The sequence below is a fragment of the Rhodococcus sp. KRD162 genome, from assembly GCF_017168335.1.
Taxonomy (GTDB): domain Bacteria; phylum Actinomycetota; class Actinomycetes; order Mycobacteriales; family Mycobacteriaceae; genus Rhodococcoides.
The window spans coordinates 53,202-110,387 of sequence record NZ_JABFAU010000002.1; the positions used below are offsets into that span (position 1 = coordinate 53,202).

A 57,186-nucleotide genomic window follows, 5' to 3' on the forward strand; every position below is an offset into this window, starting at 1 on the left:
GTTACGGCCGAAAGGGGCCCCCTTCGCCGCCGAGGCGGGGGTTCGCACGTCCCCATCTCGGAGGGCGCACGTACTCTGGTCCTCGTGCGACTTCAGCGACAGGTGGTGGACTACGCCCTTCAGCGTCGGTCGCTGCTGGCCGAGGTCTACTCCGGTAGGACGGGTGTAGCAGCGGTCTGCGATGCGGATCCGTACCTGCTCCGCGCCGCCAAGTTCCACGGACGCGGGAGCGATGTGGTGTGCCCCATCTGCCGCAAAGAGCAGCTCACCTTGGTGTCCTGGGTTTTCGGTGAGAAGCTCGGTGCGCTGTCCGGGTCGGCGCGAACGGCCGACGAACTCGTCCGGCTCGCTGCGACCCAGGAGGAATTCTCGGTCCACGTGGTCGAGGTGTGCCGTTCCTGCAGTTGGAACCACCTCGTCCAGTCCTACGTCCTCGGGGCCGTCCCCGCGCCCAAGCAACCCCGTCGTCCGCGATCGGGTTCGCGTCAACCTAACCGTCGCACCGCGAGTGAGTGACACAATCGCTCGGCTGATGCCTTTTCGCGAGAAGTCGACGCGGCCGCCGAAATTACTGGAGATTTGTACGTGAGTTCCCCCTACGACAACAACCCGGGTACCAACGAACCTGGCCGTAGCGACTCCGGACGGCGTCCCGACGTGCCAGGGCCGCCGCGCGGCAGCAGGCATTCCGATCCGCCCGGACGTCGTCCCGTGCCTCCGCCCGGGCAGCGTCCGATGTCTGCGCCCGGTCAGCGTCCGATGCCGCCGCAGGGTCGGCCTCCGATGCCGCCACCCGGTCAGCGACCCGGACCTCCTCCGGGGCAGCGTCCGATGCCACCGCAAGGTCGGCCTCCGATGCCGCCACCCGGGCAGCGACCCGGACCTCCTCCGGGGCAGCGTCCGATGCCACCCCAGGGCAGGCCACCCATGCCGCCTCCCGGGCAGCGCCCAGGGTCTGCGCCCGGTCAGCGTCCGATGCCGCCGCAGGGTCGGCCCCCCGGTGAACGCCGCTATGGGGAGCCGCCGGTCACGCCCGCTGCGCGCTCCGCGGTAGGGCCGGGAGCCGCTGCGGCCGGGATCACCCGATCGGGATCCGTCCCACCCCCGTACGAACCGAACGATCCATCAGCTAGCTCCTCGGGCAACGAGCCGCCCGAGCCGCCCGAAAGAGGTTCCGCCGCGAAAACGAAGAAGAAGTCCAAGTGGCGGGTTGTTCGGCGCACGATGTACGCGTTGATCGCCTTGGGCCTGATCGTGCCGATTCTGGCGTTCATGGTGGCGTACACGCTGGTGGACGTTCCTCGACCCGGTGACCTCAGAACCAACCAGGTCGCGACGATTTTTGCGTCCGACGGTGCGAGCGTGCTCGGCAAGGTGGTGCCCCCCGAGGGCAACCGGACCGACGTGACGATCGACCAGATCCCGGAGCACGTACGCAATGCCGTCCTTTCGGCCGAGGACCGCGACTTCTACTCCAACCCCGGATTCTCGGTCACCGGATTCGGCCGGGCTCTGCGCGACAACGTGCTCGGACGCGACAGCGCAGGTGGCGGCTCCACGATCACCCAGCAGTACGTGAAGAACGCGCTGGTCGGTAACGACCGGACGCTGACTCGCAAGATGCGTGAGCTGGTCATCTCCTCCAAGATGGCGCGGCAGTGGTCCAAGGACGACATTCTCGCGGCCTATCTGAACACCATCTACTTCGGTCGTGGCGCGTACGGCATCGCAGCCGCGTCCACGGCGTATTTCGGTAAGTCCGTCGATCAACTGTCGGTCGAGGAAGGTGCTGTGCTGGCGGCAGTCATCCAGCAGCCCTCCAACCTCGATCCCGAGGTCAACCCGACGGGAGCGCAAGCTCGGTGGGATTACGTCCTCGACGGCATGGTCTCGCAGGGCCAGCTCGACTCCACCCAGCGAGCCGCGATGATGTTCCCCGCGGTGGTTCCGACCTCCCAGGTGGACACCGGTGACGCGGACGACGCTGGTCCCAACGGCCTGATCAAGGCCCAGGTACTGCGCGAGTTGTCTGCTGCCGGAGTCAGCGAGCAGGACCTCAACACCGAAGGTCTGCAGATCACGACGACAATCGATCCGAAGGCGCAGGCTGCTGCGATCGAGGCCGTGAACAGCAACCTCGAAGGCGAGCCGTCGGAACTGCGAACGGCATCGGTATCGGTCGATCCGCGCAGTGGTGCGGTCCGGTCGTACTACGGCGGCGCGGACGGGCGCGGATTCGACTTCGCGCAGTCGGGCCTGCAGACGGGATCGTCGTTCAAGGTGTTCGGTCTGGCCGCCGCGTTGGATCAGGGCATCCCGCTCTCGAAGATGTACGACAGCTCTCCGCTGGACGTCAACGGCATCGAGATCAGCAACGTCGAGGGTGCCTCCTGCGGAACGTGCACCATCGCCGAGGCGCTGAAACGTTCACTGAACACCAGCTTCTATCGCATGATGCTCGGGATGGACAACGGCCCGCAGGCCATCGCAGACATGGCGCACAAGCTCGGCATCCCGCAGGAGATCGACGGCGTCGGCCCCACCCTGACCGAGCCCGACAACGCGGGTCCCAACTACGGAGTTGTGCTCGGCCAGTACCAGTCTCGCGTCCTCGACATGGCCTCCGCCTACGCGACATTGGCTGCGTCCGGCGTATATCACACCCCGCACTTCGTGCAGAAGGTCGTCACCGCCGACGGCACCGTGCTTCTCGACCGCGCTCCCGAAGCCGGCCAGCAGGTCGTCTCGGCCGCGGTCGCGGACAACGTGACCTCGGCGATGCGACCGATCGCCGGGTACTCGAACGGTCACAACCTCGCCGGTGGTCGTCAGTCGGCAGCGAAGACCGGTACCGCTCAGCTGGGCGACACCGGGCAGAACAAGGATGCCTGGATGGTCGGCTACACGCCATCGTTGTCGACGGCCGTGTGGGTCGGCACCGAGCAGGGTCTGCCGCTCGAGAACAGCTACGGCGGACCGATCTACGGATCGGGCATACCGTCGGACATCTGGAAAGACACGATGGACGGCACGTTGGAGGGCACCTCGAACGAGACCTTCCCGACGCCCGAAGCCATTGCCGGTCAGGCCGGAGTGCCGCAGTACTCCGCGCCCGCACCGACGGCCACGGTCGCACCGACGACTGCTCCGCCGCAGGTGACCCTGCCGATTCCGACGGAGATCTCCCCGCCCGTCGTCATCACGCCACGGCAGGTTGAAATTCTGCCCGGAGTGACGATTCCGCTTCCCGGGTTGGCACCGGCTCAGCCGGCACCGGCCGCGCCCGAACCGGCTACTCCCGGGCAGTAGCGACTCCACCGGTGACGACCGAACCCGACCGCAAGGGTCGAGCATTGGCGAGCCCCGGTCGCCTCGACGCGGCGAGCGAGAATGACCGAGATCTACCCAGTCGGACCGATCCGATGGCCGGGGAATTGTCCTCGGTCATCGGCGGTCCGGTCGGACGTCACGCGGTGATCGGACGGCAACGGTGGTTCACCGCACTGCGGGTGATCCTGCTGTTGGCGGTGATCTTCCTGTGCTTCGGTTGGTTCGCGAAGGCGGCGTGCATTCAGCAGGCTCCGGTCGGTCCCAACGGTGAACTGGGACTGGATTGGAGTGGCAGCCGGCAGTACGTGGCCATGTGCTATTCGGACACCGTGCCGCTGTACGGTGCCGAGCGACTCGACCAAGGCGCGTTCCCGTACAAGAAGTCCTGGGAAGAAACCAAGGCCGACGGCTCGACCCAGGTTCGATACATGGAGTACCCGGTGCTCGCGGGGCTGTACCAGTACGGCTCGATGGTCGTCGGGAAGATGTGGAACTCGCTGAGTTTCCTTCCCCAGGCCCTGCCCGTCGTCGTGTATTTCAACGTGGTTGCCCTGGGTCTCGCCGTCGCCTGGCTCGTCACCGTGTGGGCCACGGCAATAGCTGCGGGACGGCGGATCTGGGACGCGGCCCTGGTCGCCGCGTCGCCGCTGGTGATCGTCCACGGCTTCACCAATTTCGACGCTCTGGCCGCGGCTTTCGCGCTCACCGGTCTGTTGGCATGGGCCAAGAAGAGGCCGGTTCTCGCCGGTGTGCTGATCGGACTCGGCGGTGCCACTAAGCTCTATCCCCTGCTGTTCCTCGGTCCGCTTCTGGTGTTGTGCTGGCGGACCGGCCGGATGCGGGAGTGGGGCCTCACCGCGAGCGCTGCCATCGGAGCCTGGCTGGCCGTGAATCTTCCTCTGGCGCTGCTGTATCCGTCGGGGTGGTACGAGTTCTTCCGGCTCAACTCCGAGCGCGGAGCCGACCCCGATTCCCTGTACAACGTGGTCACCTCGTTCACCGGCTGGCCCGGTTTCGACGGTCCGCTCTATGCAGGCGCCAAGCCCCTGATCCTCAATGCCGTGACGCTGGTGTTGTTCGCCATCGTGTGTGCGGTGATCGCCTACATCGGCACGACGGCCCCCGTGCGGCCGCGGCTCGCGCAGTTGATATTCCTGGTGGTCGCCGGCTTCCTGCTCACCAACAAGGTATGGAGCCCGCAGTATTCGCTGTGGCTGGTTCCACTGGCCGTGCTTGCGTTACCGCATCGCCGAATACTGTTGGCGTGGATGACGATCGACGCGTTCGTCTGGTTCCCGCGGATGTACTACTACTTGGGCGTGGAGAACAAGGGCGTGCCCGAGCAATGGTTCACCGCAGCCGTCGTGGTGCGCGATATCGCGGTGATCGGGTTGTGCGCGTTGATCATTCGGCAGATCTACCGGCCGTCCGAAGACCTCATTCGAAACGGCAGCGCCGTCGACCCGCTCGGTGGCGTTCTCGACGGCGCTGCAGATCGGGTCAGGGCCCGCCCGGTCACATATAGCGGCCCAACTGCTTGACGGCTTCACCGGCGTGCTTGTACACTCGCGACATGGCTGTGACGACACGCGTGACCACCTCCGACGGCATCATCGAGGGAAAGCCCGTCGGTGACCTCACCACCTGGCGAGGCATTCCCTACGCCGCCCCACCCGTCGGCCCACTGCGTTTCCGGGCGCCGCAACCCACCGAACCGTGGGACGGCGTGCGCGACGCCACCGAGTGGGGCAATGCCTCCGTTCAGCACAAGCGAGGCACGATGCTCGCGATCGGCAAGTACCAGCCGTCCAGCGAGGACTGCCTGACGCTCAATGTGCTCGCCCCCAGCGCACCGAGCGCGAACCCGCGTCCGGTCATGGTGTTCATCCATGGCGGCGCGTACACCCTCGGCACGTCCGCTACTCCCCTGTACGGCGGCGGCTCCCTGGTGCGCCGCTCGCTGAAGGACGGCGACGGCATCATCTACGTCTCGGTCAACTACCGACTCGGCGCTCTCGGCTACCTCGACATGTCCCAGTTCTCCACTCCCGAGCGGCCGTTCGACTCCAACCTCGGCTTGCGAGATCAGGTAGCCGCTCTGGAATGGGTGCAACGCAACATCGCCGAGTTCGGCGGCGATCCGAGCAACGTCACCGTTTTCGGTGAGTCTGCCGGCGGCAACGCCGTCACCACCCTGATGACGGTTCCCTCGGCCAAAGGCCTTTTCGCTCAGGCCATTTCCGAGAGTTCCGCTCCCGGCATGACCGCCACCAAGGAGCGCGCCGATCAATGGGCGCGGGAATACGTCGGCTACCTCGGCGGCACCGTCGAGAACGCTGCCGAGACCCTCGAGAACGCCGAGGTACTACGGCTCGGACGCGCGGGGACCAAGCTGGATCTCACCACGTGGCACCGCACTCCGGGCCTGTTCCCGTTCGGCCCGGTGATCGACGGCGACTTCCTACCGATCAGCCCGGTCGAGGCGTATGCGAACGGAACCGCGCACCGCGTGCCGCTGATCATCGGTACCAATGCCCGTGAGGGAACGCTGTTTTCGAAGTTTCTCCACGCGGTGCCCACCAATCCAGAGCGCATCACCAAGCTGTTCTCACTCACCGATCCCGACGCCGAAGCGGTGGTCACTTCGGGCTACCGGGGCTACCCGAACGAGCGTGCCGCCATCGACTTCGGCGGCGACTTCACCTTCTGGAAGCCGTCACTGGAAGTGGCCGAGGGACATTCGCGTCACGCACCGACGTACTTCTACCGATTCGACTTCGCGCCGCGATCGATGAAGCTGCTCGGATTGGACGCCACCCACGGCTTCGAATTGTTCGCCGTGTTCGGGATCAGTGAGACCTTGTTCGGTAAGGCGCTCACCCTGGCCGGCGGACGCAAGGCGTTCTCCGAGGTCACCGATCAGGTGCAATCACAGTGGATCGCGTTCGCCACCAACGGAAAGCCGTTGGAGTCGTGGCCACGGTACGACGAAGGCGACCGCAAGACATTGATCTTCGACACCCGCACTCGGGTGCAGAAGGATCCGCGGAGCGACCGCCGCAAGGCGTGGGAAGGCTATCGGGGCTACGACAGCCAGAAGCTCGAACCCGCTACTTGAGCAGACGTGACATTCGACGGTCGGCAAGAATTTTGCCGGCCGTCTGGCAGGTGGCGCAGTACTGAAACGATCGATCGACGTACGCGACTTCGCGTACCGGGTCGCCGCACACCGGGCAGGGCAGCCCAGTTCTGGCGTGCACCCGCATGCCCGATCTCTTCTCGCCTTTCAGACGCGCCGCGTCCTGCCCGGCCGAGCGGGCCACCGCGTCGGACAGCACCGAGCGCATCGCCGCGTAGAGCGTCGCGACGGATTCGGGATCGAGCTTGCTCGACGATGCGAACGGCGAGAGCTTCGCGACGTGCAAGATCTCGTCCGAGTAGGCGTTGCCGATACCGGCCAACAGAGATTGGTCCACCAACGAGGTCTTCAGTCGCGCGGTGGTGCCGGCGAGTATTTCGGCGAACTCGAGCTCGGTGACCGTCAGCGCATCGGGTCCGAGGCGAGCGACGCTCGCCACCTGCGCAGGGTCACGGACCACCCAGACCGCCAATCGCTTCTTGGTACCGGCTTCGGTGAGGTCGATGGCGGGCGTCGCGCCTTCGGGAGTGAAGAAGTGGATCCGCAGTGCCAACGGACCTTTGCCGGGCTTGGGCGGCGCGGCGCTGGGATTGTCCACCCACCGCAGCCAACCGCCGCGCGAGAGATGCGTGATCAACCACAGGTCGCCTGCCCGAAGTGCCAGGTGTTTACCGAACCGCGCGGCATTGGTGACGTCCTTGCCCTGCAGTTCGGTGATCGGTGGATCGAATGTCTTGAGAACACTCAGTGCTGCGATGTCGATCCGGCCGATGACGGCACCGACGGCATGTTCGCGCAGGAAGCCGGCCAGGGCTTCGACCTCGGGTAATTCAGGCATGTGTCCAGTATGCAGCTACGATGGCCGTCGTGATGGTTCCGACTCCGTACGAAGATCTGCTGCGCCGCATCATCGATACCGGGACGGCGAAGTCCGACCGAACCGGGACCGGTACCACCAGCGTGTTCGGGCATCAGATGCGCTTCGATCTGGCAGCGGGCTTCCCGTTGATCACCACCAAGAAGGTCCATCTGAAGTCGATCGTGTACGAGTTGCTGTGGTTCCTGCGCGGAGAATCGAACGCCACGTGGCTGCAGGAGCACGGAGTGAGCATCTGGGACGAGTGGGCAGCTCCGGACGGCGAGCTCGGGCCCGTCTACGGGGTGCAGTGGCGTTCGTGGCCGACCCCGTCCGGCGAGCACATCGACCAGATCAGCCAGGTCATCGAGACCTTGAAGACCGATCCTGATTCTCGTCGGATGATCGTCTCGGCCTGGAATGTCGGCGAGATCCCGCGGATGGCGCTTCCGCCCTGCCATGCGTTCTTCCAGTTCTACGTGGCCGAGGGCAAGCTGTCCTGCCAGCTGTACCAGCGCAGCGCAGACATGTTCCTCGGGGTGCCGTTCAATATCGCCAGCTACGCGCTGCTCACGCACATGGTGGCGGCCCAGACGGGTCTGGAAGTGGGCGAATTCGTGTGGACCGGCGGCGACTGCCACATCTACGACAACCACCGCGAACAGGTTACCGAGCAGCTCTCCCGCGAGGCGTATCCGTACCCCACTCTGAAACTGGCACAACGAGATTCGATCTTCGACTACACCTTCGAGGACATCGAGATGGTGGACTATCAGCACCATCCGGCCATCAAGGCTCCGGTCGCAGTGTGACTGCCCCGCAATTCGTCGGTCTGATCTGGGCTCAGAGCCGGGCCGGGGTCATCGGCGACGGGGGTGGCATCCCCTGGCGCATTCCCGAGGACATGGCGCACTTCAAAGCCACGACGGCCGAGCACCCGGTGATCATGGGGCGCAGGACCTGGGATTCGTTGCCGGCGAAGTTCCGCCCGCTGCCGGGCCGTCGCAACATCGTGGTCACCCGTAACGCGTCGTGGACCGCCGACGGTGCCGAAAGCGCACCGAGTGTCGCCGACGCTGTGGCCCTGGCGAGCGGAAGCCCGGTTTGGATCATCGGTGGCGGCGAAATCTATCGCAGTGCAGTGAGTATCGCGACGCACCTCGAAGTCACCGAGGTCGATCTCGACATCTCCGGCGATACCGTCGCCCCCGAGATTCCGGACGGCTGGACCGCGAAGGCCGGCGAGTGGCAGAACAGCCGAGTGAACGACACTAGATTTCGCTACGTCGAGTACGGACAGGCTACCCAACCTTCCTGAGCGCGTTCAGGATTCCCCCGTCGCGACCGCAGACCGTGCGTCATACTGACGATCATGGACAAGAAGTCACTCACCGCACTTGCCCGCCAACAACTCAAGCTCGCCGTCGGTGCGTCGAGTGGCCGCAGTTCGCAGACGGTGTACGGCGGTCACCGACGCCACCTGAGGCAGACTGTCGTGGCGTTGGCCGCCGGTAACAAGTTGGCCGAACACGACCTGTCCGGCGAGTCGACGGTGCTGGTGCTGAGCGGAAAGCTCGAGCTGATCAGCGGCGAGCGATCCTGGAAGGGCTCGACCGGCGATCTGCTCGTCATCCCCGACGCCCGCCACAGCGTCGAGGCCCTCGAAGACGTGAGCTTTTTGCTGACCGTCGCTATGTGAGTGCTTTTCGCACTACCAACACCGGGCAGTCCGCGGTGTTGACGAGAGCGAAACTCGTGGACCCCAGCAGCATTCCACCGAATCCGCCGCGTCCCCGGTTGCCCACCACTATCAGTGCTGCGGTTTCGGACAGGCCACTGAGTACCCGTACCGGTCGGTCCTGCGCCACGATGCGCTGCACCTCGACCTCGGGGAACCGCTCCTGCCAGCCGGCGAGGCTCTCTGCCAGCAGTGCCTCTTCGCCGTCGGCAATGGCGTGCCAATCCTTGGGCGCGCGGCCGAACGATTGCGTCAGATCCACATCGGACCACACGTGTACCGCGATCAATACGGCATCGCGCGCCGACGCTTCGACGAACGCCGACTCGACGGCAGTCTGATTGACGTCCGATCCATCGATGCCGACAACGACCGGGCCCTCGGCGACCCGACGACCGTCGATGTCACGGCCCCGCACCACTGCCACCGGCGAGACGCTGTGGGCCGCCAAAGACAATGTGACAGCGCCGGTTTCACTGGCGCCGATCACCAGAATCTCGGCCTGCGCCGAGACGCCGATGAGAACGTCCATGACGCCGCCCTCGATGGCGCTCGACGTCACCTCGAACGCGGGATCGTCGACGACCAGCGCGGCCAGGGTCTCTGCCGCCACCAACCTGGACTTGGCCGTCGCAACGAATTCCGTTGCTTCTCCGGCGAATTCGCTCAGATCGACAACTCCCGGCATGTCGACGGCAGTGACGATGTGCAACCGCCGATCGCGTCGATGCGCGCACAAGGCCGCCCAGATCACTGCCTTGTCCGCCGCGGCGGATCCGTCTATACCGACGATGATCGGTCGAGAGCCTGTCACGATGGGGGCCTCCGGTCGTTGCCCCGAACACAAGGTGTGGAGCGTGAAGAAGAGTAGGAGTTCAGGTTAGTCGATCCACCCCGTCGAGGTAAGTGGTGTCAGCTGGCGCGCAATGCGTTTGCGTACTCCCGCGTTCGCACAGAGCTGCGTTCGATGGTGGCGGCCTGGGCATCGAGATGGTCCAAGTAGTCCGCCAATTGATCGCGACTACGCGCCCCGGCACCGAGATCTGTCCGCTCGAAGATGCGCCACTGGGCCAACATGGGCCGCAGTACCTCGTCGAGATGGCGCGCAAGGTCGTAGATGCCGTCGCGCGCGATGAGCATCGCACTGCGCGCGAAACCGGGGAGGTTGGTACCCGGTAGCTGGAAATTCATGACGACCTCGGTGATGGCGGTGACCGTCAGGCCGGGTGCCACGGTGAGCGCTGCCGAGACCAAGTTCGCGAAGAATCGGACGTGCAGTTCCTGATCGGCGACGATGCGTCCGAGGAGACGATCCGCCACCGGATCATGGCACTGGTCCGCGGTGTTGCGATGACTGATAGTCGAGACCGACTCGTCGAGGACCACCTGAACCAGTGACCGAAGCAGGTGTGCACCGTTCATGGGGGCGTCGAACCCCACCGTCATACATTGCGCTCGAGCTCGTCCGAGGGCGACCGGATCGACGCTGCGGGTGGCGACCAGGTAATCGGTGAGGGCCACCGAGTGCCGACGTCGTTCGCTGCTCCAGTCGGTGAGCCAGGACGGCCAGGCACCGATCTCGGTTGCCCCTGCATCTCGGCGGTAGAGCGGAATGTTCTGCTCGACCAGAAGATTGGTCACCAACGCGGCTTTGGCAGTTTCGGTCAGCGGCGAGGGACGCGATCCCCAGTACATCTCGGCACGCACGAAATCGGCCGGTACCCACTGAACCGACTCGACACGGTGACGGGCGAGATTTTCCTCGATCGTCGGGCGCAACTCCCGGAGGACAGTGAACTGACCGATATCACTGTGCATGCTCGTCCCTTCGTTGCCCACTCCCGACGGGATCAAGGTAGATGTGCGCCGCGTGCGCCGTGAACAGCTTCCCGATTGTTTAGGGCAAGTCGCAGCCGGCCACGTCGGTCGCTCGAGATAGATCACAACGAGTTTTGCCGAAACCATGGATCACACGTAGATAACAACCTATGATCGATCCTGTTAGAGGCCAGGAAACAAACTTGAAGTACGAAAACGACGCGGTTTCAGGTTCGATTGTTTACATTGAGCCATCGAAGCGCGTTGATACGCGCCAGTAAGTTTGCAGTCCGTATGACCTGAAGAACCAACACGAAGGGTTGATCTGTGACCGTTCACAACTCGACTAGCCTCGGAATCATGGTCGCGGGTCAGCCTGCGTCGGCTCCTCTTCGCGATTTCCGCGCGGTGGCGCGGCTCCTGGTAGGACACTTCGCAGCCAACACTCCCTGCGGGTCGTTGCCAGGCGAACAGCTCCACGGCGACGTCACCGAATTCACCGTCAAATGCATCAGCATCGCGGTCCAGATGCTCGACGAGCGCCGCGCCCCGGCGGAATCCGACCTGGCCGAGCTTCGCGCCAAGGCCAGCCAGTGGGCTCGCGAAGGAGTTCCGCTCGAATCGGTGCTCAGCGTCTACCACGAGGGCATCCAGATCGGCTGGAATCTCGTGTCGAAGCGAGCGGGTGAGGGCGATGCAGCGCAGCTGATCGAGGCCGCGCGCATGTTCGTGCTGCTGTCGGAGAAGGTATCCATCGCCGCCAGCAAGAGCTATGTGGAAGAACTGCAGGCCGTGGCCAGCGAACACCACACTGCAGCGCACACTCTGGTCACCTCACTTCTCAGCGGCCACAACGCGGTGTCGATGGCACGTCAGTCCGGCATCGAACTCGCCGACAGCTACCTCGTGCTCGCCATCTCGGTGCCGCCGCACCCGGACGAGAACGACCCCAACATCCAGAAGACGGTCGCCGCTCGCAGAAAGCTGCGTCGTGTCCAGGCCGAGCTGGCCACGATCTGCGGCCGCACTCCCCTGTCCTTGCTGAGCACCGAGGGTGGCACCGTCCTGATTCCCGGTGTCCACGACGACGAGTGGGTCGAGGCTCTGGTGCATCGCATCGGTACCGCCGCCGAGGTGCCCGTCACCGTCACGGCCGAGCAGGCCGCCACTGCGGACATCCCCACCGCAGCCGATCAGGTCCACGAACTGCTGTCTCTGGCCCATCAACTGCACCGCCCGTCCGGCCTGTACCGCATGGACGATCTCGTGCTGGAGTACCAGCTGACGCGTCCGGGCCCCGGCCGACGCCACCTGACTCAGATACTCGAGCCGCTCGATTCGTCACCCGAGCTGCTCGAAACCCTGGAGATCCATATCTCGCACGATCTGAACCGTCAGCGGTCTGCTCGTCAGCTCCATCTGCACACCAACACCGTCGACTACCGCCTCAAGCGGATCGCACAGCTCACGGGCTTCGACCCCACACGTCCGTCCGGAATCCGACACCTGCAGGCCGCGCTGGTGGCCCGCCGACTCGAATCCTCGCGCGGCGCAGCTTGATCTGAGAGTTCCGAACGGTTTCTCGATCCGACGGCAGGTAGCGTCGAAGATACATTCGAGAAGCAAGGGGATTCGTCCGTGGCGAAGTTGATGCTGGAGTTGTCCGGGGTGGTCAAGGAGTACCCCACCGGAGAGCAACCGGTGCGGGCGTTGGACGGCATCGATCTCACGATCGAGGGCGGCCAGTTCGTCTCCCTCGTCGCACCGTCCGGTGCCGGCAAGTCGACGCTGCTGCACATGCTGGGCGCACTCGACACACCGACGTCGGGTTCCATCAGGTTCAACGATGTCGAAGTCACCACCCTCGACGACAACGCCCAATCCGATTTCCGACGCCACCAGGTGGGCTTCGTCTTCCAGTTCTTCAATCTGTTGCCGACGATGTCGGCGTGGGAGAACGTCGCCGTCCCCAAGTTGTTGGACGGCACTCCCATCAAGAAGGCCAAGGCCGACGCGATGCGACTGCTCGAGATGGTCGGGCTCTCGCAACGCTCCGAGCACCGGCCGGCGCAGCTGTCCGGTGGTCAGATCCAACGCATTGCGATCGCCCGAGCACTGATGATGAATCCGGCACTGTTGATCGCCGACGAACCCACCGGCAATCTCGACTCGAAGACCTCCCACAACATCCTCGAAATACTGGCGGACGTGGCACACGCCAGCGAGGGGCGTCGAGCAGTGGTGATGGCGACCCATGACCTCGAGGCGGCGCGCTCCACCGACCGCATCGTCAGCATGATCGACGGTCGCGTCGAGACCGACACACCGACGGCCGGTCTCGATCGGTGATCGGTACCGCTCTCAGCAGATTTCGAGTCATCAGCCTTCGCGACCTCCGCATGCACTGGGTGCGTTCGCTCGTGTCCGCGGGTGTCGTGGCCGTCGCCGCCGGGCTGCTCATCGCCGTCCTCGGCACCTACGGGTCGTTGACCGGATCCGTCGAACGTCTCGCGGTGACGATCGCAGGAAACGCGAGTTACGAAGTCGTCGGTGTCACCGACTCCGGCTTCGACCAGAGCGAACTCGACGTGGTGCGCTCCGTTCCCGGTGTCGACACGGCGGTTCCCCTGCTGCGCAGCACCGTTCGATCCGACGTCGGAGATCTGACGGTCCTCGGTGTCGACTCGTCCATCACGGCACTGCAGTCGGATCTGCAGGGCGCGGTCGGCAACGCGGCGGGACTGTTGTCCGATCCTTCCGGTGTATTGGTCGGAGCCGCAACGGGTCTGAATCAGGGAGACACCGTCACGATCGACGACGTTCCGACGGCGGTGGTCGGCGTGATCGACGGCCCCGGCACGCAACGCATCGGTGGGGGCATGTTCGCGGTTGCGCTCCTTCCCGCTGCGCAGGCACTCACCGATCGCCCCGATCAGCTCGATTCGATCTTCGTCCTGGGCAACGGCGACACACTGCGGTCCGACCTCGACGCCGCACTCGCCGGCCGAGTGTCGGTGATGAGCCCCGACTACCGGGCCGACCGCGCGAACCAGGCGATGAGTCTGACGCGCAATGCCACGCTGATGGTCTCGCTCATCGCATTCGTCGTCGCGGCCTTCCTCGTCTTCAACGTCATGAACATGGCCATCGCGAAGCGTCGACCCACCATTTCTCTCCTTCGCGCCGTCGGTGGACGCCGCGCGGATATCGTCCGCGACCTGCTGTTCGAGTCCGTCCTGGTCGGACTGGTCGGCGGTGCCGTCGGTGTTCCACTCGGAATCGCGATGGGCCGCATCGCCATCGAGAGCCTTCCGCCGTTCCTGTCGCAGGCATTCGACGCTCGAATCGAGTACGTGTTGCCAGGTTTTGCCATTCCCGTGGCGATCGCAGCGTGTGTACTGGCCTGCGTCGGAGCCTCGGCCGTCGCTGCGGTACAGGTGTATCGCATCTCGCCGATCGAGGCACTCGCCGTCGGCGGCGGAGAAACGGCAGGTGGACCACGTCGTCGATTCGTCGCTGCAGCCACCGCGTTCGGCCTCGTCGCCATTGCCGGATCGTTCGTGTTCGCCGTCAACGTCGACGGCCAACTGACCCTCGGTGCCGGAGCGCTGTTCATGTTCGGCGTCGTTGCGCTGTGCGTCGGGGGGACGGGACCGATCGTGTCGGCCACGGCGGCCGTCCCTCGCCGCTGGGGTGGTGCCGGCCGGCTGGCCACCGCCACCATCGAACGTGCCCCGCGACGGATCTGGGCAACGGTCATGACGATCGTGATTGCGGTGGGAGTCAGTGTCGGAGTGTCGGGTTCGTTGGCCAACATGACCGACTCGGCGGCCGAATCGCTGTCGTCGTTGGCGAACACCGACCTGTACGTGTCGATGTCCTCGCCCGACGCCATACCGTCGGGCCCCATCGTTCCTACGGAGGTGGCAGACGCCGTCCGTTCGACGCCCGGTGTCGCTCGCGTCGTCGAGGGGCAGTGGGCATACGCAACGATCGACGGCGAGACGGTATCCATCCAGGGCGTCGCCGACGGCAGCAATGCGGTGACGCTCGCATCGCTCACCGACACCGTGCGGTCCCAGGTGCTCGCAGGTGACGGTGTGGTGCTGTCCCAGGGGTTCGGCAGGACGTTGGGTGTATCGGTGGGCGACTACATCGATCTGCCGACGCCGACGGGCGTGAAGAACGTGCGAGTGCTGGATCTGGTCCAGTACATCAATGCCGCGGGCGGCACGATGGCAATCTCGCTGGACTCGATGCAGCGTTGGTACGACCGACCCGGCGCGACCTACCTGGAGATCGGCGTCGACGGAGACGTTGCGGCCGTTGAGGATTCGTTGCGTTCGACACTGCCGCCCGAGGTCTTCGTGTACACCGGCGCTGCCGCACTCGAGGGCACCAGCGCTGCCATCAGACAGTCCGGCGCACTGGCCATCGCGTTGCAGTGGATCGTCGCGCTCGTCGCCGCGGTCGCGTTGCTCAACACGTTGACGCTGTCGGTCCTGGAGCGTCGACGCGAACTCGGCGTACTGCGAGCCATGGGCGGTGGACGGGGAACCCTGGCACGAATGGTGTTGGCGGAGGCACTGTCGGTCGGCATCGTGGGCGGCGTGCTCGGCCTGATCATCGGCGCGGGTCTGCAGTATCTGAGCACCTTGATCCTCGGCGCCAGCATCGGAATCCCGGTTGCCTACACCGCCGGTTGGTCGGTGCTGCTGTACGGCCTCGTCGCCCTGGGCCTGTCGCTGCTGGGCTCGGCTCCACCCGCCGTGCACGCCTCGCGACTGAACATCGTGGAGGCCATTGCGGCGGACTAGGTTGTGGGCGGGGCCTCTGGATTCGGCGGGTCGGCAGGATTCGCGGGGCCTCTGGATTTCGCAAACGCGCGCGCGTTTGCCAGGTGCGAGCGGAATGGTCAGCGGACGTATAGCAGGACTGCGCGCGCCTAGCGAATGCGCGCGCGTTTGCGGGAGGGAAGGGTTGTCGGATGGCCACATTCAGCGTCGCAGCAGAGGACTACGACGCCGACGCTCTGCTCGACTGCTCGGGCGGCCCGGAGTGGGAGTTGGTTCCTCAGCGAGCCGCCCTCCTGGTCCACGACATGCAGCCGTACTACCTCAACGTGCTCGACGACTCTGTCCGCTCGAAAGTGTTTGCGGCGGCATCGGAGGTGGTCGCGTGGGCGCGGTCGAGTGGGGTACCCATTCTGGCCAGTGCTCCACGAGCGGCGAGTGACGTCGCCCAGCGGGGACTGCTGGGACCGATGTGGGGGTTGGGCCCAAACGCCGAGGAGGTAGCGATCACCGAGCCGGACTTCGCTCCGATCGCAAAGCGAAGTTACAGCGCCTTCTACGCCACCGATCTGGAGGTCGAATTGCGCCGACGCGGCCGTGACCAGCTCATCATCGTGGGCGTGTTCGCGTCGGCGGGAATTTTGGCGACGACGTTCGACGCTTCCGCCCGCGATATTGAGTGCTTCGTCGGCGTCGAAGCGATTGCCGATTACACCGCTCACCAGCACCGCACCGCATTGAAGCTGATTGCGTCACTGACCGGTCGAGTGGCGTCGATCCAGAACCTGCTTCCCGATCCGCGGGGTGGGCCGCTAGACTAGCGAGCGCGATGTGGGTCGGCTGTGCACTCTGGCAGCAAACCTATCCGCAACCGATTGTTCCGAAAATCGAAAAATGTTGCGCTGCAGCAGTTTACGATCAACGGACAGTTACCAGCCTTCGTAGCTCAGGGGATAGAGCAACCCTCTCCTAAAGGGTAGGTCGCAGGTTCGAATCCTGCCGAGGGCACCACAGAGCGCTGCAAGACTGCCATGATGCCCGGGTGCGGCACTTGCGGAGGCGAGCGTATGGCGAAATAGTGCAGGTGTGGACCACTCCCCTGACGAGCATGCGCCACTCGTCCACCTGAACCACAAGAGTTTCCCGCAATTCACCGGCTCGCCACTGCCTACACCCACCGTGGGCGACGTCGCGTTGGCCTTCGTCAGCGGGTTCGGGGGAACGACGATCGGCGGACTGATCGGGGCCGTGGCGGGGTTCATGATCGGCGGGGTCGCCGAGGCAGCTTTGCTCGCCATGGTTCTGGCCGGCATCATCGGATGCGCCGGCCTCTATTTCGCGTTGATCCGTCGACGTCGATGGTCGCTGTCGGACTTGGGTTTTCGATCCCCCGCGCACAGCCTCCTCCATCTCCTGTGGCAGGTTCCGCTCCTGATGCTCCTCGCCGTGCTGGCCACGGCCGGAATTGGCGCACTCCTCGACGTCGCACCGGACGGCAATCAGAACGCGATAGTGAAGGACGCCGTAGAAATCGGACCGGCCTCGATCGCCGCGATACTCGTGCTGATCGCGGGCGTTGTTCCCTTGATAGAGGAAATAGTGTTTCGCAGGATCCTGCTCGATTGGCTCAGGTCCAAGATGCCGACAGCGGTCAGTGCTGCGCTTGTCACCATCGTCTTCGCACTGTGCCACATTGCACCGCCGGCGATGCTGTACATCCTCTTCCTGGGCACCGGCCTTGTTGCACTCCGTCTCTGGTATCGATCGCTCTGGGCTCCGCTGATTTTGCACGCATTCAACAACGCCGTTGTCAGCTCCATCGCCATCGCAGTAGTGCTCACCTGACGTCCGAAGCAGGTCTTGCGTACCATCGAATTCACCCGTACTATCGAACATGCATTCGAGTACTGGGGAGGAACTCGTGGTCACAGCTTTGAAAAATTTGCCGCTGACACCTGATGAGGTGTTGCGTTTCGTCGCACGTCTTCAGGCGTCCGATGTCGTTGTCGACGCAGCAGCAGGCATCGATTTGATCTCCGCTCTCGAGACGGTCAAGTGCGTCAGCGTGGCAACGCAAGCCGTGGTGACCGATGCCGTCGCAACAGCCATCAGCAACGAACGCAAAGAGCTCGGCAAACCGAAAGCTCAGTGGCGCAGCGGGATTGCGTCACAGATCGGCTTGGCCCGACGCGAATCGCCGAACCGTGGCGGCACTCACCTCGGACTCGCACGCGCGCTGGTGCACGAAATGCCGCACACTCTCGCGCGCCTGAAAGCCGGCGAACTCAACGAGTGGCGGGTCATGATTCTTGCTCGCGAGACGGCGTGCCTCACCGTCGACGATCGCCGCACCATCGACGAACGATTGTGCGCAGACCCCGCGACATTGGCCGGTGCCGGCGACCGCACCATCGAGGGTCGCGCTCGCGCACTTGCCAACGAACTCGACGCCGCCTCCCAGGTGAAGCGGCGTGCGAAGGCATACGCAGCTCGGCGCACCAGCACCCGCCCCGCACCCGAATCCATGGGTTTCTTCACCGTCCTCACATCGATGGAGAAGTCCGTCTGCATGTGGGCCACGCTGCGACGAGATGCCGACACCATCATCAACTCGGGCGGCGACACACGCACGCGCGACCAGATCATGGCCGACCTCGTGTTCGAGCGGGTCACCGGCGCGTCAGCAGCCCAAGGCCCGCCAGTGACCGTCGACATCGTCATCTCCGATTCGACGCTGCTCGCCGGCGGTGACACGTCCGCATATCTGCACGGCTACGGCGAAATCCCGTCCGATGTCGCACGGCAACTGATTCGAGACGCGCTCGACGACGCACAAGGCAATGAGACGCACGTCGCATTACGTCGCCTCTATGCCCATCCGAAATCCGGAGCGCTGACGGCAGTGGAGTCCACGTCGCGAGGTTTTCCCACCGCGTTGGGACGCCTCATCGACCTCCGAGATCGCACCTGCCGCACCCCGTGGTGCGACGCGCCGATCCGACACCACGATCACATCCGGCCACACTCCGCGGGTGGTAAAACCAGCGCCGAAAACGGCGCAGGCCTTTGTGCCGCATGCAATTACGCGAAAGAAGGGGAAGGCTGGACGGCCGAAGCGCGGCGAGACAAACGCAACGCGCGACATCGGTACAGGCTCATCTCACCCACCGGCCACACCTATGACTCGAGTGCCCCGCCCATGCCGGTGGTCGAGCTCTACAACTCGCGAATCGAGAACGTGATGATCACGGGTCTCTTCGACGACGGCGCCGCGTGACGAACATGCACGGGAAGAGACCGAGCCACAACTCGGTTACACTCGGTGACGACGCGCGTAGCTGCACGTCAGACGTCGTGGAATGCTCCCGAATCACCATGTGCACCCCGCACAGGCTTCTCTTACGGCGATCGAAACTGCCCACCGGCAGTCTCGCCACCTTGCATCTCGGCCCAAGGCCCGCAGGTGCAACACCCTGCCCGAAAGGCACTTTTCATCACTATGACGACCCCACAAACATTTGCTGCACTCGGTGTACCCCAGGCCATCGCGGATGTACTCGCGAGCCAGGGCAAGACCGAAGCCTTCCCCATCCAGGCCGATACGCTCCCCGACACACTGCAGGGACGCGACGTGCTCGGACGCGGAAAGACCGGCAGCGGAAAGACACTCGCCTTCGCGATCCCGATGGTCGCTCGGCTCGCAGGCCAGCTTCCCGGCAATCGCAAGCCCGGCCGCCCGCGTGGCCTGATTCTCGCTCCGACGCGTGAGCTCGCCACCCAGATCGCCGTCGCAATCGAGCCCCTCGCCGCCGCGTACTCGCTGAAGGTCACCACGATCTTCGGTGGTGTGTCGCAGGTTCGCCAGGTCTCCGCGCTCAAGGGTGGAGTCGACATCGTCGTCGCCTGCCCCGGTCGCCTCGAAGACCTGATGAAGCAGCGCCACCTCACGCTCGACGGCGTTCAGATCACCGTCCTCGACGAGGCCGATCACATGGCCGATCTGGGCTTCCTGCCTGTCGTCACCCGCATCCTCGCCGCCACCCCGGACAAGGGTCAGCGCATGCTGTTCTCGGCGACACTGGACAACGGCGTCGACAAGCTGGTCAAGCGCTTCCTACACAACCAGATCACGCACTCCGTCGACGAGGCCACCTCCCACGTCGAGGCCATGACGCACAGCGTCTTCGAGGTCGACGGCGTCGAAGCCAAGAAGAAGCTAGTCCATCAGCTCGCCTCGGGCACCGGACGACGCATCCTGTTCATGCGCACCAAGCACCAGGCCCGCAAGCTGGCCAAGCAGCTCACCGACGCCGGAATCCCGTCCGTCGACCTGCACGGCAACCTCTCGCAGGCCGCACGTGACCGCAACCTCGCAGCCTTCTCCTCCGGCCAGGCTCGCGTTCTCGTCGCCACCGACGTCGCGGCCCGCGGCGTCCACGTCGACGACGTTCAGCTCGTCGTCCACGTCGATCCCCCGGCCGAGCACAAGGCGTACTTGCACCGCTCCGGCCGCACGGCGCGCGCCGGCAGCGCTGGCGACGTCGTGACCGTCGTCCTGCCCGAGCAGCGCAAGGACACCGCAGTGCTGCTGCGCAAGGCCGATATCAAGGTCACCCCGATCCGCGTCACCGCCGATTCGCCCGCAGTGGCGAACCTCGTCGGCGAGCAGGCCCGCTACGTCGAGCCTGCACCGCGAGTCGAGCAGGCACCCGCCCGCACCGGAGCCCCGCGCAACAGCAACGCTCGCCGCGGCGGCCCGGCCCGTTCGGGTGGTCAGCCGCGCAGTGGTGGTCAGCCGCGCAGCGGTGGCGGACAGCCCCGTTCCGGTGGACAGCCGCGTAGCGGTGGCGGCGGCCACAGCCGTCGTGCAGCAGGACCGGCTACGAGCCAGCGCAGCCGCTGATCTCGGCCTGAGCGCGGAAAGCCCTTTTTACGAGGGCTTTCCGCGCTTTTCTGTTCTCACGCTCACCACCGCAGCAACTGCGCAAAGACCGGCCGGCCCGAACCACGGAAGTCACGTCGAACAGTGTGTCTCGGTCGAGCTGGCACACTGGAGCGGTGACCGTCAGTTCTTCTCGCACTCCGAAGTCAGGGCCCCTCGGTCCTCAGGAATTGGCGACCGCCGCGGTCATGAGCAGCTTCACAGTCGCATTGACGGTGATCGGTGTGCTCGTGCCGATGGCAGCGATTCTTCAAGTCGTCGCGGCCGTTCCGATGTCGGTGGTCGCACTTCGGTATCGGACCCGTGCGCTTCTGACCGCTGCGGTAGCAGGCACCCTCGTCGGATTCGTCGCTGCCGGTACACAGACGGCACTCACCGTGGCGAGCGCGGCGCTGTTGGGCGGCCTGGTCGGGCGAGCGAAGCGCAAGAAGCAAGGCCTGTTCGGTGTGCTGGTCACCTCGATGGTCGTCGGGCCCGCACTGGGAGCCCTGACGGTGTTGCTCTTGCTGATCCTCGTTCCGCTGCGAACGTTGTTCCTCGACACCCTTCGCAACACCCTCGAGGGCGTGTCCAGGTTGCTCGAGCGCACGTCGGCCTTGCAGGGTGCCGCCGATGTGCTCCGCAGCAGCTCCACCGCGGTGCTCGACAACTGGTGGTGGTGGGTCGGCGGTTCCATCGCGTTCGGGATCGTCACCGGAACACTGTTCGCCTGGCTGATCCTCACCGCCATCCTCGACCGTCTCTCCACCATCCCCACCCCCGAAGCTCTTGTCTCGAGCACCGACGACGACGAGATCGGGCCGTTGCCGGTCACCCTCGCCTCGGTCGGTTATCGGTACCCGGGAAGCGCCACAGCTGCATTGACCGGAGTCGACCTACACATCGAACACGGTGAGTTCGTCGCGATCGTCGGTCACAACGGCTCCGGCAAATCGACCCTGACGAGGATCATCGCCGGCCTCGAACCGTCGGAAGGCACCGTCAGCAGGCCCGGCGCAACCGGTCTCGGCCGATACGGTGGCACCGCCATGGTCCTGCAGCGACCCGAGAGCCAGATCCTCGGTACTCGCGTCGCCGACGACGTTGTGTGGGGTCTACCGCCTGGCGACTCCCGGCCCGACGTCGAGGCACTGCTCGTCGAGGTGGGTCTCGGCGGCATGGGTGCCCGTGACACCGCATCCCTGTCCGGTGGCGAGATGCAGCGCCTCGCCGTGGCCGCAGCATTGGCACGCCGTCCTGCCCTGCTCATCGCCGATGAAGCAACCGCCATGATCGACGCGTCCGGACGCGAGCATCTGGTCTCACTCCTCGCCGAACTACCTCGCAGACATGGCATGTCGGTCGTGCTCGTCACCCATCATGTTTCAGAAACCGTTGCCGCAGATCGCGTGGTGCACTTGCACGAGGGGTATCAGGTGCAGCACGACTCGGCGTGGATGCAACCGAGTACCGTCAATTCTGCTGTACTGCATGATAATTCGAGCCAGCGTCTACTCGAAGTGGTCGACGTTCAACACACCTACAACCGTCGCACTCCCTGGGCTCAGGTCGCACTGAACGGGATCGACATCACTGTCAAGCGTGGTGAAGGAGTTCTCGTTCTCGGCGGAAACGGTTCGGGCAAGTCCACTCTGGCCTGGATCATGGCCGGACTCACCGGCCCGACGAAGGGCACCGCGCAACTCGACGGCAAGGCCATGACCACACGGGTAGGCGACGTTGGACTGGCATTTCAGCATTCTCGCCTGCAGTTGCAGCGCCGCACCGTCTCCGAGGACATCGCCGCCGCAGCCGGGCCCGAAACAGGTTCTGCCACCTTCTCGCAGCGGGGCGCAACTGCGAGCTGAACCAACTCCGCGTCCCTGCGACGGTCAGGCCCTGCTTCGCGACGTCGCGGAGTAGAGGTTCACCGGCGGCTGCCGCAGCGCGGAACTCGTCTTCGGCGTATGTGACGATGCGACCGTCGTTGCCGGTCCACGTGGTGACCAGTCGGGCGAGTTCGGTTAACCGTTCTTCCCACGCATCGTCCCCGCCGTGGACAGGGGCAGCGGTGCGCACCAGGAGCAGGTCGATGTCGCTGTCGAGTTGCATGCGGCCGGTCGCCGCCGATCCGAACACCGCGGCGTACCGCAACGTCTTGCCCCACCCGTCCAGATGCTCTTCCAGGCGCCCGAGGAAGGTGGAGTTCAGTCGCGAGAGCGCCATTATGGGCTCGGCCGCGAGGTGCTCGGAGTTGAGGCGGTAGGTGTTGGTCCTACCCACCTGGTCGTGCAGCACCACACCCTGTGCGACGAGGCGGGTGAGGACCTTCCGGATGCCCTCGCCCGAACGGGTGGCGAGGATGCGCTGGACCTGGCTGACCGTAAACGTGACGCCCGCGCTCGCCAAGACAGCAAGCACATCGCCATCCAAGGTCGGCGTCACCGTTGTGAACGGCCGGTTCAACTGCATGACAGGCGCCTCCTCGGTTCAAACTAAAATTAGACTATGCCCACTATATTTGGCGTAGTGCGTGAGAAATCGAGCACGACGACAGCTCGGCCGGTTCCGCGTCGGGCACAATTCCCTGACCGGCTCGTGTCAGTCATTGGACAATGGAGAAGAGTTGAGCGGACCCGCTCGACGAGGAAAGTGAGGGTACGTCGATGGCGAAATCACTGAAAGTGTACGGGTGGCGCGGATTTCGCGACGGCACGCAATCGCGCGAGGTGATCGCAGCTGAGTCCATCGCAGACGTGTTGCGCCGAGCCGGGATCACCCGAGCAGACTGGAAATGGTCCGGCGGCGAGACCGGCAACCCTGAGGAGGTTGCAATTGCGACCGCCAATCCCGGCACAGTGTTCTGGCATCCACTCGACGAGCACCCCACGGACCGAGCGTGGCGTGAGGGTTCTGCAACGACGTGACGTGCGAGGTTGCGCCGATGCGAGCGCCTCGGATGGACCACGAAAGCCGCCGTCTCCCTGAGGATGACGGCGGCTTCGTCGTTGAACAAGATAACGGAGACGTCAGTAGACCTTAGGCCCGACGGTCGCCCAGTTCCACAATGCGAAGATGCTCAACATGACCTCGTCGATGCTGCCGAGGTCGGTATCGCGTTGCGCGAGTTCCTCGCCCGAAACTTCGGAGACGGTCAACCACGAGGCAGAACTGCCTGTGTGTGCAGTGATGTTCCACGAGCCAGCGCCCTGATTGACGGTGGTCAGGACGCCGTCGGCGTTGACATGGGCGAGCGCGCCGGGGGCATAGTCCAGCGTGGGGTCGCTCTGTGTGATCTCGAAGAGTTGGTCGGCGTGAGCCTGGTTCAGTGGTACTCGCTGGCCTTGTCTGCCCACGAGGTCCAGGTCAGGACGTTCGGCGCTCACGGCCTCGAGGCGAACTGCGAAATCGGTCGGCATATGTGGTCCTTATCATGCTGTTGAGTGAATGATTGTGTGTGCCTAGTCTATTCGTGTTTCGAGTGTGGTGGCGTCCTCGTGGTTTCTGTGGAGGCGTTGTGGAATGCGGTGTGCACGCTGGTGGACACTCGGTGAAGTCGGGAGGGCGGAGCGGCAGGCGTGCGTCAGTGGACGGTTCGTCGGGGGTTCGGGTGCCGTGCCTCTCGTGTTCCGGCCCGTTAGTCCGGGAAGTAGCGCTGTGACACAGACCGTTTCGAGTGAGAGCATTGCCGTGGACGGCGCACTGTGCTCCGGCGTGGAGTGCGGGTGAGCTCGGCCGAATCGCGCTGATCGGCGTGATCGCAGGATGTTTGGAAGAGAGAAGACAGTGGCAGAGAAGCAATGCGGGTGTGGGCATGGGGAGACGTTGCACGATGAGGACAATCGTTTCGCGAAGGGGCGAAAGCGTCACTGCAGCGGCAGCAACGGGTACACGACAGTGGGTGGCGAGACCCCATGCCGGTGCAGGGGATTCGAGAAGGTATGAAATCAGCGTCGAGCGGGAAGGCGGCGACGGAATCGACGGTGGTCCGCAACGGTGTGACGGTGACGGTTCGGCGGTGGGATGGAGGGTCGGTTGTCGAAGCGTCGTGCGAGTGTTTCGGGTTGGCCCTGCGGGTTCACAGCGAGCCGTCCTGCCCGAATCGGCGATCGAGCTAGGTAGCTGATCGTGGCGTGACGCGCTGGCGGTGGTATCGGGTGTGGGCCCCGTTGGCTCTGGGGAGTCGGCGGGGCCGCTTCGTGTCTGCAGGTGATTCTGCCTCCGGCCCCGGACCGGGATGAGCAGGTGGCGTGTGGGCCTGTGCAGTCGATGTCTTCTTTCACAATTTGTGAAGTAGTCTTCTGTATCAGTGAAGAGAGAGGTTGGGGGAGGTGTGGCGTGAAGGTGTACTACTGGCGCAAACCGAGTGATCGTCGGCTTTACCTGCAAGCGGCAGCGAACAAGGCCGAGTTGGGGCGCATCAACGCGATGACGCGGAACGACCTGCAGAAGGCCGGATGTGAGGAACTGACGGTCGCAGGTGGCAGCGCCGCGATCGGCGACGCCGACGACGTCAGGACGGCATTGGACCTCGCGCTGGGAAGTCCGGGAGCGCGCTTCCAGAAGGCCGCACGAGGCAAGGGGGAATGGCAGGCCGACTCCACGCACACCAGCCCTGCGTTGGCGTGGTCGAGCCCGCACGAGGGGTTGCCTGCTGCCCTCAGGTCGAGGACGGTCAAGCCGCAGAAGGTTCAGGCGGCTACCGGCGGCGACGGTGCTGTGTACGTCATCGCAGACGCGGAGAAGACCAGCGGCGGTGACACCGTCTGGGTGTTGTTCCTCAACGGCCGACTGATTGCCCGGATGCCGCACAACCGCGGCACCTTGACGGGTTTCGCGGAGTGGCTCGCTGATTCGTCGCCGGAGAAGGAGCAGCTCCGCGACCGCTACCGGCACCTGCTCGGACTGCTCGCCGACGCAGACATCGACCGCGCCGAGATGCTCGCGGAGGCAGCACGACTGTTCGGCGCCGAGGAGCAATTGGCCCCGAACGGCATGAAGATCGGCCAACGGGTGTGGGCTGGCGGTGACCGTTCCCGCACACTCCGTATTCGCCGTATCGACGCCTACGACTGGACCCGAGTGACGGTCACTCCGGTCGCAGTGATGCCGACGGTGGAGCTGACCAGCGCCATGAGCTGGTCCGAGGGTGAGGCGGATCGGATCGCCGAACACCGTCGAACTCTGTCCCAGTATCGGGACAGGCCGGTGATGTCGCCGAACGGATTGATCGAAGAGGAACCTGTCGTGTGGGGTGACGGATTCCGCGGGGAGATCGTCCGGCTGCGTAAACCGGGTGGTGTGACGGCGACAGTTGCGGTGTCGCAGCGTGGCTCGAGTCTGCTGGCGCAGGAACTGGACTTCGACGAGTTGACCTTGCCGAACAAGATCAGCCTGCCGTTGTTCCGGTCCGACACCCAAGCTGCGGTGCTCGCTACCCTCTACGTCGATCCCGGTGCGGAACTGACTCTTTCGGAGCTGGCGGAGCGTACGGGAGCGGCATTGTCGGGGATTCACCGCGAGATCACACGCCTCGCAGACGCCGGTTTGATCTGTGAGCGCAGGCAGGGCACGAACCGTCTGGTCCGGCCGAACCTCGAGCACCCTGCATCCGAACCGATCCAAGATCTGTTGGCGCTGGCATTGCCCAGCGAGAGCGGTGAGTAGCCGTGCAAGCGCACCGCTGGTTGCGCTTGCACCCTGGGGGTCGGTCAGCACTCATCCGAACCCTCCCAACCCGTCGACAGAGGACGCGTCATGAGCGCGAAGGATGCACGACTCGACAAGGATTCGCCCTCTTCTCCGCCATCCGGAGTGCGGTGTGAATCTCGTACCCGGCACCGCCGCCAAGCGTTGCTCGAGGATTTCAGCACGGTGGCCATCGCCGTCGGAATCCTCGTGACGATGGTGGGGGTCGCGGTGTTCACCATTTCCTCTGTGGTGTGGCTGGCGGAGTCTCGCGATCTGCTGCGGTATGTGGGGATCTCGACCGATGGCGAACCCGGCGGCTACCGGGACTCCGAAAGCCGGAATATTGCACTGCCTGCCGCGATCGTGGGTGCGGCGCTGCTGGCTGTCGGTCTTGTCGCAGATTCGGTGCGCACGTCGCGGGGCAATCGCACGGACCGGCGTGGGGGTGGCGCGGCGACGAATGTTCACGTCGTTCCATCGCCGGTAGTCCGCACCCCCTTGCAGACACATGGACCCTCCCGAAAAGCTCCTCATCTCGAAATGTTCCCTGTCACTGAACAATCGGCACTGTCGATACGAAGAACGGACACCTGGTCGTGAACAACTCGAACAATGCGCCGAAGCAGTCGGTGGAACGAGCGCGATACGTACGGAAGCAACCGCGGGCGATCGCCACCCATGAGCGGGTCGTGTTGGGGTCGGCGAAAGTCTTTGACGAGATCGGATTCGCCGCCACCAGCATCACGGACATGATCGACAGCGCAGGTCTGTCGAAAGGTGCAGTGTTCTATCACTTCGCGTCGAAGGAGGCCATTGCGCAGCACATTGTCGGGCGGTGGTCCGAGGCGGTCACTGGGGAGTTCGGTGTTGCTGCGCTGAGCGAGGAGCCGGTGCCCACGAAACTGCGGGTCGTCTTCGCTTCCCTCGCCGAGCGTATGTCCGGCGACGTGCCATGCCGCGCCGGGCTGAAGCTCAGTCTCGATTCCGGAGTGGAGGGAGCCGCCGACGCGTACCGACATTTCATGGAGATGGCGGCGGCGCTCGTCGGCTGCGGCATCGACGACGGAACATTCCTGGACGAGCCACGCACACGCCGACTCGCCTTCAACTTGTGCAGCGGCTTCACGGCGGCGGTGCTGCTGGGCGGAATGGAGGCGGGCGGACCCGATCTTGTGACCAGAGTCGAGGACGTCGTGTCGGCGCACCTGGCGGCGGTCTCTGCGCCCTGAGTGACCCGATGCCACGGCACTGATAACCCCCCTTATCAATGCGCGTGGGTTCGGCAAAGATGTTGCGGCGCAGTTCAGGACGTGTATGTGGTCGTGGTCGGCGCACTACACTCATGCGCACTAATCGCCGACAAAAGCAGGAGAGAGCATCATGGCTGCAGAGCGCAGGACCGTCACGATCGTGGGAGTCCAATACATGTCGTCGAACAAAGACGGCAACCCTCGATTCAGAGTCACCACGAACCAGGGCACCTGGACGACGGCGCCAGGGGCGTCGGTGGGCCGTGCGATCGAGAACTCCGAGTATCAGGGAGAGGTCATCGTCACCATCGACGGAGGCAACATCGTCGGGGTCAGCACGGTGGATGGGACGATCACCGCCGGGCGTCAGAGCTAGAACTCTGACGAAAAGTGGGAGCGCGCACATTATCGAGGATCTATATATTCGCCCGTGGTGAGCGATCCGAGCTTCCGTGTTCTCGCGGGGTGGGACGAGGCAGTTGCACCCACTGGTAGGGGTGGACGACTTCGATTGCTTTCTTTGCAGAGGGTTGCCCTGAGGGCGAATACGAGCCGGACGACAGCGGCCGGGACACAACATTCTGTTCTGGGAGATACGCTTTCGTCCGGCTCGTGTGCTATGTCCGAGGTGATGTCAGTACTCGCGGACAACGGTGCGGAATTCGCCGTTGTTGATGCGCAGTTTCGTTCCTGCTCCGCCGTAGTAGCCGACGGACAACATGATGTCGCCGAGGGTGGGGTCGCCGTGGGTGTCGATGGTGGGTGCGGTGAAGGTGACGTCGTTGCCGTCGAGGGTGGATGTTCCGGTTGTTGCGATGACTCGATCGACGTTGTCCCGGAAATCTTTCGCCTGCCCGGGCTCGGGAAAACGGGCGAGGAAGACGGCGTTGCTGTCAGTTTGTTCGGGCATGGTGGTGTCCTTCCATTGGGTGCTGTTTCCGATCGAGGTGTGACGGACGTTGTGACAACGTCACGTCCGTTTGCGGTCGTGGGGTAGATGTTACGGTCAGGAAGTGGGCCGTGGTCGGGTGTGACGGTAGACCCGTATTCGGTTGCACTCAGGCGATATTCGGCAGAGTTCGAAGTTGACTGTGGTGCGTGCGACGGGGTGTGGGGCGCGCAGTGTTCGGTCGACTGTGAATGCGCGGCTAGAGGATTTGGTCCTATGACGTAACTCTCAAACCGTCGGGTCTGGTTGCCGATTGTTAACGAGTTGTCGTTTACTGACGTATGTAGAACCGGGCATAACACGTACATCGATAGCGGTGAAGATCTTCGCATCGCGAAACGGAAGGTTGCAGGACACATGCCACGCACGTTGAAAGCTGTTGCTGCAACCAGTGTTCTCGCGTTTGTGACTGCCGGAGCGCTCCTGGTGGTCGACACTGGAGCAGCCGCACCGGCGCGCACTGACCAGGGGGGCGGTGAATCATCGCTCGTCCAGGTAGTCCCGACCGCCACTGGCCTGCCTGTCTCGCAGTGGCTTGCCGGTCTCGCGCAGTGCCCGCCGGGTGAGGTGGACCCGGTGGATCCCTGTGCCGCCCTTGCGGATCTGAACCAGGCATCCTCTGGGGACTTCGAAATCACTGTTCCGGCAGGCGGACACGATCTCTCGGTGATGTACCCCGCGGGATAACACTCCCTTCAGTTCGGAGTCGGCGCCCCGCGGTTCGATGCTGCCGGACTCCCACGATTCTTTCGTTAATTGTTGTTCTCACAGTTAGGAATTCGTCATGCGTCTTCGTCTTGCGCTGGTCGCAGTTGCAGCAGCCGTCATCGGAGTGACGGCCACCGGCGGCGTCGCTGCTGCTGCCCCATCGGTAGCGCTCGGCGGCGGATCGGGCATTGTCCTTCCCGACGCCGACCCCTCCGATCGGGACGTCGTCGGCCTGTGCACCCTCACCGCAGTCGGCTACGACAACAGCGGGTCGCTGGTCGCGTTGACCGCCGGGCATTGCGGTGTCCCAGGAGATCGTGTGATCGCCGAGTATCAGCACGGCGCCGGGGTGATCGGCCGTTTCACGTACTCGAGCCCCGTCTCGGACATCGCTGTCATCGACCTCGACGATGCCAAGGTGGCTCCGCTGCGCACCGTCGGCGGCGTCACCATCAACGGCATCGGAGCCGCTCCCTCACTGGGGACGATCGTCTGCAAAGAAGGACGGACCACCGGCAACACCTGCGGAATCACCTGGGGCTACGACGCGGTCTACGGGGAGATCATCGAGCATGCATGCTCGATGGGCGGCGACTCCGGTGGTCCGCTCGTCGTCGGGGACCGCCTCGTTGGCCTGGTCAGCAACGGATACACCCCGGGCTGCTTCGATCCCGGCCCGCCGCCGTTCCACGCCCCGATCAACGCGGCAGACATCAATGTCGGTATCGCCGACATCAACGCGCACGGCGGCGGCTTCCGCCTCTTCTGACCCGCTCGTTCGGGTACTGCCGCCGGGCGAGTGCGCTTCCCTGGCATCGTGTGAACGATCCCGACTCGAAGGAAGGACTGACTGTCATGACTAACTGGTCGTCGGACCACGGTCCATGGGGTCTGCCCGGACGGACCCCCGCTCAGGCAACACCACCGGTGGCGAGTGCGAACTGGGTGTACGACAACCCCAACTACGCGCAGATCTACCCGCAAGCGCCGATGCCCACCGAGTACGCGTTCTGGGGTCGCCGCGTCGTTGCATCCCTCGTGGACTCGACCGTCGCCCTCCCGTATCTGGTGTCCTACAGCGCGATGGCCGCGACGATCGACTACGGGACGTACAACTCCCGTACCGGCGTCTTGTCGGGTGGGCACGGCCCCGACGGAACCCTGGCGATCCTGACGCTGATCCTCGCGCTCGCTACCTTCGCCTTCGGGATCTGGAATTTCGTGTTCCGGCAGGGCAAGACCGGATCGTCGATCGGAAAGAGTGTGCTGGGTATTCGGGTAGTCGACGAATTCACCGGTCAGCCGATCGGGCCGGGGAACTCGTTCATCCGCCAGCTCGCCCACATCCTCGACGCGCTCGCCTGCTATATCGGGTACCTGTTTCCACTGTGGGAGTCGAAGCGTCGTACCTTCGCCGACATGATCATGAAGACGGTCGTTGTGCGCGACATCGACAACACGCGTCCCCCGTGCTGACGCGACGGGTCCGGAGCTCAACGAGTCGTCTCGCGGGCTCACTTCCCTCCGGAGGGGTGGACCGGTCGACCCACCCACACTGAATGGGTCTGTGCGACAGCAATCCCTGCTGCGTGGCGACCTCGGAGAATCCCGAAGCGGGTGCGGCCCTCGACTACCTGCAGCCCCCTGAGGTCGGTGTCGATCGCGCTGCGGTCCAGAAGAATTGGTCGTCGTACCCAGGTCCCGTCCTGTTCCCATGCCGTACGAACTTCGGGGTGGGCATAGTCGCGTGTTCCGATCCAATGCTCGTGATTCTGTGCGTTCTCGGCTATTAACTCGGCTTCGCTCGGTCCGGTCGGGAGGCCGACGAGGGTCGCTGTGGCGATCGCCTCGCACGTCCAGCGGATGGCCGTGAGATCGACGGTCCCGTAGTCCTCGAGGAACGGGACATGGCGACCGTGATCCCAGAGCCAGTCGCGCAGGACATCGTCCGGCCAATCCAACATCGACACCTGGTCGTTTCGTCTGAATGTTTCGTACTCGCCGCCGGATCCGGCGCGGGGGATGTCGAAGAGGGAATGCAGTGTGAGCATGATGTTGCCTTTCATGGTCGTTCGGGAGTCTCCCGCTATTGCTTCGGAGCGTACAAAGTGAGGGTGCACACCGGCGGTGTGGCCGATTCGTGGCGAGGGATATCGGCCCGGTTGCGGCCGGGATGGGCGGGCGCGGAGGATCCGACCACGCAGGGATAATGTGTGAAAGACTCTGTCGCACAGCGCTACTGCGGCACCCGGGCTCAAGAACCTGTACGTCACGGCTGGTTGCATCAGCGCATCCTGTTCCGATTCACGCCACGGGGAGAAACTGTGAGCATCGAAACCTTGCCCTACCCAGACCCGCGCGTACCCGTCGCGGGTTACACCGCAATCGCCGCTGGGGACGTCATCCGGTATGCCGCGCGAGATCGCTTCGGGGGACCGGCCGACACGCAGGACTGCATCGTCCGGGATGTCGAGACAGAACCGCGCGATTTCGCGACCGGTGCGGCGTTTCCGGCGTCATGCCGCCGACTGCACGTCACGGTCCTTGACGTACCTCCAATGACAGTGCAGCCGCGGACCATCGGTGACGTGCGTGTGAGTGCGGAGTCCACGCTGATAGTCGATGATGACGACGTCTTCGTCCGCGCTGACGAGAAGGATGCGCCGATGCTCGTCAAATACGTGGACTCACTCCGGCGATAGGGCGGCGGACGGCGGGCCCGGACGTTCGACGTGGGCAACGCTTCACGGGCTGCTGACAGCCGGTGAGTTCGGCGAGCTTGCGATGTGACCTGTTTGGTCAGGGGCGTTGCGATGCGCGGAACTTGGGCCGGACTGGTCTGCTCGGCACATCGCAGGCAATCGGAACCTGGGCGTGAGGCGGTGCGGACGGATCGGTTGGCGCGATCAACGCATCCGACCTCTATCACATTGCAGTCCAAGTTGGTTCGGACGTCGGCAAATTGGCAACCCGCGCGGTTGCGAAGGAGCGCAACCGGTGACATACCAATGGGTGAGCGGATCTCGCTACATTGTGGTTACGATGACACGCATTGATGCGCCGGAAATGTCCGCAATGGCGGCACGACCGAAGGTTTTGAGAAGAGAGAAAAGGATGTCGAATCCAGTGCAGGAAAACGTGTTCCGTCTGCAACTCAATCGGTTGATCGATGACTATCCGATGAAGCTGACCAACTCGTTCATCGTGGGCCGACTGGCAGAGCGTGGATGCGTGATCTCCGCTCCGTACCTGTCCCAGTTGAGGACTGGCGTTCGAACAAACCCGTCCGCTGAGGTGGTCGGTGCCCTGGCGGACCTGTTCACTGTCCCCACCGAGTACTTCTTCACGGACTCGGATCCGAAGAAGACCGGCGAGGCCCGTGACCGGGACGCGAGCCTCGTGGAACGGATCAGCGATCCGGGTATCCGCTCGCTGCTGAGCCTTGCCTGCGACCTGTCGGACGACGCACAGGGGCTGCTGGTGGGGTTGGCGGTCAAACTGCGTGCCTCGGATCAGTTGGCCGTCGTGCCGCCGGACGCGCACGAGTATGTCCTGCAGGCGCCGCCGCATCCGACGCGAGAAAGGGAGACCGCATCCTGATGGCGGTCGCGAGCAGGTCCGGGGGCGTGTGGCGCGCCGTGGTGGCCGGTGTGTGGCTGGGGGTTGTTGCGGCAGGGGTGAGTTCCTGCTCGTCCGACAGTGTTCGTGGTGAGCTGGTGGAGCAGTCTGATTCCCAGATCGCTTCTGACTGTGGTGATCTGTGTGTGGCCTTCGGGATCGAAGCGGACGTGCGGTGCAGCGTCAGTCCGGTTGACTGTGAGGCGGCGCTGAACAACAAGGCCGCGTTGATCGTCGAATCCCGAGATGCGCTGTCCGTGCACCCGGACCCTGCCTGGGGGCCGAGTGCGGCCGTCACGATCGAGAAGTTTGAGCGCACGGTCGACAGCTACACCGAATCGGGCTGTCCGCAGGGTGGTTCCGAACCTGACGCCTGCGCCTTCCTTGCCGCCAGCGCCGAACATCATTTCCAGTCGATCAGTCTCATGCTCGCGAGCTGAGGGTTGCGCGACCTGGATCGTGTGTGGGGCACGGGCTGGGGAGCCTCTTTTGCGGCGGGCGTCAGGTTTCAGCGCGTTGGACTGCGTCGGGGAGGTAACGGGACCATAACGGTTGAACTTTCACGTACCTGGCCGCGGATCCGTTGACCGGCCATGATTCTGAAATATTGCGTGGTGCAGCAAAGTTCGTCCTGTGAGCTGCCTCTCAACCTCGCGTTAGTGGTTGCTGTTTGTTTGCCTGATGCAGTTGACTGTGACAGAGAGAAACAGACAATGCGGTCAGTACGGTTTCCTTGGAGAGCCGCACCCGGCCGCTGACGAACAGGACACTCACCATGCGACTTCGCAAGACGCTCACAGCCGCGGCCATCATTCCCGCAGGTATCGCAGCAATCGCGCTCAGCGGCGCTGGCGCAGCATCAGCCATCGCCCCCGTAGTCGAAGGCGGACACTACGGTGTCCAATTCAACGCAGGAGAAACCGCGTTCCTCGGCCAGATCAACGCAGGCGACGCCATCGAATCCGTGACCTCCCGCAACCAGTTCGGTGTCCAGCTCGCACCGGGATCGCGTTACGACAACGGCACGGGCAAGGTGTACGCGAACCTGGATTGGCTCGTCGACGAAGCTGCCTCACGCGGCGGTGAAGTGTCCCTCTCGATCAACGACCCGGCACTGTGGCGTAACCAGTTCTCCTTCGCGCAGCACTGGTAGACAACAGGACTCCGCAGCGGGCACGTACACGTTGCCCCGATCGCAAAAAACACGCCTCGCCCAGGTTTGCACCTGCGCGAGGCGTGTTTCGTTTTGCGGTCTCGTCCCTGGACTCCTGCTGGAGCTGGGCGCAGCGGCCGAATCCTCACCCCACCGAGACCGCGCCCGCCGCAACTTCTGCGCCGCTGGGGGCTGCGAGCGAGAGAATGGCATTGCTCACCACTTCCGGCTGCTCCAGATGTGCGGGATGACCAGCCAGGGGGGATTCGAACGAAGTCCGAATTGCGTGCGCACGAGGACGGATTGGAGACGCCGCCCCGGCCGTCGACCTGGGACCGCAATTGCGGTCCCTTGCCGCACCGCGGCTGGTGAGTCCCTGCGCGGGTGATGTCCAACGATATTCCGGCAGAAGGGTTTGTCTCGCCGCAGTGTGTCGCTGGGGGACAATCGCATATTCCGCCGCGTGGGACGCGCGGGGCGGGTGTTTCTGCCGGGGGTGGTCTGCGGTGCGGTCGAACGGCGTTGGCGTTTTCTGGCATCCTTGGCCCCAGCGTCAGTGACGGACACCCAATCAGGCATTGAGTGCTGATGTGAGCCGCCCCTGCTCAGCGGGCGTGAGATAGTTCTTTCGTCGGGCTTTCGTATGGAGCCATTCGCCAATGTTCGCTCGTGCGCCGGTGTCCGGTGCGGTAACCCACGCCGCCCGGTGAACAGTGCGTATCCCGGTCTTTGCGACGAAGTGCTCGACTAAGGCGATCCACTCGTCCGGAGTTCGTTGGTGGGTAGCTGTTTTGGTCGTCCACTCCCATCCCGGCACCTGGTCGAACAGTGCGACGATTCGTGGATGCAGCCGGTGCGCCTTATATGCCGCGCGGGCCGATGAGCAACGCTGCGCCAGAGGGTAACCGTCGAAGAGTTGACCTGAGCGTGGTCGAGTGTGCCCATATTTCGCATGGAAGTCTTTGAGCTTGGCAGCGGTGAGCACATACGGACTGGATGCCCGCGAAATTGCACGCAGCGTGAAGGGCAGGTGCGCGCCGACGGCCAGCATGCTCGTGTCAATACGTAGTGGCGAGGTCTCCGGCGCAGGGGCGGCGTGTTGGATGTGCTCACGCCATTGCAGGAGGCTGTCGTGAAGGATCTCGTCCTGCTCGGCTAGGGCAGTGAGGACTTGCCATGCTGCGAGATGTCCGGTTCGCGCAACCTTGGTATCGAGGTCGATCGAATCGTCGTCGTAGTCGAGGACCGGAAGGATGATCAGCGCCTTTCGGGAGCCGTCCGGGTGTGTGCGGATGGCTCGGCCGATGATCTGGACGATGTCTGGTCCGGAGCTGCGCGGTGCGGCGAACATGACGGCGTCGAGTGCGGGGACGTCGACGCCTTCTGCGAAGACCTTGCAGTTGGAGACAACTGTCAGTGATTCTCCGGGGTTTGCGAGTGCGTTGATCGCCCTGGTTCGCCATGACGATGCAGTTGCGCCGTCGACGTGGAAGTTCTGTACGTGAACGCCGGGGTCCGAGGTCTTCGCGAGGTGTCCGAGTTGGGCTGTCCAGGAACGGGACTGGTCGATGCGGTTGTGGAATGCGAGGACGGATCGTAGATGTGGATCGGTGGAGGCGGTGTGCAGGAGTGCGAGTTGAGCGGCGGCGCCGCTGATCTCAGAGGGGGAGGGTTTGTTGATGTGAGAGGCGCGGAGCGCTGTGATCACGTCGTCGTGAGCGACTGCGACGACTGCGATTTCGTAGTCAGAGAGGTAGTCGCGGGTGATGGCGTCGCGGAACGTCAGTGGTGTGACGTGTGGTCCGTAGTCGACGACGGAGTCCATGGACGCGACATGGATGTCGGCGCTGTCGACGCCCTCGGGGAGGTTGTCGGTGTCGAGAGTGATGACGCGTGTGGTGGCGGTCATGAACAGTCGTTTGCGGGCGGGTAGTTGACGATCGTTGAGGGGGAGTGCCCATGCCTTCTCGTGGGTTCCTGCGGTGCGGTGCGCTTCGTCGCAGATCAGCAGGTCCCAGACGGTGTTGGTGGTGTGGGTGGCTTCGGCGACGGCGCCGGAGGAGGCGTAGGTGGCCGCGACGATCAGTTGTCGTTCGGTGGAGAGGAGGGTGCGAGCGATGGATGCGGCGTCGGTGGTGACGGGCTGGTCGATGGCGCGGGCTGTGGCGACTTCGGGGAGGTCGTCGGTGTCGAGTGCGGTGGGGGAGCAGACCGCCAGAACCGCGGCGTGTGGGTTGTCGACGACGAGCCTGTGCAACGTCTGGGAGAGCAGGTGAACGGTGGGTACGAAGACGACGGTCAGACGGGCTTCCATCGCGGGGATGAGGTGTGCGGCGAGAACGGTCTTACCGGTTCCGCACGGCAGGTTGAGAGTGAGTCGGTGGTGGCCACCGCGGTAGAGGGACAGAAGTTCGTCGAGTCCCTCGCGCTGGTAGTCGTGCAGTGTCGTGGACATTGAGGTGCTCGTTTCTCGATCATGTAGTGCGGTGTCGATGACGCACACTCTACCAACTCATCTGTTATTGTTCCGATCATGAACCTCGCTTCAGACCCGTGGCTTCCGGCGCTCACTCGAGATGGCATGCGGACCGTCGGACTCGTCGACGCACTGACGGCCGATGTCGGTGTCCTCGACATCGCGTCGGGGGACCCGCTCGAGGATGCGGCGATCATGCGGCTACTCGTCGCGTGCGACATCGCGGCGGCCGACGCCGGAATCAGTTCCGCGCAGTGGGTGGACGCGCATCGTGATCGGTTCGATCTCTTCGACCCGGTCACCCCGTTCTGGCAGCACCCCCGGATGGCAGCCTTCGCTGATGATCCGAAAGCGTCACGGCCCGTTGCTGCAGGCTCGTACCGCCTTGTCGGCAACGGCACCACCGCCGCCGGTGACTCCCACAACGAAGCCGGGATCGTGTTCACCCCCGCCGAAGCAGCTCGAATGCTGCTGGTACGTCACATGTTTTCCGTCGGCGGCATCCAGTCATTCGTCGCGTCGGCGTTCGGTAAAGAGCCGATGTCGGCGAAGAACGCCGTCGGCACGAGCCGCGGATTCGTCTGGGTGCAAGGCAGCACGCTGCTCGAGACCCTCGAATTGAGCCGCCCCGCAACAGGACCGGTGGGCACCTTCCATTTCAGCTGGCCGGACGGTATCGCACCCGCCACTGTCGGTGAACCCGAAGGGATGCTCGACGCCCTCACCTGGCAAGCGCGGGCAATCAACTTGCTGCGCAACGCCGACGGCATGGTCGACCGAGTCATGATCTGTGATGGCGTGCGATGGCCCGAACCCGGACACGGAACGTGGACCGCCCACAACGACGAACAGTTGATCCCGCATGCGACCTACATTCAGCGCAAAGCGTCGGATCCCTTCACCGCCCAGGACGTACACGTCGACCGCCCGGTGTGGCGACAGTTGTTGACCGCATGGACGACGGACGGCGAACCCGGGCTCCTCGGAACGGATCTCGGTAGCGGGACCATCCGCATGACCGGCCTGGGATCCTTCCAAGCTCGAATCGACGGAGCAGTCACCGGCTCGCTACCGGTTCCAGCCTTCTCCAGAGAAGACGGTCGCCGTCTCCTCGCCGCCGTCACTGCCGGGTACAGCACTGTCGCATCGACATCAGGCTCCCTCGCACACAATCGGATGAGCCTGGGCACCGATGCGCTCTCCAAAGCCACGACAACGGTCGCCACAGCAGGCTTCAAAGAAGCCTTCGGCACGATCGTCACCGCCGCCGCCACAGCCACGATCAGTGTCGACGACGCATGCGCGGCGATCGCCGACATTGCAACGCGTACCTCGGCGGAGCTGATCAGTGACGTCGTCCGCGTCGACCCTGTAGCCGCAGCGCGAACCCTCACCCGGCCTGCGAAGAACGCCAAACCCGAAGCGGTACCTACGCCCTTGCCGGACTCACACGCACAGTCGACGAAAACGAAAGCGGCGAAGAAGCGCGCGCCGGTACCCGAATCCGAGACGGCAGCACCGGCAGCCGAGAACACCCTCGACCAAGGCTCCGGTCAAGCCGCGCTGTTCTGAGCCCCGGCCCGCCACCACGAAAGGCATCCAGACCATGACTGCCCCCACCTCCGACACCGATTACATTCGACGTCTCGTCGCCGCACACCACGCCCGCAGACTCGCCCCGTTCCGTCGCTGGCGTTACCCCGCCGTCGACCCTGGCGTCGTCGCCCTGACCGAAGGCTCCACCCGCGAGGACTACCGCATCTACGCTCTCACCGGAAAAGCGTTCACCCTCTGGCATTCCGGCCGCACCGACCCCCACTACGGCCGCGAAGGCACCGGATTGGGCAAAGCGATGCGACAGATCGGCCGCGCCGGAGCCTACGGCCCACGCGACCCCGGAGCGGTTCGCGCCCTCGACGGGCTGGTCCTCGCCGAAACCTCCGACAGCCTCGCCGCAGCACTCGACAAAGTCAGCGCGAAGCTCTCCGGCAGCGACCACCCGCCGCACTGGGCAACGCTGATCGAGGACCTCCGTCAGTGGCACAACCGTGCCACCCGCGACGACGTCCGACTCCGCTGGGCGCAGCAATTTCACACCAATGCACCTAAAGCGGAACCCGCACCACGCTGACTGCAGCGCCGCGAACTCCTGAACTGAAAAAACATTCCGCCGGAAAGGCACCCACATGTCGAACGCACATTTCATCACCCTCCACGCCATTCACGCCGTCCCGGCATCACTGCTCAACCGCGATGACTCCAACGCCGCCAAGCGCATCAACTTCGGCGGCACCAACCGCCTACGCATCTCCTCCCAGGCGTGGAAGCGGGCGATCCGCGTCAACATGCGCGAGAACGCCATCGAGGGCGGCGCATACGGCGTGCGCACCCACCGCTTCCCACAGCTCGTCGCAGAACAGCTCGTTTCCGCACACAGTCGCGAGCTCGACGTCGCCACCGCGAAAGCCGCTGCAGTGTTCACCGCGCTCAAGCTCAAGGCCACCGACAAAGGTACGACCGCCGCGTCGATCTTCGCGTCCGAAACGCTCCCCACGCAGCTCGCCACCGCCATCGATGCCCACTGGGACGCCATCACCGACGACGCCCCCACCGAAGTCATCGCAGCAGCACGCGCCGCACTCGACGTCGACAACACCATCGACCTCGCCCTGATGGGCCGCATGCAGGCAGAGATCCCCGTCGGCGGGCGCATCGACGGCGCAGTCGGCGTCTCCCATGCCTTCTCCGTCGACCCCCTCGCCATCGAAGCGGACTTCTTCACCGCCGTTGACGACGCAGCGCCCGACGGTGACGCCGTCTCAGGCAACCTCGGCACCGTCGATCTCGCTGCGCCCGTCCTCTACCGCACCGCCACCCTCGACCGCCGACAGCTGCGCCGCAACCTCGCCGCCGCCATCAACAGTGAAGAACTCGCCGTCGCTGCCGAAGCGTCCTTCATCGACTGGTTCATCCGCGCCGTCCCATCCGCCAAGCAGCGCTCCACCGTCGCCGCGACCCTGCCCGCCCTCGTCGCCGCCGCAGCAGGCCCCCAGATCATCTCCGCCGCAGACGCGTTCGCCTCCGCCGTCGTTTCCGATGACGTCGTCTCCGATGCCACCACGCGGCTCGTCGAAGCGCCCGACCGTCAGAAGCGGTTCGTCCCCGGCATCCACATCGAGCGGCTCGCCCTCGGAATCGCCCTCCCCTCTGCAGTCACGGCAGATGCCCACGAATCCACCGACGCCTTCATCCGCGCGGTCGCCGCAGCATGATCACGGCACACCACCCCCGACGAGGAAGGGCCACGCCATGACCGCCACCGTGCTGATCCGCCTCTCCGCACCGATGCAGTCCTGGGGAAACCAACCCCGCGGCGCCTACCGGGCAAGCAGCGTCCGCCCCACCAAATCCGGAGTACTCGGACTCGTCGCAAATGCCCTCGGCCGCGCCTACCACGACAACATCGACGACCTCGCCGCACTGCGCTTCGCGGTGCGCGTCGACCGCCCCGGCACCATCGAACTGGACTACCACACCACCGGCGGCGGGACAGTTCCACTGCTTCCGGGCAACGTACTCGGCAACCCGGCGTGGCGACGGAAAGCGAAAACCGTTGACCCGCACGATCCCGACTTCTACGAGTACGCCCCACCCGCCTCCATCGGCCGCGACAAAAACGGCGAACTGACCAGCAAACCGGGAAACACCAACCAAACCCGCGACCGCTACCTCGCCGACGCTTCATTCCTCGTCGCACTCACCGGAGACCACACCGTCACCACCAGCATTGCCGCCGCACTCGAAAACCCGGAGCGCGCCGTCTACCTCGGACGCAAGGCATACACCCCATCCGAACCGCTCCTGGCCGGACACCACGAACACACCGACGCCCCCGAAGCGCTCACCGCCGCGCCCCGCGCAGCCCGATCCGATACCGGCGACCTCCTCGCCGTCTTCGAAGTCGCCCCAGGAACCGCAGGCTCGGCCATCGTCCACGACCAACCAATCAGCTACGCAGGCACCATCACCCGCGGAGCGCGCGCCGAAAGCCGACCCACCCTCGTCAACCCGCCCCACCAGACCGGAACAACCAGCCGCACAACCGAACACGGCGGATACGACTTCTTCGAGGAGAACACACCGTGAACACCGCCACCACCACACTGCACCGATCGCTACTCGTTCTCGACGCAGAACACCCCGCCGTCCGCGCAGCAATCGTCGACGCCCACCACCTACACGCCCTCGTCATGAGCGGATTCGCCGACCGACTCCACGACTACGACTTCTTCACCGGCCACAACACCGGCCACGCCGACCACCGCGCATCACTGAACATCCAACACGCCACCAGCCTGCGCACCGACGGCACCATCCGCGTCCTCGTCCAATCCAGCGCCGAAGCGCAATGGAAAAACCCCGAAGCGGACAAGTGGCGCGACGCACTCCTCTCCGACCCCACCCGCCGGTGGCATTGCCGGCGCAGCCGGGGGCGGCGTCGGCGCGGCAGCCGGTGCATCGTCCACGGACACGCCGTGATCGGTCACCAGTGCGGCGAATCCGCCTGCATAACCCTGCCCGACGGCTCGGACCTTCCAACTGCCCTGCCGGCGGTAGATCTCAAGCGCGATCACGATGGACTCCGAGGACAATCCGTCGATCGTGTACTCGTACAACACATTTCCTGCAGTGTCGCTGATTCGCGCGACGGGAGATGCGGATCGACCGAAGTTGCTCGACGCGTCGTCGAGGGTGATCACCGCACGGATCTGCTCGATATCGGCGGGGACGGCGGCGAGGGAGACGGCCAGCCGAGCCGGTCCACCCTGGGCGGGCTCGAGTCGCACGCCGGGGCCGGTGGGCTGGTTGAAGAATACGAAGTCGGCATCCGTGCGTACCTTGCCGGCTGCGGTGACCAGCAGCGCAGACAGGTCCGCGGGTGCAGCCAGCGCGATGGAGACGAGGACGTCACCGGCGGTGAGGGGGCCGTTCTGGCCCTTGGACAACGGTTGACCGGCCGGAGCAGACAATGTGATGGACTCTCTCTCGAAGTGCTGGTTACCGTCATCCAATGTACTTGTTCGATTTGTCCGGCTGGGCGGCCGCGCGGTCGAGGCCGGTCAGATCTGGCGCAGTGTGAACAGCTCGCCCGGCGAACACCCGAGGGCGCGGCATACCGCTGTGAGCGTCGAGAACCGGATGGCCTTGGCCCGGTCGTTCTTGAGTACCGACAGGTTGACGACGCTGACGCCGGCGAGACGCGAAAGCTCGGCCAGCGTCATGCCGCGGGCATCGAGAATGGCCCCCAGATGGCAGACCACGAGGTGGTCGACGGACTCATCCGTCATCAGACCAGCCCGTCGGCGTCGCGAGCAAGCTTCGAGCCTTGACGGAGAACTGCATAGACGAACTGGAGAACTATGGCAACGATGACGGCCAGCCAGAAGGATCCGAGACTGCGTGCCGTGTCGGTGAGCTCGGTCGTCTCCAGCGCGCCCTGGATGGCGTTGGTACTCATCACTCGGAGGCCTCCGGTGACCACCGGGTACAGAACCAGGCAGAGGGCAACGACGACCAGATCGATACTGGCACTTGTGCTGAACGGGGTCTCCTCGATGACGTTTCGGAAGAATCGGTGCGCGAAGAAGATTCCCACCAGAATGAGGATTCCGCCGGAGATGATCTCGCCGTACCTCATGAAGTCGATCATCCCGATGAGTCTGTGGACGTCGCTCTTGGCGACACTGAGTTCGATGACGTTGCCTGGCTTCAACTGTCCCCCGAAAAGCTCTCGGGGCGGGGTGTTCTCCAGCGGCACCACCGTGGCCATGACGTAGTCCGACGAGTGGTATTGCCACAGTCGGATCCCGGACCACACTGCGGCGATCACCGCGAAACATGCCATCAACCATGCGTTGGCTCGTGCAGAGCCCAGCCCGTGTCCCATCCCGCCGCCTCCATATCGATATTCGATAACAACGAATATCGATAGGATATCGAAAATCGATATGGTGTCAACCGGCGATCCGTCCTCACCTGCGGAGCGCGACCGCCATGTGCTGACCGATCTCCGATGCGAGACCGGCAGTATCGGCGGGCAGGATGTCGATGGAATCCTCGGAGTAGACGATGTACCGGCCGTCTCTTTCGAAGTCCATCCAGAAGAACGCGACGGCATCGGTGTCGCGTCGGTTGTCGTAGGTCTTACCGCGCGCAACGATGATCTCCCCCACCGCCGATCGTGGGCGCTCGAAGAAGGTTCGGAACTTTTCGGACTCCGTTGCTCCTCGCGTCGCGGTGGACAGGTGAGATCCACCCGCTAGTGCCGGCGTACTGGCACGTTCGAGTCGGGTCGCCGGTAGGTTCCCCGCCGTGTCGGCAGGCATGGACGCGAGGACACGTGCGGGCGCGAGGGACGGGTCGGTCAACTCGATCGTGACCGCACCGCCGGACGTCGCGTCGGGACCGGGCTCCTGTATCAGCACCACCGCCATGTCGTGCCGTACCGCAGCATGGGCGCGGATGGCCCGGTAGCGCGGATCACGTGCGTCACCTCGACATTCGATTCGAGCTATCGGGTCGACGAGAGTGCGCATCGCCGCACCGAGGTCGTCGTCCATCAGCGCATCGATCCTCGCCGACGCCTCCCGACGTAGGCGTTGGTGTTGGTCTTCGGTGTCGACATCGATGGCGACGACGAGGGGATACGGCAGTCTGTCTCGACCGAATCGACTGCACAGCAGCATGAAGTCGATTCCGGCCATGGTCCAGCTCGTCATCCTCAGCCGCCCAACACCGGTGGTGCGACGAGCGGCAGCTCGCCGATCAGTTCACTGCCGTTGCTCACATCGACCAGATAGCCGGGGGTGGCATGTTCACCATCGTTGTCGCCTGCTCCGCGAGCCCCTCCTGCGCCGACGCCGCCCATCCCCGGCAAACCGTGCGCACCCGCACGTCCTGCGGTCGCGGCAGCAGCACCGCCGCCGAGGCCGCCGCCCCCGGTCGTTCCGTTGCCGCCGATCGGTGGTCCGAGAACAGACCCGCCGTAGGCCGCGCCGGATCCGCCGCCCGATCCACCGGCCGAGCCCGCGCCGTAACCAGACCCACCCGCCGAACCGGCACCGCCGTAGCCCAACCCGCCGGTGCTCGCTCCACCGTGGCCACTTCCGGATCCCGCCCCGCTACCACCGTTGGCGTATCCGGGCCCGGCTGCCGAGGCCGCGCGGGTCGCGCCGGCACCGTCGGCGTCCGGCGACACGCCGGATCCACCCGAGCCGGAGCTGCCTGATCGTGCATCGGCCTGCCCGGTTCCGGCGTGGTCCGGGCCACCGGGCTGCGTCTGTGCGGCTGCCTCCTGCGAGGCCGAATCGGATGCACCGCCCGGCGCGCCGGCCCCACCGGCGCCTGAGGTCCCGCCGCTACCGAATCCCGAGTTCGTGACGGAACCGCCGCCGTCGCTGATGGGGTTGTGTGCGGCCGGCAGCACCGGAACCCGCGCATCGGATTGCAAGACCCCCGGCACGTACACCGAGCGCATGACCAGTCGCGCCTGCTCTTCCTGCTCGTCGTGCAGGCGCGCTATCTCCTTGACAGCGTCGGCGAACGGCAGCCCGCTCGGAAACGTCGAGGCGAGCATGTCGGCACCGAGACCGAAGTCCACGATCGGCGGTACTGCCGCCCTGGTCTGGGTGAATCCTGCATGCGCTTCGAGGAGTTTGTTGCTGATCATCGTCATCGCGGTGGACAGCGCGGTCGCCGAGGACGTGTAGTCGGCCACCGCGGCCTGAACGGCGGTGGCGGTGGGCCCCGACCACCCGGCATCGAACGCGGATTCGATTCCGGTTCTGAAGCTCTCGGATCCCTCGGCGGCTGCTGCGGCCAGGTCGTTCCAGTTCTGCGAGGACGTGGAGATCGACTCGGATGCCAGTGTGTTGACCTTCGCGATGATGTCCGCGTGCTTCATCACCTCGAACGGCTCGGTGACCACCACCTCGTTCGGCTCGTACTCGCCCGCGTAGCCGTACGAACCGTTCCTCTTGGTGAACGTGTTCTCGATCAACGAGTTGACGGCCTCGGGACCGAACCCGGCCTCAGGACCGTGTTCGATGATGGCCTGTACCTGCTGTTGAAGTTCCTCGTACGGATCCGCCATACCCACCCCTTGCCCTGCGTCTGTCTCCCCGACGACAAGTTAGACGCGGCGCACGGCGGTTCGGTTCCGCAACCACTCGAGTATCTCCTCGCCGGCCCGGACGCCGGAGGTATCGGTGACCGTCAACCAGGGGCGGGCGAATCGGACGAGTTCGAGCTCGCCGTGCCGTGGCCGGATCGCTGCGTCGGCGGCGATGAGCATCTCGGCGTCGAGGGCTCCGTCACCGGCGGCGAGCAGATGAGCCTCGGTGTCCAGGGTGCCGTCCTGGATCAGCCTGGCGCGAACCTCGGCCACCGCAGCGCTCTTGCACACAGCGTTGGGCATCGTGTAGATCTTGCGACCCTGCTGTGAGACGTTCCAGCCGTGGGCGGCGCACCACTGCGACCATTCGGTGACGAAGTTCTTCGGCACGGCGGCCGTGTTCACCACCAGGTAGCAGAACAGTCCGTCCGCCTCGCGGTACTTGAGGACCCATTCCTCGGAAATCCGCGATCTCAGCTCGGCACCGACACCGGCCAGGTCGACATCGAAACCATTGCGCCACCGGGTATCCGGAATGCCATCGACGAGGATGTTGCCACCGTTGCTGGTAATGGCGTAGCGCCACGGGGCTCCCGGTAGTGAGATGCGCTGGAACTGCTCGATGGTGCGCGTCGTGGTCGGTACGACGGCTGCGGTCTCGGTCAGCTCGCGTAGTAGCGAGACGGATCGAGCGCTCATGTACGACAACGGCTTTCCCTCGTACATCTCCACGCACTCGAACGTCTCGTCCAGCGGCACCCCCAGTGCGCCCTCGGAGTAGATCATCGTGCGGTCGAGGTCGACGGCAATCTGAGTGTTCACGACGCGTGCCCGTCGGAGACGTTCTTGATCAGTCCCATGCACGAGTAGGCGAGGTCGGGTACCACGTCCACCGGCACCCCCCTGGCCGCAGCGAGCATTCTGATGTGTTCGTGTTCGGGCGCATCCCCGTCGCGCACCAGTACCCGCCACGGAACGCGCCGAAGCAGTACCCGGGTGGTTTCACCGACCCCGGGTTTGACGAAATTGACGTGCGAGATGCCGTACTCACGGCGGACTTTCTCCACCGACGCCCAGCCGGACCAGGTGGGGGTTCGGTCGGAGCTGCGCACTGCGGCCACCGAGGCATCGACCTCCCCGCGCACGTTGTCGAAACGTGCAGCGACGGTATCGAGCAGGTGGCGGGAGACGTCGGCGGGAGCGAGATCGGCGTAGTACTTCGCGCCGTGAAAGTCGCCGGGGCGAATCAGACTGTCGTTGAGCACGGTTCGCGACACCAGCCCCGAGACCGTCGAGTTCAGGCATGCCGACGCGATCAGAAAGTCGTCTCGGGTGCCGTACGTGCGAGCACAGTTGCCCGGATCTGCCAGTACGGCCAGATCGTCGTCGAATTCCGCTTCCGGAAAGTCTCGCAAGGCTGCGGTGAGTTCACGAGCTATCGCGCCCTTTCCGGTCCAGCCATCGACGAACACCACCGAGCGCGGGTCGTGATGCTCGGCGAGATACCGCAGCGCCACACTGTCGATACCTCTGTCGCGAACGATCGAGACGGCGTAATGCGGGATCTCGAGGCCATGGGCGGCCGATGCCCAGCGGCGCATCAGGATTCCCACTGGTGTGCCTGCGCGGGCCAACGATGCGAGTGCGATGTCGTGTCCGCGCTCGGCCAGGACGATCTCGGTGACGGTTCCGACCGCGACCGCCAGCCGTGACGCGCTCTCCTGCAGTACCTTCTCGAACAGTTCACGGTAGGCGAGATCCGGTTGATACTCGACCGGCAGTGACTCCGCGTAGTGCGCTGTGCCGGCCTGAATCGCCTTCTCACGCTCGTCGATATCGGCCTCGAGCGATACCGCCGAGAGATCTTTGAGCAACCAGGTGACTTCATCGGGTGCATAAGAACCGAATTCGGGACCCCGCAGTGGACGCGCGCGCCGAGCGATCTCGAGCGCCGCCGGGTCGGCACCGGATACGACGACCATCAGAACGTCGGTGCCCGACGCGGCGAACGTTTCGGCGGCTGCTGCGAGAGCATCGGTGTCGGCGGGGGCATCGGCGACCAGAACCAGTGTCGCGTCGTTCGGTGCGGATGCGTTGTAGAGGTACCGCACTGCCGATTCGTCCTCGGGTGCGGTGAACTCGAAACCGCGCCGCAGCGGATAGCCTGGCACGTCGAGTACGTAGGTGGGCGACCTGGTGGTGGTCTGGAACAGTGCGGGGTGGCCCAGGTTCTGCAGGGCCGCAGCCAGTCTCAACGGCAGATACATCAGTTCCTCGTGACCGACGACCACCACGGGACCCGATGCTTCGAGAGCGGCGTCGACGGTTGCGGCGACGGCGTCGATCGCCGCGTCGAAACCGGCAGAATCCGAACGCAGGAAGCCGTGTCGGCCGCCGTCGGGCAGAGCCGCAGGCCATCGTGCATCGACTCGTTCAACAGAACCCGGTTGTGCTGCACGGGGATTGAACCTCGGATCGGGAAGGCCGAGTACCGTCTCCGTCAGGCCGGCAGCGAGCTGCACCGATCCCTGCGCAAGACTCACATTGTCGATCCGGATGCCGAGCTCGGTGGCCACCGACTCGGCGGCATCGAGGTGCTCGGCGGTGCGCATGTCGACCAGGGACGCGATGACGTAGTGCGTGCGGTCGGCCGAAGAGTGGATCTGCCGCAGCGCATCGAGCGCTGTAGCTCCAGTGGAGATTTCGTCGTCCACCAGAATAAACGGCAGGTGGCCGCCGAGGAGATCGGGCGAGGTCGGCATCAGGAGGTGATCGGTGGCGTGCGAGTGGCCTTCCTGGAACTGGCCGTACACGGTCATCCCGGGGACTGTGCGCCGCGTGGAGTGCAGATAGCAGCGTGCACCCAGCGCAGCCGCAACGGTGTGCCCCAATCCTGTTGCCGTCTCGGCGAATCCGAGTACGTCGACGTCGGAGCCGTCCACCGCGTTCGCGACGAGGGCCGCCAGTTCCTGTCCTGCCGAGAGGACGATGTCGGGGTCGACGGGTATGTGTTTGCCGAGCACTGTCGATACCAGTAGGTGCGCGCGGCGGGGATTGCGGCGTAGGCCGGGTCGAACCAACTGTGTGGCCGTCCAGGACGACGACGAGCCGGTGTCGGTCAAGACGATGCCGTCGGCCGGGTTGTCGGTCATCGCTGTGCCAGCGCAGTCAGTAGGTCCACGAACGTGATTCCTTCGTTGGTGACGCCGAACGCCCTGGCGCGGACCAGCGTCTGCTTGGCCCAATTGCGGTGGGGTCCCAGCTCGTTCATCTTGTTGCGGTACCCGGACGCCTGCACGCCGCCCTGGTCGGAGGACAATATATCGAGAGCGTCGTGGTACTCCTCGTGTGTCACGGCAGACAGTGCATGCACGGCGGGGACGTGCGAGGGGTGGATGACGGTCTTGCCTTGGATGCCGTTGGCGCGGTCGAGGGCAACTTCACGCAGTAGTGCGTCGAGGTCACTGCTCACCAGCTGCTGACGGAAGCGCACCGCGTCCTGGTCGGCGAACGGAGTTTGCCGCAGCAGTGGACGAAACATGCGTTCGTGGTCTGCGAAGTACTCCCATACCGGTCCGGTGATGATGTACCCGGAACCGTCGTAGCGGCCGAGGTGGTTGACGATCGCGCTGATGGCGTCGGCGACGACGCGGACGTCGTAGATCGTCAGATCGCGGTCTCGGCGGATGCCGAAGGTCGCGCACATGTCGGTGGCTCCGATACGTACTGCGAGCACGGTGTCGTGATAGTTGCCGAGTAGTTCGCGGATGGCGATCAGCTCTGCGTCGCGCGTCTCGCGGTGCACCACCTCGGGCGATTCGAGGACCGGCATCGCGAACAGCCGGGTGCCGTGTCGGCGCGATGCCGAGACGATCTCTTCGAGGAACTCGCCTCCGCGGGCTGCGGTGAATTTCGGCACCACGAATCCGTTGAGCCCGTTCGCACCGGGGTCGAGTCCCGCGCAGATGGCGCGGATGTGGGCGGCCGTGCGGGCCCGCACGAACACGAGCGATCTCGAACCCGAGAGTTCATTGAGAGTTTGTACGGTGTTGGCCAATGCTGCATCCAGATCGCCGTCTGCCACAGCGTCTTCGAGATCGACGACGACCGATCGCACCCCCTCGTCGGTTCGTTTGTTCACCGTCGCGGTCAGATCGGATCGGGTCGCTGGGATGTACAGTGTTGCGCCGAGAGCTGTTGCCAGAACGTTGTTTTCGTCGCTCGTCTCGATGTCTTCCGGCTGCAGGAAGAACACTCGTTCACGGGTGTCTGCGTCGAGATGGCGAAAGTGTTGCACCACTGTCCTTTGTGTGTTTGTGAGTCAGTGCGAGCTGCGCATGCGTTCGATCACGCCTGCGATGAAGTCCGAGATGGCATCGAGATCCTGCAAGTATGACCAGTAGTCGGGGTGGGCACCGGTCAAAGCGCTGCCCGCCCTGTCGATCCGGGCGAGCTGAGCATCCAACACCGAGCCCCATTCGGCAACCAGACCCCGATTGACCGCGAGTTGTTGCGCGTCCCGGAGCGTGAACCGCACCTTGTTCTCGGTCTCTTTCGGATCTGCCTTCACTGCGCGGAGCAACCGAACTCGGTCGGTGACCGCGTCGACCAAGTGTTCGGCGTCGCCGAGGTGACTGCGCGCCTGGCCCACCAACTCCAGAGCCTGCTCGGGGTTTCCCGCGTCGAGGGCCGAGCGCGCCGCCCGCAGATCCTCGTCGGCCTGCTCGATGTGGCGAGCACTCGATCGTTCGTTGTGCGACAGATCCGCCGAGCTCTTGGCATTGAATTCGCGGAGCAAAGCCGAGAAGGCGGGCGCGATACCCTCCGATCGCGTTCGCACGGCTTGCATTCTCGTGCGCACCGAGGACAGCGCTGTGTGGGCTTCGCGGAGCTTTCCCGGGGCCGACTCCACGGCGGCGCGCAGCGTCGCAGCGCGTTCACGGACCAGGGCAGCATGCTCACGGGCGCGCAGGGGATCGCGTTGGTCGTTCTGCAATGTCGTTGTGGCTGCGTCGAGTTCGTGCCACGCCTGGCGGAGTGACGGATAGCCTGCGTATTGCTCGTCGACGGTGGATCGGGCGGCATCGGCCTCGCCGAGCGCGTCCTGGACCAGGCGCGGTGTTGCGGCGAATTGAGCGGACGCATGCTCGAGGCTCTGACGATGGGCGTCGTAGAACCTATCGACGGCCACGCTGGCGTCGTGTAGCTGCGCGGTTGCGCGATCGAAGGCCGATCTGGCGGCAGCGGTGGTGATTCCGTCGTACTGATCGACAGCGGCGAGATACGCGGCCCCGGCGTCGAAACATTGCTTTTCGGTCTGGGTCCACTGCGACGCGAGCCGATCGCCCGGGCGCAGTGCCGTCGAGGCCTCGACGCCTGCGGAGGCGATCGATTGACGCTTGTCCATATCGAGAAATGCGGCGACGGCGTTGTCCTGGGAACGACGCGCGGCGGCGTCCGATTCGGCACCCCGGCGGAACACCCCAGGCCAGCGACTTGTCACCTGCTCGATAGTACTGGCGGGAACCCTGGCGATGCCGCGCTCGTTGGTCGAGTACGTCCAGAAACCGGACATTCCCACTACGGTTGTAGCCGTAACGGGAAACCATTTGCGAAAGGACCTCTCCATGGGCGTCAGCCTCAGCAAGGGTGGCAATGTCTCGCTCACCAAGGCAGCTCCGAACCTGACCGCGGTCACGGTAGGACTCGGGTGGGACATCCGCACGACGACCGGTACCGACTTCGATCTCGATGCCAGCGCCATCGCCCTGAATTCGACGAAGAAGGCTTTGAGCGACACGCACTTCGTGTTCTTCAACAACCTCAAGTCCCCAGATGGCTCCATCGAGCACACAGGCGACAACCTGACCGGTGAGGGCGACGGTGACGACGAGGCGATCAAGGTCGATCTCGCTGCTGTGCCGCCGGAGATCGAGACCATCGTGTTTCCCGTGTCGATCTACGATGCGGACGCACGTTCGCAGTCGTTCGGTCAGGTCCGCAACGCGTTCATCCGCGTGGTCAACCAGGCCGACAACTCCGAGCTCGCTCGCTACGACCTCAGCGAGGACGCATCGACCGAGACCGCCATGGTCTTCGGCGAGCTGTACCGCAACGGTGCCGAGTGGAAGTTCCGCGCAGTCGGCCAGGGCTACGCGTCGGGCCTCGCCGGAATCGCTCGCGACTTCGGAGTCAACGTCTAGTAAAGACGTTCTCAAGATTGGGGATACCCCCGCCTCGTCATTCATGATGGGCGGGGGTTTTTCCGTATCTGTCTCGAGAAGGGCCACGTCTGTGGTTGTGAAGATCTTCGGATGGTCGATCGCGGTCACCGTCGTCGCCGTCATCGTTGCGTTCCTGTACGGCGGGCTCGAGGCAATGATCCTCGTTCTCATACTGGGTGTCCTCGAAGTGTCTCTGTCCTTCGACAACGCCGTCATCAACGCCACAGTGCTCCGCCGCATGAGCGAGTTCTGGCAGAAGATATTTCTCACCATCGGCATCGTCATCGCCGTGTTCGGCATGCGCCTGCTGTTCCCGCTCGTCATCGTCTGGGCCGCGTCCGGCAAGGGGCCCGTCGCGGCCATCGACCTCGCGCTCAATCCTCCTGCGGACGGCGCGGCCTACTTCCCCAACGGTGATCCGAGCTACGAGACGTTACTGACCGACGCGCATCCACAGATCGCGGCATTCGGAGGCATGTTCCTGCTGATGCTGTTCCTCGGGTTCATCTTCGAGGACCGAGAGATCACCTGGCTCAGCTGGCTCGAGAAGCCGCTTGCACGGATCGGCAAGCTCGATCAGCTCTCGGTGGTCGTGGCCGGTCTGCTGCTGGTACTCAGCGCGGAATTCCTCGCCGCCGACGACAAGATCTCCACGGTCATGGTGTCCGGCGTGCTCGGCATGATCACCTACATCGCCGTCAACGGGCTCGGCGAGCTCTTCCACATCGAGGAAGAAGGCGAAGAACCCTCCGGCGGTCCGAGCGATCTCGCCAAGGCGACCGGTAAGGCAGGCTTCTTCCTGTTCCTCTACCTCGAGGTGCTCGACGCGTCGTTCTCGTTCGACGGCGTCATCGGGGCGTTCGCCATCACGGCGGACCCGATCATCATCGCGCTCGGGCTCGGCTTCATCGGGGCGATGTTCGTCCGGTCGATCACGGTCTTCCTGGTGCGCAAGGGAACGTTGTCCGATTACGTCTACCTCGAACACGGGGCGCACTGGGCGATCGGCGCGTTGTCGGTCATTCTGCTGGTCTCGATCGGGGTGCACATCAACGAGCTGATCACCGGCTTCGTCGGCATCTTGTTCATCGGAGCGGCATTCCTGAGCAGTCTCCGGCGAAACAAGCGCCTCGAAGAGCGGGGTGTGGAGACCGAACTGACCGTCTGACCCGAGGTGTCGGCAGGCTCAGAGATCCTCGATATCGATCAGGCCGTCCTGCAGGGCCCGCGCGACCAGGCCGGCCTTGGTCGGTGCGGGGCGGCCGACCGAGGTGTACTTGGCCCGGATCCGAGTGAGGTGTGTGTTGACGGTGCCGAGTGAGAGAAACAAGGACTTGGCCACCTCGGTCTTGGAGTCCTGTCGAATCCAGCAGAGCAGCACCTCGATCTCGCGCTCGGTGAGACCCGGCCGCGTGGGAAACGCGCTCGCAGGAGGCACCAGGCTGATGGGCCCACGTGAACGACGCGTCACCGGTGCCGCCGACTCGTGTGCAGAGGGCAAGGGTTCGAGCAGTGCAGACATCACATCTCCCGGGGTGCCGAAGGTGGGCGAGATCGGCCGCACCAGTCCGAGTAATTCTCACAGGCACGGCCGCGGATTTCTGCCCTGAATTCCATGGGCATTGAACCGTCAACTCGGTGCTCAGGATGTCATGACGCTACGACAGAGTTCGGTGAGACCGCAGTGGCACGGTGTCACTGCTGTGGCGGTGGTTCCGGCATCGGCAGCCACCCGTCTTCGACCGCACGCTTGTACAGATCGGTTTTGGTCGGTGCGGGGCGCCCGGCCTCGGCGTACTTGTGCCGGATGCGGACGAGGTAGTCGTTGACCGTCTGCTCGGACAGGCCCGCAAGGCGGGCAACGCGTCCGGCCTTCTCGCCCGATGCGTACAGCGCGAGGACCTCGCGTTGGCGTGGGCTGAGGCCGACGTCGGGAAGCTGCGGATCGCCGTCGATCGCAGCAGCCCAGTCCGTCGTGACGACCTGACCGCCGCTCGCGGCGCGCCTGATCGCCGAGACGATCGCCGCGGCAGGTGCGGACTTGCGCACCACGCCCAGTACCCCTGCGCGGGCCGCGGAGCGAACCAGAAACGGGTTCTCGGCACCGGTGTACACCAGCACCCGGGTGCCGGCGGCATGCAGTTGTTCCACGTTCGAGCGAGGAGACGAGCCGTCTCCCAGTCGAAGGTCGAGGACCACCAGATCGAGTGCCTGCTGCCGTTCCAACAGTTCGCCGACCGTGGCGGCCATCGACACCAGGTCCAGGTCGGGTTCGTCGGCGAGCATGGCCGCGAGCCCCAGTGCCACCGACTCGTGGTCTTCGACCAGGCCGATGCGTCGTATCGAGGTGCTCTCCTGTGCTGAGCTCTCCGGAGATTGCGGCACCTGTGTCATGTCCCCCGCCTCGCTCTCAGGTCCTACTGCCCCGATGATGCTGTCAGAGATGTCGCCGCTGGTCGGCGCGATGGTGTATCAGCGCGGTCTGTGTCACCCGGGAACGGGACGCGCATCCGAGCCCTGAGGAACAGCACGAACAGCACCACCAGCAACAGGGCTCTACCCCACACTCCGACCAGGACGAAGAACTCCTCGTCGCTGGCATCGGCGCCGGAGGCGAGGGCTGCGAAATACTTGAAGACGCCGATTCCCATCGACAGATCGACCACGAGATAGGCACCGACCACGCTCCACGGAACGCGAAGCAGCACCAGGAACGGCAGCAGCCACAGGGTGTACTGCGGCGAATGCACTTTGTGCAGCAGCATGAAGCCGCACAGCATCGACCCGCTCACCGCCACCCACGGATAGGTTCCGACCACCGCCGCGCGACGCCAACCCAGCCACAGAGCCAGCAGGAAGGCGGCGAACACCAGCAGCGGCGACGCGATGTCCACCACGTCCTGGAAGTTCGCCTCGGCTTCGGTGTAGGCGTCGGGGGTCATCTGGTCGGTGATGTAGAAGTGGCGCAGGCCCCAGTACCAGATGGAGTTGGTCGTCAGATCTGCCTGCCGCATCGACTGGAACGTGAACGACGCGCGCCAACCTTCGTAGCCGAGGACGGCGAACGGCAGGTTCACCGCAACAGCCGTGGCGATGGCGGTACCTGCGACCATCAGCCCGCCGACGATGTCGTAGCGACCTCGCCCGGAATCGGCGGATTCGCGGCCGCCGATCCCGCCGGTGACCACGTACGCGATCAGGGGCAGTACGAAAGCTCCGGGATAGATCTTGAGACAGAAGCCGACTGCCAGCAGTACCGATGCGAGCATCGCGCGTCGGCGCAGGGGCATCGGCAACGTCATGACGAAGATCGCGCCGACGGCCGATGCCACGACCGGTAGTTCCCAGTTGTGGAAGGCGTACATCACCAGTGGTGGGCCGATCGACCACAGCAGTGCCGGCCAACCGGCCAGTCGGCCGAGCATCCAGGCGGTGAGCAGGCCGAAGGGCGCGAGGATCAGTGCCGAGGTCAGCAGAAACTGTGCGTCGGTGTGCGCGGGGATGGCGCCGAGCCACATCAGCAGTCCACTGAGAACGGGGTACTCCACAGTCCCGCCGGTGAGGATTCCGTCGCTGGTGATGGCTCCGTGGATGTACGGGAAGATGTGATTGTCGATGTCTCGACCGAGCCAGAGGAATTGGATGTCGGAGTAGCAGACCGAGGAGTCCTTGATCGCGTCGAACACCGCGCTGCGACCGGAAGCGTCGAACGGCGCGACGGCGCAGCGAGCCTTGTTCAGATACCCCAGAATCAGTCCTATTGCAGCCATCGCGACGACCACGATCACCGTCGTCGGATTGGTGCGGACCGCGGATCGCATGATGCAAGACTATGACGCGCGTGCCGTCGACCGTACCTCCGACGGGAATTAGCAGGTCAGCGCCCTGTCGTGTATCTTCGAGGGGTTGCTGACGCAACGACCCTCCTGCCACGGATAGTCCGTGGCCGTTTTCACTAGTCCACAGGAGGTGATGAGGTCTTATGCGTCATTACGAATTGATGGTCATTCTCGACCCCAATCTGGACGAGCGCACTGTCGCTCCGTCGCTCGATACGTTCCTCAACGTCGTTCGCAAGGACGGCGGCACCGTCGACAAGGTCGATGTGTGGGGCAAGCGTCGTCTGGCCTACGAAATCCTCAAGCACGCCGAGGGCATCTACGCCGTTGTGAACATCAACGCCGAGCCTGCCACCGTCAGCGAGCTGGATCGTCAGCTCGGGCTCAACGAGTCCGTGCTGCGCACGAAGGTCCTGCGACAGGGCAAGTAATTGTCGTTGCTCGCCTCTAGGCTGGCATCAACAAAGACTTACTACTGAAAGAGGAACCATGGCAGGCGAGACCGTCATCACCGTCGTCGGGAACTTGACGGCAGATCCAGAACTTCGCTTCACCCCGGCCGGTGCGGCTGTGGCCAACTTCACCGTTGCGTCCACTCCGCGCACGTTCGACCGTCAGACCAACGAATGGAAAGACGGCGACGCACTCTTCATGCGCTGCAACATCTGGCGTGAAGCTGCGGAGAACGTGGCCGAGAGTTTGACGCGCGGCGCACGAGTGATCGTGAGCGGCAGGCTCAGGCAGCGTTCGTACGAAACGCGTGAAGGCGAGAAGCGGACTGTCGTCGAACTCGAGGTCGACGAGATCGGGCCTTCTCTGCGCTACGCCACTGCGAAGGTCAACAAGGCCAACCGCGGCGGCGGAGGTGGAGGCGGAGGCTTCAACTCCGGTTCTGGTTCCTCAGGTGGATCGGGCGGCGGCCGCTCGAACTCCAATTCCAACGCCGGTTCCGGCGGAGACGATCCCTGGGGCAGTGCCCCGGCGGCCTCGGGCTCCTTCGGTGGGCGTGGCGGAGACGAAGAGCCACCGTTCTAGATCCTTCGATCGAGAACATCCAGATGTAACGGAGAAAGACCCATGCCCAAACCGCCATTGCGCGACAAGGTGCTCAGGAAGAAAGCGTGTTCCTTCTGCAAGGAAAAGAACGCGTCGATCGATTACAAGGACACGACGTTGCTGCGTAAGTACGTCAGCGATCGCGGAAAGATCCGTGCTCGCCGTGTCACCGGCAACTGCGTCCAGCATCAGCGTGACGTGGCCGTTGCCGTGAAGAACTCGCGTGAGGTAGCACTGCTGCCTTACGCCGCGACGGCTCGATAGAAAGGGGCGATTGGTATGAAACTGATCCTCACCGCTGATGTGGACAACCTCGGTGCGCCTGGCGACACCGTGGAGGTCAAGGACGGCTACGGCCGTAACTTCCTGCTGCCCCGCGGACTGGCCATCCAGGCCACCCGTGGAGCTCAGAAGCAGGTCGACGGCATTCGCCGCGCTCAGGAAGCTCGTGCCGTTCGCGGACTCGAGCACGCCAACGAGCTCAAGCAGGCCATCGAAGGCCTCGAGAGCGTCACGCTGTCCGTCAAGACCGCGGGCGACTCGGGCAAGCTGTTCGGCTCGGTCACCGCGTCGGACGTCGCTTCTGCCCTCAAGGCTGCCGGTGGACCGGTCGTCGACAAGCGCAGCATCGATCTGCCGAAGGCGCACGTGAAGAACACGGGGCAGCACGACATCGTCGTGAACCTGCACCCCGACGTGACCGCCAAGTTCAAGCTGGAGGTCGTCGGTAGCTGATCCGGCCTTTCGGCCCGGTACGGCTACGAAAAAGCCCCACGAATCTCGGTTCGTGGGGCTTTTTCGTGCTTTCTCACAATGATGAACGGCCGCAAAGGGTTCCGAATTGTGAAGGATCTCTCTTGGCGGCGAGATAGCCGGAGCTTTGCGTACTCTTTAGTTGGGGAGCGACACAGAAGAGCATCGCAAAAAAAGACCGACCGACCCGATTACTAAGATTCTGGAGGAATGCTGCCGTGACCACCACTGCAGAACCCGATTCGGACCACAGCACTATGACCCGACCCGAGCAGCCGTCTCGAGTCGGGTCGATCCTGAAGTACGACGTACCGGCCTCCCTGGTCGTGTTCCTGGTGGCCGTGCCACTGTCGATGGGCATCGCCGTCGCATCCGGAGCGCCGATCATGGCCGGCCTCATCGCCGCGGTCGTCGGCGGAATTCTCGCCGGAATTCTCGGCGGATCACCGCTACAGGTCAGCGGTCCGGCCGCGGGGCTGACAGTGGTCGTTGCCGAGCTGGTCAATCAATTCGGTTGGGGCATAACGTGTGCCATCACCGTTCTTGCGGGTGCAGTACAGATCCTGTTGGGGATGAGTCGAATTGCGCGTAGCGCGTTGGCCATCTCCCCGGTGGTGGTCCACGCCATGCTCGCCGGAATCGGTATCACCATTGCGCTGCAGCAGATTCACGTTCTGCTCGGTGGCGAGTCCGAGAGTTCG

At 64.4% G+C, this 57,186-nt stretch carries 55 protein-coding genes, 1 tRNA gene and 2 pseudogenes (1 of these 58 cut by a window edge); 38 read left to right on the forward strand and 20 right to left on the reverse strand.

Going from position 1 to position 57,186, the window contains the following annotated elements:
* Positions 1-84 precede the first annotated feature (84 nt).
* From J1M87_RS01315 to J1M87_RS01330, 4 genes are all read left to right on the forward strand, one after another.
* Positions 85-516 carry a DUF5318 domain-containing protein gene (locus tag J1M87_RS01315; protein WP_170944655.1) on the forward strand — a complete coding sequence of 144 codons (432 nt, stop codon included), beginning with the start codon at positions 85-87 and terminating at the stop codon, positions 514-516.
* A gap of 708 nt (positions 517-1,224) precedes the next feature.
* The gene (locus J1M87_RS01320) at positions 1,225-3,309 is read left to right on the forward strand and encodes a transglycosylase domain-containing protein (protein WP_057478324.1); all 2,085 of its coding nucleotides are present in this window, start codon (positions 1,225-1,227) and stop codon (positions 3,307-3,309) included.
* Positions 3,310-3,422: 113 nt separating this feature from the next.
* Entirely contained in the window at positions 3,423-4,871 is a 1,449-nt protein-coding gene (locus J1M87_RS01325; RefSeq protein ID WP_064257180.1) for a glycosyltransferase family 87 protein, read from the forward strand.
* A 32-nt stretch (positions 4,872-4,903) separates the two neighbouring features.
* Positions 4,904-6,448, forward strand: coding sequence for a carboxylesterase/lipase family protein (locus tag J1M87_RS01330; RefSeq protein WP_206486912.1), 1,545 nt, complete (start codon positions 4,904-4,906; stop codon positions 6,446-6,448).
* Here J1M87_RS01330 and J1M87_RS01335 read toward each other — a convergent pair.
* Entirely contained in the window at positions 6,441-7,307 is an 867-nt protein-coding gene (locus J1M87_RS01335) for an Fpg/Nei family DNA glycosylase (protein ID WP_206486914.1), read from the reverse strand. The two genes, J1M87_RS01330 and J1M87_RS01335, sit on opposite strands and share 8 nt — an antisense overlap.
* A gap of 29 nt (positions 7,308-7,336) precedes the next feature.
* Between J1M87_RS01335 and J1M87_RS01340 the strand changes: the two genes are divergently transcribed.
* Genes J1M87_RS01340 through J1M87_RS01350 form a run of 3 tightly spaced genes read left to right on the forward strand, consistent with a single transcriptional unit; the run spans position 7,337 to position 9,024 of the window.
* Complete coding sequence (locus J1M87_RS01340; protein ID WP_307830706.1) at positions 7,337-8,137, forward strand: thymidylate synthase; 801 nt, start codon at positions 7,337-7,339, stop codon at positions 8,135-8,137.
* Positions 8,134-8,643 carry a dihydrofolate reductase gene (locus tag J1M87_RS01345; RefSeq protein ID WP_064257157.1) on the forward strand — a complete coding sequence of 170 codons (510 nt, stop codon included), beginning with the start codon at positions 8,134-8,136 and terminating at the stop codon, positions 8,641-8,643. Before J1M87_RS01340 ends, J1M87_RS01345 begins: the two co-directional genes overlap by 4 nt.
* A 54-nt stretch (positions 8,644-8,697) precedes the next feature.
* The gene (locus J1M87_RS01350; RefSeq protein WP_032395790.1) at positions 8,698-9,024 is read left to right on the forward strand and encodes a cupin domain-containing protein; all 327 of its coding nucleotides are present in this window, start codon (positions 8,698-8,700) and stop codon (positions 9,022-9,024) included.
* Here the strand turns inward: J1M87_RS01350 and J1M87_RS01355 are convergent.
* A complete protein-coding gene (locus J1M87_RS01355; protein WP_064257158.1) occupies positions 9,017-9,877 on the reverse strand; it encodes a universal stress protein in 861 nt (286 codons plus the stop codon). The genes J1M87_RS01350 and J1M87_RS01355 overlap by 8 nt on opposite strands.
* 98 nt (positions 9,878-9,975) lie before the next feature.
* Complete coding sequence (locus J1M87_RS01360) at positions 9,976-10,881, reverse strand: acyl-ACP desaturase (protein WP_064257159.1); 906 nt, start codon at positions 10,879-10,881, stop codon at positions 9,976-9,978.
* Positions 10,882-11,241: 360 nt separating this feature from the next.
* On the opposite strand from J1M87_RS01360, the gene J1M87_RS01365 reads away from it, so the two are divergent.
* The 9 genes from J1M87_RS01365 to J1M87_RS01405 all read left to right on the forward strand — a co-directional run bounded on the left by J1M87_RS01365 (position 11,242) and on the right by J1M87_RS01405 (position 22,463).
* Positions 11,242-12,441 carry a CdaR family transcriptional regulator gene (locus J1M87_RS01365; RefSeq protein ID WP_230592574.1) on the forward strand — a complete coding sequence of 400 codons (1,200 nt, stop codon included), beginning with the start codon at positions 11,242-11,244 and terminating at the stop codon, positions 12,439-12,441.
* A gap of 87 nt (positions 12,442-12,528) precedes the next feature.
* On the forward strand, positions 12,529-13,230 hold the full coding sequence (locus tag J1M87_RS01370) for an ABC transporter ATP-binding protein (protein ID WP_057479335.1): 702 nt from the start codon (positions 12,529-12,531) through the stop codon (positions 13,228-13,230).
* Positions 13,231-13,301: 71 nt separating this feature from the next.
* On the forward strand, positions 13,302-15,698 hold the full coding sequence (locus J1M87_RS01375) for an FtsX-like permease family protein (protein ID WP_206486916.1): 2,397 nt from the start codon (positions 13,302-13,304) through the stop codon (positions 15,696-15,698).
* Between the two features lie 170 nt (positions 15,699-15,868).
* Positions 15,869-16,495 carry an isochorismatase family protein gene (locus J1M87_RS01380; protein ID WP_064257161.1) on the forward strand — a complete coding sequence of 209 codons (627 nt, stop codon included), beginning with the start codon at positions 15,869-15,871 and terminating at the stop codon, positions 16,493-16,495.
* 114 nt (positions 16,496-16,609) lie between these two features.
* Positions 16,610-16,685, forward strand: a tRNA-Arg gene (locus J1M87_RS01385).
* 75 nt (positions 16,686-16,760) lie between these two features.
* A complete protein-coding gene (locus tag J1M87_RS29210) occupies positions 16,761-17,519 on the forward strand; it encodes a CPBP family intramembrane glutamic endopeptidase (RefSeq protein WP_156665549.1) in 759 nt (252 codons plus the stop codon).
* Positions 17,520-17,568: 49 nt separating this feature from the next.
* Complete coding sequence (locus tag J1M87_RS01395; RefSeq protein WP_241256225.1) at positions 17,569-18,951, forward strand: HNH endonuclease signature motif containing protein; 1,383 nt, start codon at positions 17,569-17,571, stop codon at positions 18,949-18,951.
* A gap of 222 nt (positions 18,952-19,173) precedes the next feature.
* Complete coding sequence (locus J1M87_RS01400; protein WP_057479224.1) at positions 19,174-20,577, forward strand: DEAD/DEAH box helicase; 1,404 nt, start codon at positions 19,174-19,176, stop codon at positions 20,575-20,577.
* 227 nt (positions 20,578-20,804) lie between these two features.
* Entirely contained in the window at positions 20,805-22,463 is a 1,659-nt protein-coding gene (locus tag J1M87_RS01405; RefSeq protein WP_241256226.1) for an ATP-binding cassette domain-containing protein, read from the forward strand.
* On the opposite strand, the pseudogene J1M87_RS28445 reads toward J1M87_RS01405, so the two are convergent.
* Positions 22,432-23,067, reverse strand: a pseudogene (locus J1M87_RS28445) (nucleotidyltransferase domain-containing protein); the annotation flags it as partial. The gene J1M87_RS01405 and the pseudogene J1M87_RS28445 overlap by 32 nt on opposite strands.
* Before the next feature lie 194 nt (positions 23,068-23,261).
* On the opposite strand from J1M87_RS28445, the gene J1M87_RS01410 reads away from it, so the two are divergent.
* Positions 23,262-23,522, forward strand: coding sequence for a hypothetical protein (locus J1M87_RS01410; protein ID WP_206486917.1), 261 nt, complete (start codon positions 23,262-23,264; stop codon positions 23,520-23,522).
* A 102-nt stretch (positions 23,523-23,624) separates the two neighbouring features.
* On the opposite strand, the gene J1M87_RS01415 is transcribed toward J1M87_RS01410, so the two are convergent.
* Complete coding sequence (locus J1M87_RS01415; RefSeq protein WP_097388529.1) at positions 23,625-24,014, reverse strand: hypothetical protein; 390 nt, start codon at positions 24,012-24,014, stop codon at positions 23,625-23,627.
* 919 nt (positions 24,015-24,933) lie between these two features.
* On the opposite strand from J1M87_RS01415, the gene J1M87_RS29215 reads away from it, so the two are divergent.
* The 4 genes from J1M87_RS29215 (at position 24,934) to J1M87_RS01435 (ending at position 27,912) form a co-directional block, all read left to right on the forward strand.
* Positions 24,934-26,262, forward strand: coding sequence for a winged helix-turn-helix domain-containing protein (locus tag J1M87_RS29215; protein WP_206486918.1), 1,329 nt, complete (start codon positions 24,934-24,936; stop codon positions 26,260-26,262).
* Positions 26,263-26,352: 90 nt separating this feature from the next.
* Positions 26,353-26,886 carry a hypothetical protein gene (locus J1M87_RS01425; protein ID WP_206486924.1) on the forward strand — a complete coding sequence of 178 codons (534 nt, stop codon included), beginning with the start codon at positions 26,353-26,355 and terminating at the stop codon, positions 26,884-26,886.
* Positions 26,883-27,515 (forward strand): TetR/AcrR family transcriptional regulator, encoded by a 633-nt coding sequence (locus J1M87_RS01430; protein WP_206486926.1) that lies wholly within the window; start codon positions 26,883-26,885, stop codon positions 27,513-27,515. Before J1M87_RS01425 ends, J1M87_RS01430 begins: the two co-directional genes overlap by 4 nt.
* A gap of 151 nt (positions 27,516-27,666) precedes the next feature.
* Positions 27,667-27,912, forward strand: a complete 246-nt coding sequence (locus J1M87_RS01435; protein WP_206486928.1) for a hypothetical protein — start codon at positions 27,667-27,669, stop codon at positions 27,910-27,912.
* A gap of 258 nt (positions 27,913-28,170) precedes the next feature.
* Here the strand turns inward: J1M87_RS01435 and J1M87_RS01440 are convergent, their stop codons facing one another.
* Positions 28,171-28,446, reverse strand: a complete 276-nt coding sequence (locus J1M87_RS01440; protein ID WP_206486930.1) for a hypothetical protein — start codon at positions 28,444-28,446, stop codon at positions 28,171-28,173.
* Positions 28,447-29,269: 823 nt separating this feature from the next.
* Between J1M87_RS01440 and J1M87_RS01445 the strand changes: the two genes are divergently transcribed.
* Positions 29,270-29,962 carry a S1 family peptidase gene (locus J1M87_RS01445; protein ID WP_206486937.1) on the forward strand — a complete coding sequence of 231 codons (693 nt, stop codon included), beginning with the start codon at positions 29,270-29,272 and terminating at the stop codon, positions 29,960-29,962.
* 86 nt (positions 29,963-30,048) lie between these two features.
* Entirely contained in the window at positions 30,049-30,669 is a 621-nt protein-coding gene (locus tag J1M87_RS01450) for an RDD family protein (protein ID WP_241256227.1), read from the forward strand.
* Positions 30,670-30,707: 38 nt separating this feature from the next.
* Here the strand turns inward: J1M87_RS01450 and J1M87_RS01455 are convergent, their stop codons facing one another.
* A complete protein-coding gene (locus J1M87_RS01455) occupies positions 30,708-31,244 on the reverse strand; it encodes a hypothetical protein (protein ID WP_206486939.1) in 537 nt (178 codons plus the stop codon).
* A gap of 273 nt (positions 31,245-31,517) precedes the next feature.
* Between J1M87_RS01455 and J1M87_RS01460 the strand changes: the two genes are divergently transcribed.
* From J1M87_RS01460 to J1M87_RS01475, 4 genes are all read left to right on the forward strand, one after another.
* Entirely contained in the window at positions 31,518-31,895 is a 378-nt protein-coding gene (locus tag J1M87_RS01460) for a hypothetical protein (protein ID WP_206486946.1), read from the forward strand.
* Between the two features lie 295 nt (positions 31,896-32,190).
* Complete coding sequence (locus J1M87_RS01465) at positions 32,191-32,793, forward strand: helix-turn-helix domain-containing protein (RefSeq protein ID WP_274610815.1); 603 nt, start codon at positions 32,191-32,193, stop codon at positions 32,791-32,793.
* Positions 32,793-33,251, forward strand: coding sequence for a hypothetical protein (locus tag J1M87_RS01470; RefSeq protein ID WP_206486948.1), 459 nt, complete (start codon positions 32,793-32,795; stop codon positions 33,249-33,251). The genes J1M87_RS01465 and J1M87_RS01470 overlap by 1 nt, the downstream gene beginning before the upstream one ends.
* A 335-nt stretch (positions 33,252-33,586) precedes the next feature.
* Positions 33,587-33,964: a hypothetical protein gene (locus J1M87_RS01475; RefSeq protein WP_206486950.1), complete on the forward strand. Its 378-nt coding sequence runs from the start codon at positions 33,587-33,589 to the stop codon at positions 33,962-33,964.
* Positions 33,965-34,535: 571 nt separating this feature from the next.
* Here J1M87_RS01475 and J1M87_RS01480 read toward each other — a convergent pair.
* Entirely contained in the window at positions 34,536-36,419 is a 1,884-nt protein-coding gene (locus J1M87_RS01480; protein ID WP_206486953.1) for a DEAD/DEAH box helicase family protein, read from the reverse strand.
* A 78-nt stretch (positions 36,420-36,497) separates the two neighbouring features.
* On the opposite strand from J1M87_RS01480, the gene J1M87_RS01485 reads away from it, so the two are divergent.
* From J1M87_RS01485 to cas5e, 4 genes are read left to right on the forward strand one after another with little or no spacing between them, the layout of a single operon-like run.
* A complete protein-coding gene (locus J1M87_RS01485; RefSeq protein ID WP_206486954.1) occupies positions 36,498-38,012 on the forward strand; it encodes a type I-E CRISPR-associated protein Cse1/CasA in 1,515 nt (504 codons plus the stop codon).
* Between the two features lie 34 nt (positions 38,013-38,046).
* The gene (gene casB, locus J1M87_RS01490) at positions 38,047-38,571 is read left to right on the forward strand and encodes a type I-E CRISPR-associated protein Cse2/CasB (protein ID WP_206486955.1); all 525 of its coding nucleotides are present in this window, start codon (positions 38,047-38,049) and stop codon (positions 38,569-38,571) included.
* Between the two features lie 55 nt (positions 38,572-38,626).
* A complete protein-coding gene (cas7e, locus tag J1M87_RS01495; protein WP_206486959.1) occupies positions 38,627-39,712 on the forward strand; it encodes a type I-E CRISPR-associated protein Cas7/Cse4/CasC in 1,086 nt (361 codons plus the stop codon).
* 37 nt (positions 39,713-39,749) lie between these two features.
* Positions 39,750-40,586 (forward strand): type I-E CRISPR-associated protein Cas5/CasD, encoded by an 837-nt coding sequence (cas5e, locus tag J1M87_RS01500; protein WP_206486960.1) that lies wholly within the window; start codon positions 39,750-39,752, stop codon positions 40,584-40,586.
* 317 nt (positions 40,587-40,903) lie between these two features.
* Here cas5e and J1M87_RS01505 read toward each other — a convergent pair.
* From J1M87_RS01505 to J1M87_RS01545, 9 genes and pseudogenes are all read right to left on the reverse strand, one after another.
* Positions 40,904-41,446: pseudogene (locus J1M87_RS01505) on the reverse strand (TerD family protein); the annotation flags it as partial.
* 114 nt (positions 41,447-41,560) lie between these two features.
* A complete protein-coding gene (locus J1M87_RS01510; RefSeq protein ID WP_206486961.1) occupies positions 41,561-41,788 on the reverse strand; it encodes a helix-turn-helix transcriptional regulator in 228 nt (75 codons plus the stop codon).
* Positions 41,788-42,387 carry a DUF2975 domain-containing protein gene (locus J1M87_RS01515; RefSeq protein WP_241256228.1) on the reverse strand — a complete coding sequence of 200 codons (600 nt, stop codon included), beginning with the start codon at positions 42,385-42,387 and terminating at the stop codon, positions 41,788-41,790. The genes J1M87_RS01510 and J1M87_RS01515 overlap by 1 nt, the downstream gene beginning before the upstream one ends.
* Before the next feature lie 85 nt (positions 42,388-42,472).
* Entirely contained in the window at positions 42,473-43,219 is a 747-nt protein-coding gene (locus J1M87_RS01520; RefSeq protein ID WP_206486962.1) for an ESX secretion-associated protein EspG, read from the reverse strand.
* Between the two features lie 2 nt (positions 43,220-43,221).
* Entirely contained in the window at positions 43,222-44,592 is a 1,371-nt protein-coding gene (locus J1M87_RS28975) for a PPE domain-containing protein (protein WP_206486964.1), read from the reverse strand.
* 39 nt (positions 44,593-44,631) lie between these two features.
* Positions 44,632-45,435 (reverse strand): HAD family hydrolase, encoded by an 804-nt coding sequence (locus J1M87_RS01530; protein ID WP_206486966.1) that lies wholly within the window; start codon positions 45,433-45,435, stop codon positions 44,632-44,634.
* A complete protein-coding gene (locus J1M87_RS01535) occupies positions 45,432-47,765 on the reverse strand; it encodes a phosphoribosyltransferase (protein ID WP_206486968.1) in 2,334 nt (777 codons plus the stop codon). The genes J1M87_RS01530 and J1M87_RS01535 overlap by 4 nt, the downstream gene beginning before the upstream one ends.
* On the reverse strand, positions 47,762-48,910 hold the full coding sequence (locus J1M87_RS01540) for an HpcH/HpaI aldolase/citrate lyase family protein (protein ID WP_206486971.1): 1,149 nt from the start codon (positions 48,908-48,910) through the stop codon (positions 47,762-47,764). The genes J1M87_RS01535 and J1M87_RS01540 overlap by 4 nt, the downstream gene beginning before the upstream one ends.
* 24 nt (positions 48,911-48,934) lie before the next feature.
* Complete coding sequence (locus J1M87_RS01545; protein ID WP_206487423.1) at positions 48,935-50,020, reverse strand: hypothetical protein; 1,086 nt, start codon at positions 50,018-50,020, stop codon at positions 48,935-48,937.
* A gap of 220 nt (positions 50,021-50,240) precedes the next feature.
* Between J1M87_RS01545 and J1M87_RS01550 the strand changes: the two genes are divergently transcribed.
* Positions 50,241-50,816 carry a TerD family protein gene (locus tag J1M87_RS01550; protein ID WP_206486972.1) on the forward strand — a complete coding sequence of 192 codons (576 nt, stop codon included), beginning with the start codon at positions 50,241-50,243 and terminating at the stop codon, positions 50,814-50,816.
* 91 nt (positions 50,817-50,907) lie between these two features.
* On the forward strand, positions 50,908-52,005 hold the full coding sequence (locus J1M87_RS01555) for a DUF475 domain-containing protein (RefSeq protein WP_206486974.1): 1,098 nt from the start codon (positions 50,908-50,910) through the stop codon (positions 52,003-52,005).
* Between the two features lie 18 nt (positions 52,006-52,023).
* Here the strand turns inward: J1M87_RS01555 and J1M87_RS01560 are convergent, their stop codons facing one another.
* From J1M87_RS01560 to J1M87_RS01570, 3 genes are all read right to left on the reverse strand, one after another.
* Positions 52,024-52,359: a helix-turn-helix transcriptional regulator gene (locus J1M87_RS01560; RefSeq protein ID WP_206486976.1), complete on the reverse strand. Its 336-nt coding sequence runs from the start codon at positions 52,357-52,359 to the stop codon at positions 52,024-52,026.
* A 173-nt stretch (positions 52,360-52,532) separates the two neighbouring features.
* Entirely contained in the window at positions 52,533-53,231 is a 699-nt protein-coding gene (locus J1M87_RS01565; protein WP_206486978.1) for a response regulator, read from the reverse strand.
* 23 nt (positions 53,232-53,254) lie between these two features.
* Complete coding sequence (locus J1M87_RS01570; RefSeq protein WP_206486980.1) at positions 53,255-54,658, reverse strand: hypothetical protein; 1,404 nt, start codon at positions 54,656-54,658, stop codon at positions 53,255-53,257.
* A gap of 161 nt (positions 54,659-54,819) precedes the next feature.
* Here J1M87_RS01570 and rpsF point away from each other — a divergent pair, with 161 nt between their 5' ends.
* The 5 genes from rpsF to J1M87_RS01595 form a co-directional block, all read left to right on the forward strand.
* Positions 54,820-55,107 carry a 30S ribosomal protein S6 gene (gene rpsF, locus J1M87_RS01575; RefSeq protein WP_206486981.1) on the forward strand — a complete coding sequence of 96 codons (288 nt, stop codon included), beginning with the start codon at positions 54,820-54,822 and terminating at the stop codon, positions 55,105-55,107.
* 58 nt (positions 55,108-55,165) lie between these two features.
* Positions 55,166-55,711 (forward strand): single-stranded DNA-binding protein, encoded by a 546-nt coding sequence (locus J1M87_RS01580; protein WP_206486983.1) that lies wholly within the window; start codon positions 55,166-55,168, stop codon positions 55,709-55,711.
* Positions 55,712-55,753: 42 nt separating this feature from the next.
* Entirely contained in the window at positions 55,754-55,996 is a 243-nt protein-coding gene (gene rpsR / locus J1M87_RS01585; RefSeq protein ID WP_206486985.1) for a 30S ribosomal protein S18, read from the forward strand.
* Positions 55,997-56,011: 15 nt separating this feature from the next.
* Positions 56,012-56,467 carry a 50S ribosomal protein L9 gene (gene rplI, locus J1M87_RS01590; protein WP_206486987.1) on the forward strand — a complete coding sequence of 152 codons (456 nt, stop codon included), beginning with the start codon at positions 56,012-56,014 and terminating at the stop codon, positions 56,465-56,467.
* Positions 56,468-56,742: 275 nt separating this feature from the next.
* Positions 56,743-57,186, forward strand: the start of a protein-coding gene (locus J1M87_RS01595) for a SulP family inorganic anion transporter (RefSeq protein ID WP_206487425.1). It continues 1,797 nt past the right edge of the window; only the first 444 of its 2,241 coding nucleotides appear in the window; it begins with the start codon at positions 56,743-56,745; its stop codon lies off the right edge, out of view.

Bases quoted from the DNA above. Each gene is read 5' to 3' on its own strand.
- J1M87_RS01550 (WP_206486972.1), top strand. From the start codon at position 50,241: ATGGGCGTCAGCCTCAGCAAGGGTGGCAATGTCTCGCTCACCAAGGCA.
- J1M87_RS01425 (WP_206486924.1), top strand. From the start codon at position 26,353: ATGAGCGCGAAGGATGCACGACTCGACAAGGATTCGCCCTCTTCTCCG.
- J1M87_RS01515 (WP_241256228.1), bottom strand. From the start codon at position 42,387: ATGGGACACGGGCTGGGCTCTGCACGAGCCAACGCATGGTTGATGGCA.
- J1M87_RS01440 (WP_206486930.1), bottom strand. From the start codon at position 28,446: ATGCCCGAACAAACTGACAGCAACGCCGTCTTCCTCGCCCGTTTTCCC.
- J1M87_RS01545 (WP_206487423.1), bottom strand. From the start codon at position 50,020: ATGGACAAGCGTCAATCGATCGCCTCCGCAGGCGTCGAGGCCTCGACG.
- casB (WP_206486955.1), top strand. From the start codon at position 38,047: ATGACTGCCCCCACCTCCGACACCGATTACATTCGACGTCTCGTCGCC.
- J1M87_RS01445 (WP_206486937.1), top strand. From the start codon at position 29,270: ATGCGTCTTCGTCTTGCGCTGGTCGCAGTTGCAGCAGCCGTCATCGGA.
- J1M87_RS01415 (WP_097388529.1), bottom strand. From the start codon at position 24,014: ATGCCGACCGATTTCGCAGTTCGCCTCGAGGCCGTGAGCGCCGAACGT.
- J1M87_RS01400 (WP_057479224.1), top strand. From the start codon at position 19,174: ATGACGACCCCACAAACATTTGCTGCACTCGGTGTACCCCAGGCCATC.
- J1M87_RS01380 (WP_064257161.1), top strand. From the start codon at position 15,869: ATGGCCACATTCAGCGTCGCAGCAGAGGACTACGACGCCGACGCTCTG.
- J1M87_RS01455 (WP_206486939.1), bottom strand. From the start codon at position 31,244: ATGCTCACACTGCATTCCCTCTTCGACATCCCCCGCGCCGGATCCGGC.
- J1M87_RS28975 (WP_206486964.1), bottom strand. From the start codon at position 44,592: ATGGCGGATCCGTACGAGGAACTTCAACAGCAGGTACAGGCCATCATC.
- J1M87_RS01520 (WP_206486962.1), bottom strand. From the start codon at position 43,219: ATGACGAGCTGGACCATGGCCGGAATCGACTTCATGCTGCTGTGCAGT.
- rplI (WP_206486987.1), top strand. From the start codon at position 56,012: ATGAAACTGATCCTCACCGCTGATGTGGACAACCTCGGTGCGCCTGGC.
- rpsR (WP_206486985.1), top strand. From the start codon at position 55,754: ATGCCCAAACCGCCATTGCGCGACAAGGTGCTCAGGAAGAAAGCGTGT.
- J1M87_RS01560 (WP_206486976.1), bottom strand. From the start codon at position 52,359: ATGTCTGCACTGCTCGAACCCTTGCCCTCTGCACACGAGTCGGCGGCA.
- J1M87_RS01410 (WP_206486917.1), top strand. From the start codon at position 23,262: ATGGCGAAATCACTGAAAGTGTACGGGTGGCGCGGATTTCGCGACGGC.
- cas7e (WP_206486959.1), top strand. From the start codon at position 38,627: ATGTCGAACGCACATTTCATCACCCTCCACGCCATTCACGCCGTCCCG.
- J1M87_RS01485 (WP_206486954.1), top strand. From the start codon at position 36,498: ATGAACCTCGCTTCAGACCCGTGGCTTCCGGCGCTCACTCGAGATGGC.
- J1M87_RS01350 (WP_032395790.1), top strand. From the start codon at position 8,698: ATGGACAAGAAGTCACTCACCGCACTTGCCCGCCAACAACTCAAGCTC.
- J1M87_RS01335 (WP_206486914.1), bottom strand. From the start codon at position 7,307: ATGCCTGAATTACCCGAGGTCGAAGCCCTGGCCGGCTTCCTGCGCGAA.
- J1M87_RS01330 (WP_206486912.1), top strand. From the start codon at position 4,904: ATGGCTGTGACGACACGCGTGACCACCTCCGACGGCATCATCGAGGGA.
- J1M87_RS01450 (WP_241256227.1), top strand. From the start codon at position 30,049: ATGACTAACTGGTCGTCGGACCACGGTCCATGGGGTCTGCCCGGACGG.
- J1M87_RS01475 (WP_206486950.1), top strand. From the start codon at position 33,587: ATGCGACTTCGCAAGACGCTCACAGCCGCGGCCATCATTCCCGCAGGT.
- J1M87_RS01480 (WP_206486953.1), bottom strand. From the start codon at position 36,419: ATGTCCACGACACTGCACGACTACCAGCGCGAGGGACTCGACGAACTT.
- J1M87_RS01470 (WP_206486948.1), top strand. From the start codon at position 32,793: ATGGCGGTCGCGAGCAGGTCCGGGGGCGTGTGGCGCGCCGTGGTGGCC.
- J1M87_RS01360 (WP_064257159.1), bottom strand. From the start codon at position 10,881: ATGCACAGTGATATCGGTCAGTTCACTGTCCTCCGGGAGTTGCGCCCG.
- cas5e (WP_206486960.1), top strand. From the start codon at position 39,750: ATGACCGCCACCGTGCTGATCCGCCTCTCCGCACCGATGCAGTCCTGG.
- J1M87_RS01510 (WP_206486961.1), bottom strand. From the start codon at position 41,788: ATGACGGATGAGTCCGTCGACCACCTCGTGGTCTGCCATCTGGGGGCC.
- J1M87_RS01395 (WP_241256225.1), top strand. From the start codon at position 17,569: ATGCATTCGAGTACTGGGGAGGAACTCGTGGTCACAGCTTTGAAAAAT.
- J1M87_RS01320 (WP_057478324.1), top strand. From the start codon at position 1,225: ATGTACGCGTTGATCGCCTTGGGCCTGATCGTGCCGATTCTGGCGTTC.
- J1M87_RS01365 (WP_230592574.1), top strand. From the start codon at position 11,242: ATGGTCGCGGGTCAGCCTGCGTCGGCTCCTCTTCGCGATTTCCGCGCG.
- J1M87_RS01580 (WP_206486983.1), top strand. From the start codon at position 55,166: ATGGCAGGCGAGACCGTCATCACCGTCGTCGGGAACTTGACGGCAGAT.
- J1M87_RS01570 (WP_206486980.1), bottom strand. From the start codon at position 54,658: ATGCGATCCGCGGTCCGCACCAATCCGACGACGGTGATCGTGGTCGTC.
- J1M87_RS01535 (WP_206486968.1), bottom strand. From the start codon at position 47,765: ATGACCGACAACCCGGCCGACGGCATCGTCTTGACCGACACCGGCTCG.
- J1M87_RS01325 (WP_064257180.1), top strand. From the start codon at position 3,423: ATGGCCGGGGAATTGTCCTCGGTCATCGGCGGTCCGGTCGGACGTCAC.
- J1M87_RS01565 (WP_206486978.1), bottom strand. From the start codon at position 53,231: ATGACACAGGTGCCGCAATCTCCGGAGAGCTCAGCACAGGAGAGCACC.
- J1M87_RS01405 (WP_241256226.1), top strand. From the start codon at position 20,805: ATGAGCAGCTTCACAGTCGCATTGACGGTGATCGGTGTGCTCGTGCCG.
- rpsF (WP_206486981.1), top strand. From the start codon at position 54,820: ATGCGTCATTACGAATTGATGGTCATTCTCGACCCCAATCTGGACGAG.
- J1M87_RS01435 (WP_206486928.1), top strand. From the start codon at position 27,667: ATGGCTGCAGAGCGCAGGACCGTCACGATCGTGGGAGTCCAATACATG.